Source organism: Limnothrix sp. CMB-01 (genome assembly GCF_055193175.1).
In genome coordinates this window covers 4,094,802-4,152,472 of sequence record NZ_CM143720.1, presented here as the reverse complement: position 1 = coordinate 4,152,472, position 57,671 = coordinate 4,094,802, and the positions used below count along the sequence as shown (strand labels likewise).

At 56.2% G+C, this 57,671-nt stretch carries 44 protein-coding genes (2 of these 44 cut by a window edge); 17 read left to right on the top strand and 27 right to left on the bottom strand.

Annotated features, from left to right (window positions below; all coding sequences use genetic code 11):
* On the top strand, positions 1-387 hold the 3' end of the coding sequence (locus tag ACZA91_RS17180) for an alpha/beta hydrolase (RefSeq protein WP_463183666.1). 447 nt of this gene lie to the left of the window's left edge; 387 of the gene's 834 nt are visible here — the last part of the coding sequence; its start codon lies beyond the left edge, outside the window; it ends in the stop codon at positions 385-387.
* A 56-nt stretch (positions 388-443) separates the two neighbouring features.
* Complete coding sequence (locus ACZA91_RS17175) at positions 444-989, top strand: Uma2 family endonuclease (RefSeq protein WP_463183664.1); 546 nt, start codon at positions 444-446, stop codon at positions 987-989.
* Positions 990-1,025: 36 nt separating this feature from the next.
* Here ACZA91_RS17175 and ACZA91_RS17170 read toward each other — a convergent pair whose 3' ends face one another.
* From ACZA91_RS17170 to ACZA91_RS17155, 4 genes are all read right to left on the bottom strand, one after another.
* Positions 1,026-2,606 (bottom strand): adenosine deaminase family protein, encoded by a 1,581-nt coding sequence (locus tag ACZA91_RS17170; protein WP_099534199.1) that lies wholly within the window; start codon positions 2,604-2,606, stop codon positions 1,026-1,028.
* Between the two features lie 345 nt (positions 2,607-2,951).
* Positions 2,952-5,171: a lytic transglycosylase domain-containing protein gene (locus ACZA91_RS17165; RefSeq protein WP_463183662.1), complete on the bottom strand. Its 2,220-nt coding sequence runs from the start codon at positions 5,169-5,171 to the stop codon at positions 2,952-2,954.
* A 45-nt stretch (positions 5,172-5,216) separates the two neighbouring features.
* Entirely contained in the window at positions 5,217-5,717 is a 501-nt protein-coding gene (locus ACZA91_RS17160) for a GNAT family N-acetyltransferase (protein ID WP_099534201.1), read from the bottom strand.
* 1,606 nt (positions 5,718-7,323) lie between these two features.
* Complete coding sequence (locus ACZA91_RS17155) at positions 7,324-8,928, bottom strand: YcjF family protein (protein WP_463183659.1); 1,605 nt, start codon at positions 8,926-8,928, stop codon at positions 7,324-7,326.
* 155 nt (positions 8,929-9,083) lie between these two features.
* Between ACZA91_RS17155 and ACZA91_RS17150 the strand changes: the two genes are divergently transcribed.
* From ACZA91_RS17150 to ACZA91_RS17140, 3 genes are all read left to right on the top strand, one after another.
* Positions 9,084-9,818, top strand: coding sequence for a glycerophosphoryl diester phosphodiesterase membrane domain-containing protein (locus ACZA91_RS17150; protein ID WP_463183658.1), 735 nt, complete (start codon positions 9,084-9,086; stop codon positions 9,816-9,818).
* Between the two features lie 368 nt (positions 9,819-10,186).
* Positions 10,187-10,561 (top strand): hypothetical protein, encoded by a 375-nt coding sequence (locus ACZA91_RS17145; RefSeq protein ID WP_463183656.1) that lies wholly within the window; start codon positions 10,187-10,189, stop codon positions 10,559-10,561.
* A complete protein-coding gene (locus ACZA91_RS17140; protein ID WP_463183654.1) occupies positions 10,562-11,053 on the top strand; it encodes a hypothetical protein in 492 nt (163 codons plus the stop codon).
* A gap of 69 nt (positions 11,054-11,122) precedes the next feature.
* On the opposite strand, the gene pgsA is transcribed toward ACZA91_RS17140, so the two are convergent.
* The 6 genes from pgsA to ACZA91_RS17110 form a co-directional block, all read right to left on the bottom strand.
* The gene (gene pgsA, locus ACZA91_RS17135; protein WP_463183651.1) at positions 11,123-11,653 is read right to left on the bottom strand and encodes a CDP-diacylglycerol--glycerol-3-phosphate 3-phosphatidyltransferase; all 531 of its coding nucleotides are present in this window, start codon (positions 11,651-11,653) and stop codon (positions 11,123-11,125) included.
* 191 nt (positions 11,654-11,844) lie between these two features.
* On the bottom strand, positions 11,845-12,426 hold the full coding sequence (locus tag ACZA91_RS17130) for a hypothetical protein (protein ID WP_463183650.1): 582 nt from the start codon (positions 12,424-12,426) through the stop codon (positions 11,845-11,847).
* A gap of 204 nt (positions 12,427-12,630) precedes the next feature.
* Positions 12,631-14,166, bottom strand: coding sequence for an NAD(P)H-hydrate dehydratase (locus ACZA91_RS17125; protein ID WP_463186469.1), 1,536 nt, complete (start codon positions 14,164-14,166; stop codon positions 12,631-12,633).
* Positions 14,167-14,436: 270 nt separating this feature from the next.
* Complete coding sequence (locus tag ACZA91_RS17120; RefSeq protein ID WP_190355982.1) at positions 14,437-14,748, bottom strand: DUF2470 domain-containing protein; 312 nt, start codon at positions 14,746-14,748, stop codon at positions 14,437-14,439.
* A 156-nt stretch (positions 14,749-14,904) separates the two neighbouring features.
* Entirely contained in the window at positions 14,905-15,870 is a 966-nt protein-coding gene (locus tag ACZA91_RS17115) for an NAD-dependent epimerase/dehydratase family protein (RefSeq protein WP_463186468.1), read from the bottom strand.
* Positions 15,871-15,887: 17 nt separating this feature from the next.
* Positions 15,888-16,520: a DedA family protein gene (locus ACZA91_RS17110; protein WP_190355983.1), complete on the bottom strand. Its 633-nt coding sequence runs from the start codon at positions 16,518-16,520 to the stop codon at positions 15,888-15,890.
* A 27-nt stretch (positions 16,521-16,547) separates the two neighbouring features.
* Here ACZA91_RS17110 and ACZA91_RS17105 point away from each other — a divergent pair, with 27 nt between their 5' ends.
* Together ACZA91_RS17105 and ACZA91_RS17100 are read left to right on the top strand one after the other, a co-directional pair.
* Positions 16,548-17,282: an NUDIX hydrolase gene (locus ACZA91_RS17105; protein WP_463183646.1), complete on the top strand. Its 735-nt coding sequence runs from the start codon at positions 16,548-16,550 to the stop codon at positions 17,280-17,282.
* A gap of 138 nt (positions 17,283-17,420) precedes the next feature.
* On the top strand, positions 17,421-19,523 hold the full coding sequence (locus ACZA91_RS17100; protein WP_463183644.1) for a mechanosensitive ion channel family protein: 2,103 nt from the start codon (positions 17,421-17,423) through the stop codon (positions 19,521-19,523).
* 442 nt (positions 19,524-19,965) lie between these two features.
* Here the strand turns inward: ACZA91_RS17100 and ACZA91_RS17095 are convergent, their stop codons facing one another.
* A complete protein-coding gene (locus ACZA91_RS17095) occupies positions 19,966-20,538 on the bottom strand; it encodes a manganese efflux pump MntP (RefSeq protein ID WP_463183641.1) in 573 nt (190 codons plus the stop codon).
* Between the two features lie 778 nt (positions 20,539-21,316).
* On the opposite strand from ACZA91_RS17095, the gene ACZA91_RS17090 reads away from it, so the two are divergent.
* The 3 genes from ACZA91_RS17090 (at position 21,317) to ACZA91_RS17080 (ending at position 23,832) form a co-directional block, all read left to right on the top strand.
* On the top strand, positions 21,317-21,910 hold the full coding sequence (locus ACZA91_RS17090) for a cytochrome b/b6 domain-containing protein (protein ID WP_463183639.1): 594 nt from the start codon (positions 21,317-21,319) through the stop codon (positions 21,908-21,910).
* Between the two features lie 604 nt (positions 21,911-22,514).
* Positions 22,515-23,378, top strand: coding sequence for a ParA family protein (locus ACZA91_RS17085; protein ID WP_463183637.1), 864 nt, complete (start codon positions 22,515-22,517; stop codon positions 23,376-23,378).
* Between the two features lie 124 nt (positions 23,379-23,502).
* On the top strand, positions 23,503-23,832 hold the full coding sequence (locus ACZA91_RS17080) for a hypothetical protein (protein ID WP_099534215.1): 330 nt from the start codon (positions 23,503-23,505) through the stop codon (positions 23,830-23,832).
* 12 nt (positions 23,833-23,844) lie between these two features.
* On the opposite strand, the gene ACZA91_RS17075 is transcribed toward ACZA91_RS17080, so the two are convergent.
* Positions 23,845-24,297 (bottom strand): ribosomal maturation YjgA family protein, encoded by a 453-nt coding sequence (locus ACZA91_RS17075; RefSeq protein ID WP_463183635.1) that lies wholly within the window; start codon positions 24,295-24,297, stop codon positions 23,845-23,847.
* Between the two features lie 195 nt (positions 24,298-24,492).
* Here ACZA91_RS17075 and ACZA91_RS17070 point away from each other — a divergent pair, with 195 nt between their 5' ends.
* Positions 24,493-25,386 carry an ROK family protein gene (locus ACZA91_RS17070; protein WP_463183632.1) on the top strand — a complete coding sequence of 298 codons (894 nt, stop codon included), beginning with the start codon at positions 24,493-24,495 and terminating at the stop codon, positions 25,384-25,386.
* Positions 25,387-25,591: 205 nt separating this feature from the next.
* Positions 25,592-26,059, top strand: coding sequence for a helix-turn-helix domain-containing protein (locus ACZA91_RS17065; RefSeq protein ID WP_099534218.1), 468 nt, complete (start codon positions 25,592-25,594; stop codon positions 26,057-26,059).
* Positions 26,060-26,094: 35 nt separating this feature from the next.
* On the opposite strand, the gene ACZA91_RS17060 is transcribed toward ACZA91_RS17065, so the two are convergent.
* From ACZA91_RS17060 to glyA, 4 genes are all read right to left on the bottom strand, one after another.
* The gene (locus tag ACZA91_RS17060; protein ID WP_190355422.1) at positions 26,095-26,805 is read right to left on the bottom strand and encodes a hypothetical protein; all 711 of its coding nucleotides are present in this window, start codon (positions 26,803-26,805) and stop codon (positions 26,095-26,097) included.
* A 215-nt stretch (positions 26,806-27,020) separates the two neighbouring features.
* On the bottom strand, positions 27,021-28,934 hold the full coding sequence (locus ACZA91_RS17055; RefSeq protein WP_190533476.1) for an alkaline phosphatase PhoX: 1,914 nt from the start codon (positions 28,932-28,934) through the stop codon (positions 27,021-27,023).
* Between the two features lie 80 nt (positions 28,935-29,014).
* Positions 29,015-29,557, bottom strand: coding sequence for a hypothetical protein (locus ACZA91_RS17050; RefSeq protein WP_463183627.1), 543 nt, complete (start codon positions 29,555-29,557; stop codon positions 29,015-29,017).
* Between the two features lie 564 nt (positions 29,558-30,121).
* Entirely contained in the window at positions 30,122-31,405 is a 1,284-nt protein-coding gene (gene glyA, locus ACZA91_RS17045; RefSeq protein WP_463183625.1) for a serine hydroxymethyltransferase, read from the bottom strand.
* Between the two features lie 108 nt (positions 31,406-31,513).
* On the opposite strand from glyA, the gene ACZA91_RS17040 reads away from it, so the two are divergent.
* Positions 31,514-31,891, top strand: coding sequence for a hypothetical protein (locus ACZA91_RS17040; RefSeq protein ID WP_463183623.1), 378 nt, complete (start codon positions 31,514-31,516; stop codon positions 31,889-31,891).
* 36 nt (positions 31,892-31,927) lie between these two features.
* On the opposite strand, the gene ACZA91_RS17035 is transcribed toward ACZA91_RS17040, so the two are convergent.
* Positions 31,928-34,660 carry a CHAT domain-containing tetratricopeptide repeat protein gene (locus tag ACZA91_RS17035; RefSeq protein ID WP_463183621.1) on the bottom strand — a complete coding sequence of 911 codons (2,733 nt, stop codon included), beginning with the start codon at positions 34,658-34,660 and terminating at the stop codon, positions 31,928-31,930.
* A gap of 178 nt (positions 34,661-34,838) precedes the next feature.
* On the opposite strand from ACZA91_RS17035, the gene ACZA91_RS17030 reads away from it, so the two are divergent.
* Positions 34,839-35,078 carry a 2TM domain-containing protein gene (locus ACZA91_RS17030; RefSeq protein WP_099534230.1) on the top strand — a complete coding sequence of 80 codons (240 nt, stop codon included), beginning with the start codon at positions 34,839-34,841 and terminating at the stop codon, positions 35,076-35,078.
* An 11-nt stretch (positions 35,079-35,089) separates the two neighbouring features.
* A complete protein-coding gene (locus tag ACZA91_RS17025; RefSeq protein ID WP_463183618.1) occupies positions 35,090-36,913 on the top strand; it encodes an O-linked N-acetylglucosamine transferase, SPINDLY family protein in 1,824 nt (607 codons plus the stop codon).
* Positions 36,914-36,931: 18 nt separating this feature from the next.
* On the opposite strand, the gene ACZA91_RS17020 is transcribed toward ACZA91_RS17025, so the two are convergent.
* The 3 genes from ACZA91_RS17020 to ACZA91_RS17010 all read right to left on the bottom strand — a co-directional run bounded on the left by ACZA91_RS17020 (position 36,932) and on the right by ACZA91_RS17010 (position 39,511).
* Positions 36,932-37,477: a hypothetical protein gene (locus tag ACZA91_RS17020; RefSeq protein WP_190527223.1), complete on the bottom strand. Its 546-nt coding sequence runs from the start codon at positions 37,475-37,477 to the stop codon at positions 36,932-36,934.
* A gap of 139 nt (positions 37,478-37,616) precedes the next feature.
* Positions 37,617-38,540 carry a tyrosine-type recombinase/integrase gene (locus tag ACZA91_RS17015; RefSeq protein WP_190355410.1) on the bottom strand — a complete coding sequence of 308 codons (924 nt, stop codon included), beginning with the start codon at positions 38,538-38,540 and terminating at the stop codon, positions 37,617-37,619.
* 353 nt (positions 38,541-38,893) lie between these two features.
* Positions 38,894-39,511 (bottom strand): LysE family translocator, encoded by a 618-nt coding sequence (locus ACZA91_RS17010; protein WP_463183615.1) that lies wholly within the window; start codon positions 39,509-39,511, stop codon positions 38,894-38,896.
* A 500-nt stretch (positions 39,512-40,011) separates the two neighbouring features.
* Between ACZA91_RS17010 and ACZA91_RS17005 the strand changes: the two genes are divergently transcribed.
* On the top strand, positions 40,012-45,282 hold the full coding sequence (locus ACZA91_RS17005) for a translocation/assembly module TamB domain-containing protein (RefSeq protein WP_463183613.1): 5,271 nt from the start codon (positions 40,012-40,014) through the stop codon (positions 45,280-45,282).
* Positions 45,283-45,327: 45 nt separating this feature from the next.
* On the opposite strand, the gene ACZA91_RS17000 is transcribed toward ACZA91_RS17005, so the two are convergent.
* The 4 genes from ACZA91_RS17000 to ACZA91_RS16985 form a co-directional block, all read right to left on the bottom strand.
* The gene (locus ACZA91_RS17000; protein WP_143473099.1) at positions 45,328-46,293 is read right to left on the bottom strand and encodes an Hpt domain-containing protein; all 966 of its coding nucleotides are present in this window, start codon (positions 46,291-46,293) and stop codon (positions 45,328-45,330) included.
* 102 nt (positions 46,294-46,395) lie between these two features.
* Complete coding sequence (cruG, locus tag ACZA91_RS16995) at positions 46,396-47,622, bottom strand: 2'-O-glycosyltransferase CruG (protein ID WP_463183611.1); 1,227 nt, start codon at positions 47,620-47,622, stop codon at positions 46,396-46,398.
* A 313-nt stretch (positions 47,623-47,935) separates the two neighbouring features.
* Positions 47,936-48,865, bottom strand: coding sequence for a gamma-carotene 1'-hydroxylase CruF (gene cruF / locus ACZA91_RS16990; RefSeq protein ID WP_463183608.1), 930 nt, complete (start codon positions 48,863-48,865; stop codon positions 47,936-47,938).
* Between the two features lie 220 nt (positions 48,866-49,085).
* Positions 49,086-53,558 carry a PAS domain-containing protein gene (locus ACZA91_RS16985; RefSeq protein WP_463183604.1) on the bottom strand — a complete coding sequence of 1,491 codons (4,473 nt, stop codon included), beginning with the start codon at positions 53,556-53,558 and terminating at the stop codon, positions 49,086-49,088.
* Positions 53,559-54,698: 1,140 nt separating this feature from the next.
* On the opposite strand from ACZA91_RS16985, the gene ACZA91_RS16980 reads away from it, so the two are divergent.
* Positions 54,699-55,130: a DUF4332 domain-containing protein gene (locus tag ACZA91_RS16980; RefSeq protein ID WP_463183602.1), complete on the top strand. Its 432-nt coding sequence runs from the start codon at positions 54,699-54,701 to the stop codon at positions 55,128-55,130.
* A 71-nt stretch (positions 55,131-55,201) separates the two neighbouring features.
* Here ACZA91_RS16980 and ACZA91_RS16975 read toward each other — a convergent pair whose 3' ends face one another.
* The 3 genes from ACZA91_RS16975 to ACZA91_RS16965 form a co-directional block, all read right to left on the bottom strand.
* Entirely contained in the window at positions 55,202-56,494 is a 1,293-nt protein-coding gene (locus ACZA91_RS16975) for a homoserine dehydrogenase (protein WP_190527235.1), read from the bottom strand.
* A gap of 329 nt (positions 56,495-56,823) precedes the next feature.
* Positions 56,824-57,075 (bottom strand): hypothetical protein, encoded by a 252-nt coding sequence (locus ACZA91_RS16970; protein ID WP_190355451.1) that lies wholly within the window; start codon positions 57,073-57,075, stop codon positions 56,824-56,826.
* A gap of 183 nt (positions 57,076-57,258) precedes the next feature.
* Positions 57,259-57,671, bottom strand: the 3' portion of a protein-coding gene (locus ACZA91_RS16965; RefSeq protein ID WP_463183600.1) for a MiaE family protein. The gene runs 211 nt beyond the window's last position; the window shows 413 of its 624 coding nt (coding positions 212-624); its start codon lies off the right edge, out of view — the gene reads right to left on this strand; the stop codon is at positions 57,259-57,261.

Here is a 57,671-nt window from a genome sequence, read left to right as displayed (position 1 = left end):
CTTCTGGTTTATGGGCAATCGCTCGGGGGCGGATCGGCCACGGAGTTGGCGCGACGGCATCCGGTGGGAGGCTTAATTTTGGAAAGCACTTTCACCTCCGCTTTTCGGGTGGTGTTGCCGATTGCGATTTTCCCCTTTGATAAGTTCACCAATCACAGTAAGTTGGCCCAGGTGCGATCGCCCGTTTTAGTTATTCATGGTCAACAGGATCAAACGATTAATTGGTCCCACGGGCAGCAACTCTACGCCGCCGCTCCCGGAATGAAGCGATCGCTCTGGATCGCTGGTGCCGGCCACAATGATTTGAGTGAAGTGGCGGGCGATCGATTGCGGCAGTCTCTCGCGGAATTTGCCGCCCTAGTCGAGACCCAAAACGCCACGCCCTAGGCCATCAAACCTGTTGATAGACTGGGGGGAAATTCCCCGATCGAAACTGGTCGCCTATGTTGACCCTGGCGCAATGGACTGTGGCGGAATATCACCAAATGATCGCGGCGGGCCTGCTGGTCGATCGCCGTGTGGAACTGTTGAACGGGCAAATTATTGAAATGTCACCGGAAGGGCCAGAACACCGCTATCAGTGCAGCAGTTTGGGCGATCGGTTGCGGTTTTTGTTGCGCGATCGAGCTTGGATTAGTGAGGCACACCCAATTACGTTGGATGACTCGGAGCCGGAGCCGGATTTGGCAATTGTTCGGTTGCCTCGATCGGCCTTTCGCGATCGCCACCCGGGGCCAGCGGATCTGTTTTGGGTGATTGAAATTGCCCGATCGACCCTGACCACAGACCTGACCCACAAGCGGGATCTCTATGCACGGGTGGGAATTCCGGAATATTGGGTGGTGGATTTGGTGAATCGGCGGGTGGTGGTATTTCGGCAACCGGAAGCGGGCCGCTACAGCCAAGAAGAAACGGTGAGCGATCGCCCGATCGCCCCGCTGGCTTTCCCGGACTGCGCGATCGATCTAGTCCAGCTCTTTCAACCGTAAGCAAATCGGGCGTAGGCAAATCGTGAATTTCCTGCACTAGGGGCCCGTACGGAACGAGGGCAAGGCTTCAAATTGGGCAAACTCCGATTCAAGTTTCCACTGCACCCGGGCGCGATCGCTCTGGGCCAAAAAGCCCCGACAACCCGCCGAAATGGAAGCAGCGTTGGGCGAATCTTGGGCACAGGCGGCAGTCACTGCGTCAAAATTTGACGAATTCCAAAGACTGACTCCCGAGAGGAAACTATATTCCAAACTATTGCGCGCCAACCGTTTGAGATCGGCATAGCTCAACTGATAGCGCAAGATTGCCAATCCATACTCGTTGCTCAAATCAATGCGAGCAATGCCCTCATCATCGGAAGCCAACGTCATCGGCACACCGGCCGCCAGATATTCGCGGAAGGGATGTTGGTTGCCAGCCACATTCAAAATCACCTCATTGCTGGTGAGGCAAATTTCGACTAACACCCCCCGTTTGCGCATTTCTGCCATCAGTTGAAAGGGGTTGTTTTCATAGAGAATGCTCACCCCATGGCCAATGCGACTGGCCTGAGCCACTTCCACCGCTTGACGAATATGAAAACGCAGATCATTCGGTGGCACTAAGCCCAGGGTTAATTCCCCTGCGTGAAGAGAAATTTTGACTTCCGGAAACTGCGTTTTTAGAAATTGCAACATCTGCATTTGTTGCTGGTAGTCGCGCAGGGCCACCGGATTATCTTCGGGCGCAACTAAGTTGATCCCCACAACGCGAGAGTTTGCTTTAGCCAACTCAAAGGCATAAACAAATTGGGCAAAAACTTCTTCGGGCGCTTTGGTGCGTGTGGTTTGTTGCAAATAGCGCACCGTCACTTCACAGCCCGGTTGAGCCATGGGCGTATCGCAGCGTAAAGTGCTGGCGACCTGGCGTTCAAGATTCGCCACCTCCTGGCTCCCTCGGGCCACCAGATCCATTAAGCCGCGATCAAGCAGCGCGCGCCGCATTTGGGCAAAGTCGCCACTCCAGCCCACCGCCCGCCCCAGTTGACGCACTTCAGCGCCTTGAACAGTCATCAACAGTTCTAAATAGAAAATATGCTGATCAGCAGCGCGATTGGCCACCTCCGCCACCATGTCGTCCTGGCGCGACGGAGCAGAAGAAATCTCCGAAAAGCCGCCAAACGCCTGGAAAAATTGATCATGTCCCGATCGATTGGCAAAAGGCAGATTGCGCGTTGACCACAGATTAATCAGGGCATCGTAGGTGTCAGGACGATTGGGCAACTGCGAGGCGGGAAAATAGCGGCTGTTTTGGCCACAGGCACTCGGTGGAATCAGGGTTAGGGCCTGGGGATCAATGCAGTAGCCATCGGCGGCGGCCCACTCCAAATAACGCTCCGCATAAACGGCCCCGCTCAGGTGTGTATGAATGTCGCCCCCTTTCGGCATTCGCTGCACAAAGGCCCGAATCGCAGGGGGACTGGCGCGGTGTTGCTCCAGCCATTGGCTCACTTGGGCTTCGGCATCACGGCGCGATCGCGGGTTTACGGGAGCTTCTTGGGCGGCAACGCTGGAAACAACCAGGCCAGAACCAAGCAACAGTCCCCATAAAACAGCGAAGGAGGAAAGTTTGGGCATGGAAAACCGGGGGGCGGTGGGAGAATTTTGGTGAACTGTACCGCCAATTTTTGCCCAATCATTCAACCATATTCAAATTCTAAATAAATTTACATTTTTGTTCTCAATATCTGTCTAAAAATCGGCTAAGGATTGCAATATTTTTCTGGAAATTATCCATTATTTACATCGTTTACCTCGCCAACAAGGGGATCAAGCCCCTTGTTCCACGTGATTTCATGGCAGCAATGTCAAGATTTTGGGTGATTTGATTAATAGCCTGAAGCCCTTTTTTGTTGATTAATAGAGTGAGAATTAGATCAGCATTTGGTTTGATTTGACTTGATTTGACTTTTTAAGCATCCTCTAGGGGCTATTTTGGGGTTTGGAATCAGCTTGAAACGGTTGCAAAATTGCTTGGGTTTCCGGGTTGTAGAGCCGGAGATAATTCCAATAATTGCCCAACACGTTTTCTACATAGCCGCGCGTTTCCGAAAAGGGAATTTGCTCCACGAATCGATCGAGATCCGCCGTGCCAAATTGCTTCACCCAGCGGTTCACATTGCCCGGCCCGGCGTTGTAGGCGGCGACTGCTAGCAGACTGTTGTTGTTATATTCCCGGTGGGTATAGTCCAAAAACCAAGTGCCGAGTTTGATGTTGTCCGGGGGATTTTCCAGGGTGTAATCCTTGAAGCCGATTTTGTTGGCTACCCATTCGCCCGTGGAAGGCAACACCTGCATTAAGCCCACGGCATTGGCGATCGAGCGGATGTCGCGCTCAAAGTGGGACTCTTGGCGAATTAGCCCCAACACGAGGGCCGAATTCAGGTTTTGGGCCCGGGCCCCGGCGGCGATCGCATCCCAATAGGGACGGGGATAGAGCCGCCGCCAATAGTTCAAGTCTCGACGGGCGGCCGCAAACTGTTCCCGATCGCCCGGTTCCTCTCGCCACCGCAAATTGGCCAGGGCAAAAAGACCGGCTAAATAATCGCCATTGCCCAGTCGCAACGTGCCGTCCGTATATTGCTCTGCAAAGGTGGGCTGGTTGCGGTTTTGGAATTCCGTTTGCCAATAGTCAAAGGCAGCGCGGTCTTGCTCCAGTTGATAGAGCGCTTGCAGGGTGGGCGATCCGGCGGGTAAGGGGGCGCGGGGGGGCGGCGGTTGCAGGGTGGGTTGCCCCGATCGAATGGTGGTGAAATCTCCGACCGGTAACCCCAACTTCACCGCCGATCGCCAGGCGTAGTAGGACTCGGGATACTGTTGCAGGGTGTGGCGGTAGGCCGCTTGGGCGGCCGCTTGGTCTCCCAACTGGGCGGCCCATTGCCCAGCCCAAAAGCTGGCCCGGGGGGCATCTTCATGCTCAGGGTTTTGTTGCACCAGGGCGATCGCCCATTGGCGGGCCGCTTGGGGGCTGGTGGTGGCGGCTTCCTCGGCCAGTTGCCAGCGCAAATCGCCGGCCGCATCGCTGTTGCTGAAGGTTTTGAAGAGTCGATCGCGATCGGCCGTGGTGGGCTGTTGCTGATTTTTCAGGATCCGCACTCGCTCCAGCAGGGCCCGAGGGGCATGGGTGGGGTTGGCCAGGGCGCGATCGAGCAGGGCCAGACCTTCGGCCGGCGGCACTAACCGGGCCAAACGGGTCATGCCAAAGGCCGCTTCTGGAGCCTGGGGAAATTGCTGAATCAGGCGACGATAGCGGGCGATCGCCTCGGGCCGTTTGCCGCCCAGTTGGGCCCCCCGCCCGGCCCGATAGGCATGGAGGGGGCTGGGGGTGGCTTTGGCGTAGGCATCACCGGCCTTGGCGTATTGACGACGATCCCAATAGATCCGCCCGATCGTGGCCCAATCGGCGGGGGTGGTGGCGGTGGCGAACTGACTTTCTAAGGGCCCCAGATAGTTGCCCACGTCCCGCGCATCGGGGGCATGGCGCAATAGATATAGGAACCAGTCGGGGCGATCGGGCGTTTGGGCTAACCGTTGCTTGGCTACCGCGATCGCCCGGGGATGGGATTTCCAGGGAGAATCGGCCGCCACCAGGCGATCGAGCCACTTTGGATCCTGTTGACCCAACCCATAGAGCGCTTCCGCCGTGGCCGGATCCTGGGGAAATTGCTTCAGCAGGGTTTGCCAGGTTTGGCTGGCCCCAGCCCGATCGCCCCCTTGGAGTTGCGCCTTGGCCCGCAGGGCCAACACCGGAGCCAACAGCACCGGATCATCAGCATTTTCCAGCCACTTCAGGGCCGTTGCATGGTCTTTGACGCTCAGGGCTTCCGTGGCCAACACATAGCGTGCGCCCGATCGGGTCAAGGAGTTGACGGAATCGGCCAACTCCGTCAGGGGAGGCACTTTGGCCGCTTTGGGATCCTTGGCCTCGGGACTGGGCGTTTCTTGGTGAATTCGGGCCGCGGCCACTTCGGCTAATCCCGTTGTGGGAGATTGATTAGCCTGACGATTGGCCAACCAATCTCCCATGGGTGACAGGGCCGCACCAACCCCCAAGACCACGGCTCCCGCAGCCCCCAAACCCACCACCCAAGGGCGATCGCGCCACAGGTGACGTAACCCCACTGTCCAAGTTGCAAACTTCACGGCCAGCCTCGATCGCAAGACACCCTAGCCATTGTGCCGCAGTCCCTATGCCGATGTGGGTTGGGCCACCACCTCCGCCACCGGCACCACCTCCGCCCCTTGGCAAGTTGGCAAGGGTTCAATCAAGGGTTGATTCAACAACACCATGGTGGTGCTTTGGTTTTCCTGGAAACCAATCCGTTCATAAAACGCCTGTTGATTGGTGGTCATTAAATAGACTCGCTCCACCCGGCAGAGTTGCGGGTGCGCCAAAACCGTTTGCACCAATTTGCGCCCAATGCCAGCCCCTTGATAGGTGGGATGAACCACCACATCCCAAATCGTGGCCCGATAGATGCCATCGGAGGTGGCCCGGGCAAACCCAATCAACCGATCGCCATCCCAAGCGCTAATCACCGGCAAACTGTTGGCCACGGCTAATTCCACGTCCTCTCGGCGGCGATCGCGCGCCCAAAATGCCGTGTCCTGAAACAGTTGATGGAGTTGGTCAAAATCAATCTCTTCGGCGCGATCGCGAAACTGAATATGGCTGCAATCGAGAGGCATGGCAGTCGCAGGCAAACAACGACAATTGCAGTTGATGGTAAACGACCCATCCCAACTTTGGCAGCGTCCTGGCACACGGAAATGCAGCCAGGTTCGATCGGCCCAAAATTCTTTCCAAAATTCCTTGCTCCAAAACCTGACCCTAATCAGTCTCTAACCTGTCCCTAATCGATTCCTAATTTGTCTCGGGTAGGGTGTTGGGGAATGGCTGCCGGGAATGTACCGCCCTCCGTCAGCGCCCGATCGCGCCCTTGATCCCAACTCGCTCCGAAAGCCGGGATCAGCAAGCCGGGATCAACAGGCCGGGATCAGCTCTTGCCGCAACACCTGAAATATGAAGGGCGATCGCGTGAATTTTCCCCAACCCGCTAGCAAGCACTATTGGGTTCATAACCATTTGTAAGTAAATCGCAACTAAAAAGCCCCATTTCTGACTTCTTTATTGCTATAGATCGCATTTTTTAACAGTTGCGAATTATTTCAACCTACGGGGATCAAACCCATTAGAATCAAATCAGTTAGCGCTAGACAACCTAGTTAGTTAACTCCCTTAACCATCGTTTCAAGTTATTGCCTCGTTTCGTAGAGGGCTACATAGACCTTGTGGCTCTGTTCGTTAACCAAAACCCCAGTGGTTTTGATGGGCTTGTAACATGCAGCATTGTCATTGATTCTGAATCAGAATCCTCTCGGAAGTCTTAGTTGGCTAAAATAATCATTAGCCAATCCGTTAGCCAATTAGTTAGCTCAGCTAAAGCGCAGTTGGTTATCCGTCTTTCGCAGTTGGCTTGTCACGATTTTGCGGTTCGCTGTTTCTCATTGATCGTTTGATCAGTCAGTTCTTGCTTGTTTTGTGGAACTGCTGGCAACTGAAGACAGGTTTTCTCGGCTTTTCGACCTTGATGATGTTGATGGCTGGCTTGAGTTCTGATTAACTCGCTGGCTCCGCTGAACATCACGGGTCACCCTTTCGATATCTCAAAGTCTCAAACATTTCGTCTCAAACATTTCTGATGACTTAGGAGGCTCCCTAATTCCTCTCTGATTGCTGTTTGTGTTTGATTTTGATTTGACTTGCATTTGACGACGATTGATGATGTTGGATTTTGGTTGGGCTTGGTTGGACGAGAACTGGATTAAGTCGTTTTCAGTCTCAAAGATTCAGTCGGTCTGAATTCTCCTAAGACCAAGCCCCCATTCCACCATCAAATTCTCAAGTATCGGCCATGAGCATGGTGATCTGAGGCTCAAAACAAGACCGGAAACGGCCATGTCGGCAACCGCTGGAGCACTGTCCTAGCAATCGCCAGCCCAAGCTTGGCCTCGATTTGGTCAAAGGGTTTGGGTCGCCTGCGTCGGTTGCAAGCCTGCCCATGGCAACGTTTGTTGCTAATGTTTCTGAGGTTTTTGAACGTTTCTTGCCAGAGGCTTTCTTGCCGAAGGCTTGCTGTTGAATTCCGAACTGTTTCCATTGTCGAATTGAGTATTAGCTGATTGAACGCTGATCGAACATTGCTTGAATAATGGATCAAAGAGCCACCCTCATCGGGTGGTTTCTTTTTGGGATGATTTGCTGGGAATTGGCAACAGCTTCCTGGAGGAGAAATTAGGGGTTAGGAGAAGTGCGATCGGGCGGCTTTGGTTGCGGCGCAGTTTCTTGGGCGATCGGTTGCACCACCTTCGCGATCGCCTGTTGCACAAACCGTTTTACAAACTGATCGCGTTGTTCTAGCTGAAACTGTTTTTTGACCACTTCGCTAATGCCACCATCGCCCCAATCTTGATCGTGACGAAAATATTCAATGAAACTGCGGCCGGCAATGCGGGTTAAATAGGCCGCTGTCACCGCTTGGATGGCTCGGCTGATGATGGCGGTGGCGATGTTCACCTGGAGCGCGGTAGTCAAAATTCCCATGGCTCCCTTGACAATGCCCAAGCCGGTCATGGTTTTGGCGAGGGACAGGGCCAACTCCTGTGCCCGATCGCCACTTAAGTTGCAGCCATAGACCTTGCCCAATTCCAGAATCATTTGGGCATTGACCGCCGCCGTGGCCAGCAAATCCACCACCGGAATAGGCGTGACGGCCACAGCTCCCGCCCCCAGCCACTGATAGCGATCGACCACGGCTTCGGCCTGTCGTCGTCGCTGGGCATCAATGAGTTGGCGGGCCCGATCGCTCAAGCGCTGGGCTTGCAGCAACATATTGTCCGCAATCAGTTCTTCCCCTTCGGCCCGCAACACCGCCACGATCCGCCGAATCAGGGGCATAATCTCCGGGTCGGGGGTCAGGGTTTCCCCGTTGGGCAACCGCACCGCTGCCGGCCGCGCCGCGATCGGGACAATATCCGCCGTGGGGAGCTGTTCTGCCAACCGTTCCCGCAATTTGGCCAAAATTGCGGTGCGATCGGCCTCGGGGTAGCGATCGGTTTTGTTGAACACCAGCAGCGATCGCTTCCCGATCGCCAACAACTGTTGCAGTGGCTCCAATTCCGACTGCTGCAAGTCGCCTTCCACTACAAAAATCAGTAAGTCCGCTTCAGCCGCCAGCCGCCGTGCCTGGCGATCGCGCTGGGTTCCCGCCACCCCCGCTTCCAAAATGCCCGGCGTGTCCGTAATCAATAAGGCGCGATCGATTTCCGGTAGCGCCAGCCGATAGGTTTCGCCCTCTTCCGTTGTGCCCATGGTGGGGCCAATAGTTCCGGCCACCCGTCCCAGCAGGGCATTAACCAAGGAGGTTTTGCCCGCTGACCCTGTGCCAAACACCACCAACAGCAATTCGCCCCGGGCCAAGCTGCTTTCAATTTCGCGCGATCGATCCAACAGGGCCTGCCGCGCCACCCGATCGCGAATTAAGTCCACCTGGGCCCGCACAGCCTCCAGCGCCGCGCCGGCCGCTTCGGTTTTCACTTCGGAAACGGTGGGGCTGGGTTCCGGCGGAGTGGGGGGCGTTTGTCCAGTGATCGATCGCTGGGTCACTTGCCAGAGCGATCGCCAATCTTGGGGCCAATCCAGGGGCCGCACATACCGAAAAAACGCCACCAGCAAGGCCCCCAACAGGGCCAAGGTCAACAAGACGACCACCGGCCCCAAAAATGGGGCTGTCCAACTCACCTGCCAGTAGAGCTGTTGCAGGGCGCTGACGAGCCAGAGCACCAGCGCCAAGATGACGCAAAGCCCAGTCAGGACAACAATAAAGCGAGTTAGGGTCATAAATACTGAATCATGAATACTTGACGATATCGATGGATGCTGAATAAAGTGTGAAAAACTTAAGTTTGAATCCAAGCTTCAAGAAAGAACACCTTATTCAAGTATCACATTCTGCGTCAAGCTAATAAGTCGCAAAGTTAGGCGGAATCAATTCAATGAATAAAATTACAGAGGCTGTGAATCTATTCAAGTCTAACATCAAATTATTTAGTGCTATTGTTCTCACGGTCTGGCTACCAGGTTCGCTCATTTGCAGCTATTTTGACTTCTATGTTTTTCCAGAATGGGCTAATGGCGATGAGATGAGTTTTCTAAAATACTCAATGCGTCTCTCAAGTACCATTGAGTTTATTGTCAAGCCAATCTACATTGGCGGATTATTCTATGGAGCATCTCAATTCCAAAAAGGATTGGCCGTCAGCTACCAACAAGCGATGACCTATGCCTTTCGTAGGAGCTTGAAGATGATTGCGACGAGTATAACGACAAATTTAATTATTTTGGGAGGAACAGTTTTATTTATTATTCCCGGTGTGATTTTAGCATTGCGCTTTGCACTAGTAGATCCAGTTGTTGTTTTGGAAGGAACCACTGGCTCTCAGGCTAGACAGCGCAGCACCCAGTTAACTCAAGGAAGGCGATGGAGAATTGCTGGAACTACGGTATTGAGCGTTTTAGTTACAATTCTGCTTATGGGTATTGCTTCTGTGGTAATTTACATTCCTTCTGGATTCATGGGACTGGAAGAAAGTTTTATCATCCATGTAATTGCTACGGTGCTGACTAATGTTATTGCTATTCTTCCTTATCTAGTGATTTTCTGTTTTTATTGGGAGAGTGCAGAACCCATCAACAAGGTCAGCAAAATTAAAATTTCTCGCTATCTCTAGTTTTCTAGCCTGAATTCCTATTCAATCCTGGCGGCGATCGACCATGGCATTCAGCAGGCGATCGCCCAAACAGTCGAGCCGCTACAAAGCCAGATTACCGGTTTACAAACCGAGATGCAGCGGGTGATTAAGATGATTGAGGGGATGCAAAACAGCTAGCTGTCTCCCTTCGCTTGCAACGATCGCCCAAGTTAGACTTCCGTTGCATCATTCTGGCCGCGTTCGAGCCAGAGCAATGCGGATTGAACTGATGCGCCATCCAGCAAAGCCCACCCGATCGGTCGAGTGGGCTTTGTTTTTTGTGACTTCGATCGCCGTCAGTGCTCACACTGGGCTGTAGAGTCTCGGCAGCATCAACGGTGACGGCAATGGAAGACTTAGTGCTGACAGAACTCAAGGAAGCTCGCCGTAAGGGCTGGCGGCGAGTCAAGGAATTGGTTGGCGAGATGGCCGCTGAGTGGCTATCCCTAGACGAAGAAAACCCATCACCAGAAACCGAAGAGCGCCTAGAAAATTTGAAACAGCAAGCCTTTGAGCTGCTAGACACGCTCATCCCTGACTGCGGGTGGATTCGCTATGGGGTCTACGATCCTGAAGATGGCAACGTTGGAATCGTGATGGTCAGAATTTGCCACAATGACGTGGATTTTTCGCGAATCACCACACCGATCGTGCGTCCCGCCACCGAGTCACCAGCGCCTGAGTCATCCGCGATCGACCTGCTGAAGGCCCTGGGGGAATAGATGCGGGGAATCGTTGCGTTTTTCGCTTGGGCCGTGTTGGGCTTGGCAGTGGGCTGGGCGGGAGCCGTGGCCAAAGCCGCCCTACTCGCAAACGATCCAGGATGGGCTAAAACGTTCTACGTCGTGACCTGCACCATTTGGATTGGTGGCTTATTCCTTGGGTCGATCCTGATTGCCCGTGGCTTCCAAGCCTGCGGTGTCCGGTTCACGCGCACCCTCACCACCTGGTGCGGTGTCTTGACTGTTTTGCTGTGTGGACTGACTGACCTGGCGAGTGACTACCTTCAGTGGCGGCCCCAGCAATCGCAACCGTTCGGAATTTCCGAATGGTTCGCCGACTACAGCCGCCGGGAAGTCAGTGTTTACACCCGTCGCCGAGGCGCTTCGCTGATGCTTCAACCCGTCATTTTTGCCATGCAAGCGGGGGTTACAGCGATGATTGTGGTGTTCGGTTGCTCCGATCTGGGCTACGACCCCGAGGACGATCGCTAGGATATGGCCGCGTATGTCAACGTCAATTCTAATGTTTTTCTGTGTGAGAAAAATCAAGAAAGACGTGATCTAAGAACCGGATTCAACGCTCTGTTTACCAACCGGAATGAGATAAATTGCGCCGGAGATTATGGTTAGGGCCACAGAAACCCAAAAGAGACCGATCGCCCAAAGGGAGTAAGCATCCATCACTGGGGCCAACAACAGGGCGATCGCGGCGATTTGGCTGACGGTTTTCAGTTTGCCCCAGAGGTTTGCCCCCGAAATGCTGGTTTGGTTTACGCGCCAACCGGCGATCGTCAGCTCCCGCGCCAAAATCACAAAAACGCCCCAAGCCGGAATCCGCCCCAGCTCCACCAACAGAAGCAAGGGAGCCAAAACCAGCAACTTATCGACCAACGGATCCAAAAATTTGCCCAAGTCTGTCACTTGGTTCAGCTTGCGGGCCAAGTATCCATCCAGCCAGTCTGTGCCCGCAGCCAACAGAAACACACCCAATACCCACCAGCGATCGGCTGTGGTGGGTTCGCCGCTGAGCCACCACAACAATAGGGGCACTGCTGCCAACCGCGACACGGTGATCCAAGTGGGCAAATTCACGGCTGTTTCTCCAACGCTTGAACAATACTTGTAGCGCGATCGGGCTGGGAAGGCTAGCGATCGCGCCCAAAGTCAGCCCGAAATCAGTTCAGAATTGATGATTCATGGAGTGGTGATTTTGAGTGATGGTTTTGAGGTAATCCTGAGCCGCTTTTGAGATCTCCAGGAGGGCGATCGGGGTTGATTGCAGTCTATTCAAACGTTAAGGGCTGCAGGTCGATTGACTTTCGATAAATGAGGTTCGAGGCATATTCCAGATAGCGTGTGGCGGCGGTTTCTAGGCGATCAATGCTGGTTTTCATTTGGGCAATGTCGCCCGCTGTGGGTTGACAGGTCTTGCTCCGCACACAGTTGGTGACTCGGAGGGTGGATCGTTCCGCGATCGCGAAAAAGCCCGCTAAACTTTTGGGATTTTGCAAGTTAGGATCTTGGGTTTCATTGCCGGTGCGTAACAGCTCTTTCATCCCCGGAGCCAAGAGTAAGTTGGCTTTGCTTTGGTGCAATGGTAAGTCCATGTACCACTTGTTACGGCCCTCTTTAAAGGCAGTCCAAACCTTCTCTAATTCCTCGGGGTCGGCCGGCGTGGCTCCTGACAGTAATAGCTCCAGTTCGCGCAAGTTCCAAAGATGAAGGCTAACGGAAGTTGAAAGCCTTTCCATGAATTTTTGGGCTTCGTCCAGTTGGCGCTTTTCGTATTCAAACTGGGATTGTCTTCGCCAATTTTGATCTTGATACCACTGGGTGAGCAATCCACCGACTAGGGTGGTCAGCACAAAACCAATGATGAGGCGCGATAGATCAGAGTTTAATGATTGCCAAACTTTTTCGCGATCCATAATGAAGGATTGATTGGGTCATAAATTCGATGATTTGATGATTCATTGATCAATCATGGGGCGATTAATCGTCATCAATGATCGTTATCAATCATTGATCGTGTGAATCGTGTGATTAGATTGCATGGTTCAATCGTGCGATTAGATCGTGTGATTCAAAATGGCCTGCTGACGGGCAACGGTGAGCAGACCATCGGCCAGGCTGGCTCCATTCACTCCCAAAATCGATCGATCCTGAACGGCTTGAATGCCCGCTTGGGCGTGCCACCAGGCGGCTGTGGCGGCCCAATAGCCCCAATCGGTGAGGGTGGTGGGGCGGGCTTGAGCCACCAATCCCCCCAGCAACCCAGCCAAAACATCACCACTCCCGCCCCGAGCCAGGCCGGGAGTGCTTTCGGGTACTATCCAGCTTTGGCCGCCGGGTTCGGCCACCACGGTGCGGGCCCCTTTCAACAGGACGATCGCCCCGGTTTGCTGGGCCGCCCGCTGGGCTAGTTCCAGTCGATCGCTGGTTTGGGCGACCAAGTTGGGAAACAGCCGCTGAAATTCTCCCCAGTGGGGGGTGAGGACAACGGGACCTTGGCGATCGCGCCAGCCCAGTTGGGCCAGGGCGTTTAACCCATCTGCATCCAGCACGAGGGGCCGATCGCTCTCCCAAACCGCTTGGACGATCGGGGTGGCTTCTCGGGTGAGGCCACAACCACAGGCGATCGCGTCGTAGCGAGCGAGATCCAAATCAACGCGGGCAATTTTGCCCATATCCGTTTCGGGACAGGCCACCACGAGGGCTTCGGGAATTTGGGCCACCAACCAGGGCTTCAGACTGGCGGGCACGGCGACGGTTAACATGCCCACGCCGCTCGATCGGGCCCCCAAGGCGGCCAGGAACGCGGCCCCCATATAAACAGCGGAACCCGCCACCACTAGCAAGTGACCTTGCTCGTATTTGTGGGTGGCGGGCGATCGGTTGAGGGGTAATTGGGCGAGGTGCGCGGTGATTCGGTTCAGTTGGGGGTCTGGGCCCAGGATGGCTTGAATGTCGGCTAGGGGCAGGTCAAAATCAATCAGTTCCGCTTGGCCGACCCAATCCAGGGCCCGATCGAGCAGAAGGCCCCGTTTCCAAAGGCCCAAACAGAGGGTGAGGGTCGATCGAATTGCTTTGCCCAGGACTGCGCCGCTGTCGGTGTGGAGGCCGGAGGGGAGATCAATGCTCACGATCGGTTTGCCGCTGTTGTTCACCTGATCGATCGCTTCGGCCAAGGATCCCTCGATCAGCCGTTCCAAACCAAAGCCAAACAACCCATCCACCAGCCAATCGGCCGCCAAAACGGGGGCTAGATCAGGGCTGACCTCAATACCCAGGCTGGCGGCGTATTGGGCATGGCGATCGGTCAGTTCCTTGCGCTGCTCAAAGGGGAGGTAAACGGCAACTTGATAGCCGCGCAGGTGTAGCTCCCGGGCCACCACCAGGGCATCACCGCCGTTGTGGCCGGGGCCGGCCAAAATTCCCACCCGTGGCCCTTGGGCGATCGATCGCCAAGCCATGACTCGCTGGGTAATGAGTCCGGCCACTTTTTCCATCAAGGCTGCGACGGGCATTCCCGCCGCAAACACCCGAGACTCGATCGCCTGCATTTGGGCCGCCGTGACGACGTAGCGATCGCGCATCCCCCCCATTGGCCCGTTTGACGGTTGCACACCAAGTCTCCTCAAAACCATGCCTCCTCAAAACCACGGAGCAGGGACTGGCCAACCCAGCCAGACCCGATCGTACAGGATTGAGAGGCTAGGGATAGCTCAGTGGCTCAATCCTGTTGATGAATGGCTTTGCTGCAAAAATTGGCCCCATCGGGTATTTTGCGCCACAAATCTCGGTTTTAGTGGCTAATTTTGGCGTTGAGTCCTTGTGGACGGCGCTAGCGGCTGATGGTCGGGGCCATTGCTAGATTAGCGATCGCTGGCCTGTTGCGCCTCTTTAATCATGTCTACCAAAACATGATGGGCGGCCTTTGCATCGGCTAAAGGTGCTTTGAATTCGATGCGCAGGGGCTGGAGATGGCCGTCCACTTCCACGGCTAAGTCCATGCCGGCCGCGTCGATCGACCGCATTCGGGCGCTGGTGGCCGTCGTGATCTGGCCGAAATATTGGGCATAGACCAACACCGCGTCGGCGTGGTCATCGTTCATGTGCTTACAGATTCGATCGCTCACTTGGGCCGTGAACGGATTTTCGGGGGCTGCGGTTGCCGAGTCGCTCATGGGTCTGGATGGTTTGAAATCGATTTTGCTGTTTTGGGGTTACGAAAGCCGGTTGAAATCGGGATGCAACCCAGGCGAAATGTTGGGCGCGATCGTTAGCGGATCTTGGGAGCAAGGGGCTTAAGCCCCTTGTCTTTGTCCTCGTTAAGGCTTTTCCTATTCAACCATTTCGGCCACCACGTCCCGGAGGGTTTGGGCCAGCGATCGGGGTTGCCAGCCCAGCTCTTGACGGGCTTTGGTGGCATCCACTCGTACACAGCGATCGTAGATGTAGCGAACACGCTCGCGGCTGAGGGGTGGTTGCCAACGAAATAACCGCCCGATCGGGTCGAGAATTGCCCCCAAAATTCGCACCAACCAGGCGGGCACTTCCTTGGGGGGAGGGATTTCAGCCGTCTCGCCCACCATCCGAAACATTTCCCGCGTGGGGCATTCTCCAGCCGAGAGGATATACCAGCCGCCCGGTGTGCCCCGTTCGGCCGCCAAGATCATGCCCGCCACCAGGTCATCCACATGCACAATCCCGGTGGGGCGATCGCCCCCAACCCAAAAGGGCAGTTTCCCGCGCAAAAATTGGCGCAGGACGGGGCCAAAGTGTGGATCGTCGCCACCAAAAATGCCGGAGGGCATGACGCTGATGGTGTCCAGACCGTTTTGGGCCGCGCGATCGACCAGCACTTGGGCTTCATATTTGGTGTGGTCGTAGGCGGAATCAAACTGAGCCTGCACCCGCTGGAACGTTTCGTCCACCACCTGGCCAAAGGTGTGGCCAAACACCCCGATCGTGCTGCAATAAACCAACCGCTTCACCCCAGCGGCCTGGGCTGCCGCCAGCACTTGGCAGGTTCCTTCCACGTTGGTTTGCCACATTTTTTCGCTGTCCACCAGGCCCAATTCCACATAGGCCGCCGTGTGAAACACCCAGTCCGCTTCGGCCATCCCTTGGGCCAGGGCAGCGGGCTGCTGAAGATCGCCTTCAATGATTTCAATGGGCAGGCCGGCCAGGCGCGATCGATCCGCCCGGGGCCGTACCAGGGCCACCACCCGATCGCCCCGTTTCACCAGGGCCCGCACCAAATGAGACCCGGTAAATCCCGTTGCACCGGTCACGAATACCCGCACGATCGCCCCCTGCTGTCCTAGCCCAATGGTGTGGATTTGCGGTTTTCGAGCCACAGGGACACGGCCACCACCAGCCCGATCGCCAGCAGCGCCACCCAAGTGAACTGACTAGCCCAGCTCATCAGGGTTTCCAAGGACACCAGCCGCCCGCAGAAGTAGGCCGCTGTGACCGTGACTCCGGCCCAAACGGCGGCCCCGGCTGCGTTATAGGCCAAAAATTTGCCATAGGGCATTTCCACCAAGCCCGCCATGGGGCCCGCAAAAATCCGCAGCAGAGCCACGAACCGGCCCCAAAACACAGCCTTACCGGCGTTGTTGCTAAATTGCTCGCGAGCGCCTTCCAGCTTCTCTTCACCAATCCGGAAGAGTTTGCCCAGCCGCACCAACAGCGACCAACCGCCCCAGCGGCCCAGCCAGTAGCCCAGGTTGTCGCCCAAAATTGCGCCGCCGATGGCCGTTCCCAGAACGCCGCCATAGCTCAATTCGCCACTGCCCGCCAAAAAACCGCCCACAAGGGTGATGGTTTCGCCCGGCAGGGGGATACCGGCGTTTTCCAGGGCAATTCCCAGGAATACGGCCCAGTAGCCATATTCTTGCGCGAGCGCTTCGATAGTTTCGAGCGTAATCAGCTCGGGAATCAAAGCGAGCATGGAGGAGGATAGGGGTGGTGTAAAACTTTGTTAACTCATTCTAAACGGCGGGTTGGCGATCGCGGCCATGGAGTGACGAAGTTTTGGGTGGTTGGGGCGAATCCACACCCGATCGCCCGGGGCCGGCAATTCAAAATAGCCAGTGATAGCCAAGTCAGAACAGCCAATTCAGGACAGCCAATTCAGGGTAGCAACCGACGAATGGAACCAGCGCATTACTCGGAACGGGATTTGAAACAGGATTCGGAGCCTCGGGGGACGCGATCGCCCCGGCCCTATTTGGATGCGATCGCCTATGGCCAGGCCCTGAGCGCTTTGGTGATTACCTGTGTGGATTTGTTGTTCTGCGAGGGCGATCGACGGCTTTTGGGCTTTCGACGACGGCCGCCCCGGGTGGGTTGGTGGTTGGTGGGTGGGCGAATGTTTCCCGGCGAAAGTCCCCAGCGCACCGCCATCCGCAAGGCGAAGGAGGAAGCTGGCCTAGAAATTTTGCCCAGCCAGTTGCAGTGGATTGGGGCCTATTCCACGGAGTTTGCGGAGCGATCGCAGCCCCCGGCCGAGGAAGGGTTACATAGCGTGAATCTGACCTTTGCCGTGAGGCTGACGGCAACCCAGGCGGCCCAGGTACAACTCAGCGAGGATGAATATTCCGAATGGGCTTGGGTGCGATCGAGTGAGTTGCCCCAGTGGGTGACGGGCCAGGGCCCGATGGATGAAGCCCTATTGGCGATCGGGCGGGCTTGCGATCAGTTGAGCAAGTGAAGCGTCTGATCGAGATTTCGATTCACTTCGATCAACATGATTTCGATCAATATTTCGATCAATGCCTCGATCAATATTAATTATTGATTAATTTATTGAAGTCCATTCCAATTGCCGACCTTGATCGGAATCCCCAACGTGATCCAGAGAGCAATCCAGCGAGCAATCCGAACCATCATCCAACGTCGCTCGGGGCGATCGGCAGGACGACGCTGGCCATTGGGGGCGATCGTCCTGGGGCTGATCCTCTGGTTGGGGGCCAGCAGTCCCCTGAATGCTCAGGCTCCTGCGGCGGCCGGCTCGACCCTGGAAACCAACTGGGCCAATAGCTTCATTCAGCCTTGGGCTGCTCCTTGGGTGGGAGCCGAGGCCGATCGCCCCCAAGCCGCATGGATTGAATTTGATGGGCGGCCGGTGTTCCAGATTGCGGCTCCCCCCAAGGAGTTGGCTCGGCGGACTGCCACCATCACCACCCAGCTACAGGGAGCGGGCGATCGCTTCCTCAGCGACCCTAAGGGATCGTTGGCGGTCACGATCGAACTCAGCGCGTCTGCCCCCGCTGCGGCTCCCAATTCCAATGCGGCGGTTCCCGGCTCGGGGTCGGCTCCCGCCGTTGCTGCTCCTGCGGCCCCGGCTGCGCCCTTGCCTGCTACGGCCTTGCCTGCTGCGGCCCTGGTCGATGCGCCTCGAATTTTGGTCAATGGTCGCTACATCATGACGGTGACGGCCCTGGATGCGGGAACCCAGCTCACCCAGCCCCGAATCTATGCCACTTCCGTGAAAACGGCCATTGAGGAATCTTTGCAACAGGCCCGGGCCGATCGACAACCGGCGGCCTTGGGGCAACAGGTGCGATCGAGCTTGGCCATTTGGTTAGTAGCCTTGGGGGCCCATCTGATGTTGGGTTGGGGTCTGCAACGGCTCGATCGACTCAGCCATAGCACCCCGCCCGTTGACCCGAAACCCAACGACAGTTTTCCCCTGGCAGCTTGGTTGCAACGCCAGCGCCGAGACCATTGGTTGGCGATCGGGCGGATTCTGATTCAAATTGCCCAGCCTTCCGTATGGGCCACCGCCAGTTTGTGGGTGTTGGGCAACTTTCCCGCCACCCGCTGGCTCCAGGCCCGAATCTTTGATGCCCTTGAGGCCTACCTCAAGCTGGGTTTGGCCACCCTGGTCACCTACATTGCAATTTTGTTGAGTTACATCGCTGTCGATCGGGCAACGGCGATCCTCACGGCCGGAACCCAAATTGCTCCCCGCACTCGCCCCCGTTTGCAACAGCGTGTCCTCACCCTATCCAGCATCCTCAAAAGTTTTCTGACCGTGTTGCTGGTCATTTTGGGGGCGATCGTTGGACTGGCTGGCATTGGCGTAGATGTGGGGCCATTGATTGCCGGGGCGGGGTTAATTGGGGTGGCCCTGTCGCTGGCTTCCCAAAACCTGATTAAGGATGCGATTAACGGGTTTTTGATTTTGGCGGAGGATCAATTTTCCGTGGGCGACGCGATCGCGGTGGGCAACCTGACCGGGCGGGTGGAGGCGCTCACCCTGCGGGTCACGAAGCTGCGGGATGCAGAACAGCGGCTGATTGTGATTCCCAACAGCGAAATCCGCACGGTGGCCAACCTGTCCAACCACTATTCCCAAGCGGATTTGCGAATCCCGATCGCCTATGGAGCTGACTTGGATCAAGCCCTGGCGATTTTGAATCAGCTCAGTGATGATTTGGCGGCGGATCCGCAGTGGTCAGAAATTTTGCTCGATCGTCCCCAAGTGCTGGGGATTGATGAGTTTTCCGCCAGTGGTTCCATGGTGCGGGTTTGGATTCGCACCACTCCCTTGCAACAGTGGGGCGCGGCCCGAGAATTTCGGCGGCGCGTGGCAATTGCCTTTAATGCGGCCCAAATTGGCTTGATGGGTCAAACCGATCCACCTGCTCCAATTGTGCCTTTGGAAATGGAGGACAATGGGGCGCGCGATCGGGCAGAGGAGCGCGACAATGCGGAGCGTGACACCCTGGCCCAGCAGTCCCAGTCCCGAAACCCAGACCCCACAACCACCACAACCAAATCACCAAAGTCCGACAGTAACGGCCAGGGCGTTCACCATGCCCATGCTTCCCGCGATCGGGATGGCGGCGACCCGGCCCCGATTGTGGATGGAATGACCGCTTCCGCGCCCAATCCGGGAGCTGATCTGGATGCGGGCCCGATCGACCCGTCGGCCAAAACCAGTTAGGCCCCCTCCGTGTCTAGGGACTTGTGCCAGTCTGATTGAGACAGGTCTTGTCCGTATTGGTTGTGCTTGAATAGGTTGCAATAATTACCCTTGCCCCCGTGCGATCGTCTCTGATAGGCGATCGCTTCTTTTTTGCACCCATTTGCATCCCGCCAAGCCAGGTTCCCTCCGCCGCAATCCTGTTGTGGGCCAGAGTTTAGGCTTAGCTGCGAACGTCACCCTAAACGGCTATAGAACTGTTAGGCAACTGTGAAGCTTTCGTAATAGCCAATTTGGGCAGCTAGAACCCAAATTTGACAAAACAAGGTTTATTTAGGAAGGAAAAGTTGCTTTCTGAAATAAAAAGAGGGGAGCTAATCGAGATTAGCTTCCCCAAACTACAGGTTCTTGATACCTGCTATACCATTTCAATTATTGACATAATGACGGCCACTTTGCCGAATCATCCCGCAGTTAGTAACATTTTGAAGCCAAGCAAAATCAGAATCGCACCGCCCACAATCTCTACCTTGCCCACATGGGAGTAGAGTCGGCAGCCAAAGGACTTCCCTAAAAAGACCCCCGCCAAGCAGACTGCAAAGGTGATGAGGCCAATCACGCCGGCCACTTGCAAGATGGGCGTGTTTACCACCGTCAGCCCCACACCTGCCGCCAGGGCATCAATGCTCGTGGCGATCGCGAGGCCCGTGAGCATTCTGGTGTCAGCGGGGTTGCAGGCTTGCTCGCTGGGGTTGTCGTCATCATCCCCCAAGGCTTCACGAATGGTCTTGGCCCCGATCGCCACCAACAACAAGAAGGCAATCCACTGATCGTAGGCTTCAATGGTCGATCGCCAGGTCAGGCTCAGACCCCAACCCAAGATCGGCATCAACATTTGAAACCCACCAAAAAACAGAGCAATTTTGATGGCTTTGTGCCAGCGAGCATACTTCATGGATAAGCCGCTGGAAACAGAGACCGCGAAGGCATCTGCTGATAGTCCTAGCCCTAAAGAAGCTGCCGTTAAAATGTCCATGGCGGTTGTTGGGGAATTGAGTTGAGTTGGAAATCAGGGATGTTTATAAAAACGCTTGATTTTCTATCAGGAACAATCTATCAAGCATAAAACTAGAAGCTTTTATCTCATTTCTGAATCTCATTTCTGAAACAGTGTCATTATAGATAATTTTTTGATTTCTTTGTTTCATATTCGATTCATCTTTGTTGTTTTATTTTCGATTCATTTTCGATTCATTTTTCTAATTCAAATTAAATTTAGTGGATTAATCAAAGTTGGATTAATCAGAAGAAGATTTTAAGCAAGATAATCATGCTTTAGGGCTTTCTTTGGACTAATGACATCTCTGTATTCTAATAGGAGAATTAGCTTAGTATATTTGCTGGTAGGGCATTTCAAGTGATTGTGATGTGGTTTGATCTGTATTTGATCTATTACTACCGTAATGTGGTAACCCTCAAGATCAGTAATCATGAATTTATAATGATGAATTTATTTTGAAAAATGAAATAATAATGAATGAAAAATGAATTGAATTTGAATCTCAACGCAAAATCTTGAACCCAATCTCCTGTAATCCCTTGGAGGGTTGCGAGCACCCCAAAATACTCGCCAGGTTTTCTCTTGACCCTTGATCTTGATTTTTAGTGGATGATGTTTTTTTAGTATTGGGCAGCTCATGCCGCAACTTATTTTTTCTGGAATTCCTTAAACTCTTTAAACTATATTCAACCGATGAGATGGTCTTTTACGACGATCTTTTTTAGTCAGTCAGGATGACTTGAGAGGAAAATTCATGGCCAAGGCTCAGCCCTATCAACCTTCGTTATTGCGGTTTTTGCATGGCATCAGTGCCATCTTGGGGATTGGGGCGATCGTGACGGCGGCCCTGACCTACAACACTTACGATGGCCGGTGGGGACGGTTGCCGTTGCCCCCGATCGCGGACATTGAAGGCTTGCACGGCACATTCGGTCTGTTTTTCCTAATGATGTTGTTGCCACTGGCGCTATACAGCTTTTATTTGGGTGCTCATCGGTTGCTTTCGATCGCGGCGCTGCGGCAACTGGGCAATCAACAGGCGGGTCAAGCCAAGCGATCGCTCCATCGCCTGGCGAATACATTGATGTTGTTGGCGGCGGGGCTGGCGGTGGTTTCCGGTCGGCAAATTAAGGAAGAATGGCTGCCGGCCGGGGAATTTCACCATGTTTGGTATTCCGTACATTTGGCGGCTTGGGTGGTGATGGTGTTGTGTTTGGGGCTGCATGTGGCGGCGGCGTTGCGATCGGGCGGCTGGCCTCTAATTCGATCGATGTTGAGCTGGCAGGTGCGATCGAGCGATCGGCCCCAGGCTTGGTGGTCACAGGTTCAAGGCATTTGGCGACGTTAAGCCGCTTCTTTTGAGGAAAGGAAGCGCTGAGAAATTCGGTGTTCTTCAAAAAACCAATCAGTCGTAGGGGCAGGGTTTCCCTGCCCAGTTCCCGTAATCCTTGGGTGTTCCCAAGGGTGGACAGGGTTAGGGCGATCGCCCGGGTTAGGGTTGGGAGACCCAACCCCTACGGCGATGGGAATGGCGACAGACCCTAAACACCTTATCTGCTTGTATTTGGGGCATTGGCGATTCAAGGGCTGGATTTGAGATGGCATAGACCGCAATTTTGTATCGCAACTTCTAGTTTCTGGAGTGCCTTGGAGCTAACTGACGGTGAGGTCAGGCTCCCGTTGGGGGGTATGGGACTGCTTGGGGACTGGTTCTGACGGGTCTGTTTTGATGGATTTACTCGAAAGCATTCTCAAAATCATTTTTGAGTTTTTAACAAGTTGACAATTTGAATGTTTATATTCTTGTTAATTTATGTTTTGAAATTCTTGAGACGTTGTGAATTCATTAATTCAAATTCTTTTATTCTTGAGTGGCTGGATGGTTGACCAGCGAGCAAGATGGCGAGTGAAGCGGTAGAATTCGCCTGTGGTCTGGGATGTGGGCAAAACCGGTGGCAAGCACAACGATCGCGATCGTGAATCCCAAAGGGGGCGTGGGCAAAACCACAACGGTGCTTTGTTTGGCGGAACTGTTGGCGGATCGATCGCCTGTGGAATCGCCTGTGGTGATGGTGGACTTGGATCCCCAAGCACACCTAACGGCCCTGTTGGGAGCGACGGATTCACCCTCGATCACGACAACGTTGCAAGGACAGGGGGCGATCGGCGATCGACTGGTGGCGGCGGGCGATCGGGGATGGCTGTTGCCGGGTGGTTTGGATTTGGAGTCGGCGGCGGTGGCCTTGGCTCGATCGCCCGAAGGTTTGTTGCGGCTGCGTCAGGCCCTGGCGCAATCTTGGCCACTGCTGGGCAAGCTTGATGAGCAACAACCCAAACCATTTTTGGCAACCTCTCCCGCCCAAACCCAAAGCCCTCTGGTGTTGCTGGACTGTCCGCCGGGATTGGGGTTTTGGACGCTGAGTGCGTTGGCGGCGGCGGATGGGTTGTTGATTCCGGTACAATGCCAACCCTTGGCCTTGCGCAGTTTGTTGGCTCTGATGGAAACGGTGGCCAGTGTGCGATCGCAGCTCAATCCCAATTTGCGGGTTGTGGGGGTGTTGCCCACCATGAGCGAACGACGGGCCCCTTGGTGTGATCAGGTGTTGGCAGGATTGCAAGATTGGGCCCTGGCCAGCCGAGGCGCGATCGCCCTGTTCCCGCCCATTCCTCGATCGGCTTGTTTCCCCAAGCTCACGGTCGATGGAAAATTGTTGCGATCGGGACTTGCTCGCCAACGCCGATCAGTTGTGTTGCAGGGTTATGAGGCGATTGCGGCGGTTTTGGTTGATCGTCCCTCACCCACCAATCCAACCTGATCGATCGCTGCTACTCATCTCCTCGATGGATGCTGCAACCGATCGACTGATTAATCTGATCGGTCAATTCCCCTGATTTTCCCCATCCACTTCTCGGTTCAAATCCCCAATTCTGCAATCCACCATGTCTCCAGAACCCACGGCCGGCGACCAGTTGTTAGCGCAATATCTGCAACCCACGGAATCCGAGACGGATTCGCTGCCGCCCGCACCCAAGGGCCAAGCGGCCAGTTTGCGCCGGGCTACTTTTCAAGTGCGGGAGTCGGTACTGGACGAACTCGATCGCTTCCATTTGGAACTGCAATTGGCCCTGGGCAAAAGCAACGCCCCCTATAAGGAAACGATCGTGGAAGCGGCGATCGTTCATCTCCTGAACCAGGCCAAGGAAGATGGGGGGCAATGGATTGAACGGTTGCAACAGTGGCAGCAAAGCCGGTTGCGATCGCGCCGCTAGCGCCGTTACTCGTCACTGATCGATCGAGGGGCGATCGGGCGGGGCCACTTGGGGTTGTTCCTGGCCCCAGCGATCGAGCCACCGCAACCCCCCATAGCCCAGCAAGGCCCCAAGGCCGTAGTGGACAAAATCCCACCAATCGAAATAGCTACCAAAAATAATTTGCCCCAGAAAGGTGGCACGAATCGCTTGCAACATCGGTGGATGCCACAGTTGCAGTAGTTCAATCCCGATCGCGATCGCCATCACCCAAGCACTGAGCACCCCAGCCGATCGCCGGGGCCACAGCCAACGGGCCACCCCAATCAGAAAAATCATCACCAACACATCGCCCAGATGATGTTGCACCCAATTTTCCAAGGGGCCGTGATAGCGCTTGGTTCCCAACCCGAGGGCCGTGAGTATCCCCAGAATGCCGGCCAATAGCCAACGATTTTGGGGTCTAGAAGCGGTTGGAGTCGCCATCGAAGGGTTTGGGTCACGTAATGGGGTTTCGACCCCCAATTTAGCCATCTTAATGCAAGATTACTAAACTAATCTTGCATTAAGATGGCTAATTGCCGCCCTTTTTGGGGTTGCTGACCGTTGCCCAAGCTTTTGACCCGATCGCGCCGCTAACCGAGATGCCAAAATAGCGCGGCGGAGTTTTGGTACAGAGTCATGGGTTTGGCAACGGTAATCGGGGTAGATTTGGGCGGCACGGCCATCAAGTTGGGACGATATACGGCCACGGGTGATTGCTTGGCTTCGTTGGTGATTGATACTCCCCAGCCGGCCACACCCACAGCAGTTACGGAGGTGATCGCCGCCGCCATTCAGCAACTCGACCCCGATCGAGGAGCGATCGCGATCGGGATTGGCACGCCGGGCCCCGCCGACGCGGCCGGCCGGATTGCCCGAGTTGCCATCAACCTAGAAGGCTGGCGCGATGTGCCCTTAGCCGATTGGATGGAAGCGGCCACGGGCCGATCGACCATTTTGGCCAACGATGCCAACTGTGCTGGCTTAGGAGAAGCCTGGTTAGGGGCTGGTCGCCAATTCCAAGACCTGCTGGTGTTGACCCTGGGCACGGGCGTAGGCGGAGCCGTCATTTTGGGGGGCGAACTATTCGCGGGCCGCACCGGAGCCGCCGGGGAATTGGGTCTGATTACCCTCAATCCCGACGGGCCCCCTTGCAACAGCGGCAATCAAGGATCATTGGAGCAATACACCTCCGTGCAAGCGGTGCGACGGCGCACGGGTCTGGAACCTCACCAGGTGGCGGCCAAGGCCGCGGCGGGCGATCTGGAGGCGATCGCCTTTTGGGCCGCCTACGGCCGAGACTTGGGAGCCGGATTAGCCAGCCTAATCTACATTTTCACGCCCGAAGCCGTGGTGATTGGCGGTGGCATCAGCGCCGGGGCCCAGTGGTTTTTCCCAGCCATGGAAGCGGAAGTGAACCGGCGGGTGCTGCCCTCCTCCCGGGAAGGATTGCAAATTGTGGTGGCGGAATTGGGCAATCAGGCAGGCATGGCCGGAGCGGCCCGGTTGGCTTGGCAGCGATTGGCCCCCTAGGGTGCGTCGATCGGGGCGATCGGGTCGGGTGAATCAAAAGCGTCCGGATTCGACCCTGCCAGCCAGAAGAGCAAAGTGGGGATACGACCGCCGGGCCTTGGCTAGACACCGCAAGCCCAGGGTGGTTGTGCTGGCTCAGGTCAATCGCTTGGCCCCCTGATTTGCTGTTTTTTGATCGCTTGATTGACGATCCCAGGTCGTTCCTATGCCGCCGCGCGTCACGCTGAACCCCCATCTCAGCCTCGATCGCCTGCGCGATCGCTACCGTCAAGCCAAGGAAGCCACCGAGGCCCGCCGATGGCACCTGCTCTATTTAATTGCCCAAGGCTGGACCATTACCCAAGCGGCCCGAGTGGTGGACTTGAGCTATGACTATGCCAAGGAGTTGGTTCGTCGCTATAACCAACTGGGCCCCAATGCGATCGACCGGCGACCCAGCCAACGCCATCGATCGGCTCGATCGCTCCTGACCACGGAGCAACAACAGGAATTAGCGCAATTGCTGGATCAACCGGCTCCCGACGGGGGCCCTTGGTCGGGGCCCAAGGTGGCCCAATGGATTGCCGAACGCACCGGGCGCGATCGGGTCTGGCCCCAGCGGGGTTGGGAATATTTGCAACGACTCCAAGAGGGGAAACCGAGCAACCACCGCACCAACGGGAAGCAACATTAACGAACAACACCAACAGAGAGGTTAATCAACAGTTGTTAATCGGGTTGAACCAGCGACGCTAAAAACGCTTCCCATTGGGCAATTTCAGCAGGATCCGCCTGAGTTTGCTGTTTCCAAGCCAAAATTCCCTCCGCCCCTTGCCGGGCCGCCGCCAATCGTCCCAACGCCCGATCGGCATAACACCGAAACTCCAGCGCCATAATTTGCAATTGCGGATCCTGGTTTTCTAGCCCAAAACCATTCACATCGGCGCAATGCTCATCCAGCGCCTCCCAAGCGCCGTGATATTTTTCCCAATACAAAACCCAATACCAAACTGTACGAAATCGCTCGGCATCCCGTAAATATTCCGTGGCCACGTTCATGGCATGGGCAAAGCGATCGATCGCTTCCTCCAGCAAAGACAAATGCCCCAACGTATTGCCATAGGCCAGATAGAAATCAAAAATTTCCGCCGTTTCCAACTGCCCGGCCATACCCCGATCGAGTGATTGGAAAATTGCCTGAGCCGCTGCATAGTTCCGCAGGCTCATTAGGCAATAGGCCTTGCGCAGTTCCACCAGCGCCAAAAATGGTCCGGTCACCACCCCGGAAGGTTGGTTGCCCAGGTCTGCAAACACCGCTTCATATTGGGCAAGGGCGCTGGCAATGTCTCCTTCGCCGGCCAACCGGGCTGCCTCATTGAAGCGATCGAGACAAACCTGAGGAACAACCTGAGAAACACCAAAAGATGCGGGATCGGCCATGAACCAACCTCAAAAACAAGCGCCATCGCCAGCATAACAACAGCGCGATCGCACCGGAAATTACCAGGCGATCGCGCTGTGAGGGTTCATCAACAGCTTGTTTGGCGGTCTTGAGCGTCTCGTGGTGGGTTGCAATGACAGGGGGCGATCGGGAATCGATCGCCCCCTACACCTAAGAACCCAATTGGAACTTAGAAACTGACGAATTCACCAGCCTACGAACCAATGATGCCGCCGTCCTTCTTGCGAATCACCAGCGTGCAATCGCGAGGAATCCGACCGCTACCTTGGGGCGCTGGGAAATTGGTCTTCGCCGGGTTCCCATCCCCAGGGTGTTGCAGATTCACAAACATCGTGCGGCGATCGGGCGTAACCGTAATGCCCGTCACCTCACAGTCCGTAACCCCCGTCAACAGGCGGCGAATATCACCCGTTTCCAGATTGGCCACCAACAACTGATCATTCAGGCCCTTCTTCTGAGCACCATCGGTTTCAATGAACAGACGGCCATCGGGATCCGCCCACAGACCATCGGGGCTGCTGAACGTGCGCTCATCGCCGTTGCCGTGGGTGTCCTTCGCCAGGATGAAAATATCCCAAGTGAAGCTAGTGCCCGTGTAATCATCGCTGTCGCGCCAACTGATGATGTGGCCATCGGGGTTGGGGCCCAAGGGATTCGCCGCATTCACCTGCGTGTCTTTGCGCTGGGTGTTGTTGGTCAGGGTGCAATAAACCCGTCCATTCGCCGCAGCCGTAATCCACTCGGGGCGATCCATCGGCGTTGCTCCCAGGGCATCCGCCGCCAAGCGGGCATAGGTCAACACTTCCGCCTGATCGCTGAATTTGCCGCGCAGGGCCGGGTTGCTGATGTTTAGCTCCAGCCAACTGCCCGTGCCGTTGTCATTGAACTTGGCCACATAGAGCTTGCCTTCGTCCAAGGGGCTGACCCCACGGGCCCGCATCGATCGCCAGTTGTCCGCCGAAACGAACTTGTAGATGTAGTCAAAGCGCTCGTCGTCGCCCATGTAGACCACAATCCGGCCGCCGCGACCTTCCACCACTTCAGCCCCTTCATGCTTAATCCGACCCAAGGCGGTGCGCTTGACGGGGGTTTGGTTGGGGTTCATGGGGTCAATTTCCACTACCCAACCGAAGCGGTTTTCTTCATTGGCATGTTCAGCGCTGGCCAAGTCAAAACGCTTGTCAAACAGTTCCCAGCCATACCCAGCACCAGCCGCCGCAAAGCCGTAGCGCTTTTGGGCGTTGGTCGTTTTCCAAGTGCCCGTTTTGGTTTGGGCGTTGTAGGTGCTGTCGCCAAAGTAGCCGTTGAAGTTTTCTTCGCAGGTCAGGTAAGTGCCCCAAGGGGTTTTACCGTTGGCGCAGTTGTTCAGGGTTCCCAAGGGCGGGTTACCGGCAGCGGTGCGCAGCAGGGGGCTGTTGGCAGCGGGGCCGCTGAAGGTGACGGGGGTGTTCACATGGATCCGGCGCGATCGGGGGCTGGGCACTGCTTGCCACTTGGCTCCCCGCACCCGCCGAATTTCCACCACCGAAACCCCATGGGCGTGCTGTGAAACCCGCACATCTTCCAGGCTGGTGGGCAAGTTTTTGCCAATGACGTGGCTGTTGGTTCCGTATTCGTGGTTAATGGCCAACATCCCATTGTCATTGCCTTGATCCAACGGGAAATACCACATCCCATCGTGGCCAATGCCGATTTGCTGGGCCTGTTCGGCCGAGCTGGGGCGACGGTTGGGATCCCCATTGTAGTTGGGGCCTTGGCCGGGGCCCTGCAAGGGGCTGCCCCAAGGAATCAAAATGTCGTACTCATAGGCAGAGGAGATGGCCGGCACCGGGCCCGAGCCTGCCGCAGCAGGGACGATCGGGAAGTCCACCAATTTCCGCGCTTGGGCCAACAATTCCCCACCGGCCAGACCGGCTTCGGGGTTGGCTCCCGTGGCCGCTGCGGCTCCTTGGGCCAGCAGTTTATCGCCAGCCAAGGCCGCTAGAAAGCCGCTGGCTCCCAACATGGCGCTGCGGGCCAAGAGGTTTCGGCGGGACAAGCGGGCGCGCAAAATGTCTTCAAAGGGGCGGTTGTTCGATCGATTGCTGATGCCGTTGTCGTGAATCACGGGTCTTCTCCTAGTCCTGGCGATGCAAGTGGTGGAAACAGGCTGATGAAGGGGCTGAGGCCGCTGTCTTCGCCGCTGTCCTAATCGAGGTCGCTGAGATAGTCCTGAGCTTGCGATCGTGTCATTTGACCCGTATCCCAAGCCTGATCAATGGTTGCGCCGCGACCACCCACACCCCGAGGGCCCGTTTCCGGTTGCCCCGACTGCGTTGGGTTAGCCGGTTGCGCCGCCACCACAGAATCGGGCGGCTCCGCTGGCTGAGGATCCGGCCGTTGCAGCAAGCGACCGGACGCATAATACTGCGTCCAGGCGCTGACCCGTGGGTTTTGTTGCCACTGCGATCGGGTAACACTCACCGTCAAAATGGGCACTAAATTTCCATGGCGATTGCCCAACACCACAACCTGAACCATCGAAAGGGCCGGTTTTTGCTGAAATTCCCGCGCGATCGCCGCTTGAGCCATCCGTTCGGCTTGGGCCACTAAATCGCGCTGTTCGGTCAGGGTATAAATCGGCAATTCGAGAGTTAGGCTGGGGGGGTTGGCCAGGGCCGGCTGATCAATCAAAGTCAATCCGCTCCCAAAGTTCCAAGGCCCGATCGCGACGGGATTCAGAACAGCCATGCAAACTGAGGCCAATGCAAACCTAGCCAAGCTCATAAATTCAGCGACGCACGAGACCCATTTGCCAAGAAACCAACATCCACCATGTCGGCTTCCGCAAAGAGCCATAGACGCTATTTACGCTAGGTTTCTTCAGTAAAGACAGGGTTAAGTGAAAACTGGATTTTGATTAACTTTTGGGATCTTTTGCCCTTAAGAAACCTTAATTCTCTAAATTGTCTTTTTCAAAAAATCCAAAATCAACTCGTTTTGAGATCTTGAATTTCTAAATCTTTTAGAAAATTTTTAGCAGTTACCAAGCTGTTAAGGAAAAGCCAAGAACTAAAAGCTTAAAAAGTTAGAATTTTTAGAATCTATGGATTTAAAAATATTCAATCAAACCCCAAAAATTCCCAAGAAAAAGGGCAGGCCTTTGGCCTTGCCCCTTTCAAAAAAACTAAGATTGATGCGCGACTTGCTCAACCAATTAACGAAGACAAACGAAGACAAGAGTCTCAAACCCTTTGCCCCCCCCCGCAACTGCGGGTGTTTGGCAAGTGCTGCCTAACTCTTTGCAGGTAGCTTCTACGCCAGGGCTGGCAGTGCCACCCGCAGGTGGGGATAGAGCGGGAAGCGATCGCACAGGGCCGCCACCCGATCGCGGCAGGCTTCTTCCACCGACGCATCAGCGGCGTTGATCAGCCGCTCGGCGATGATGTCACCGATTTCCGTGAACTCCGCTGCGCCCATGCCGCGTGTGGTCATGGCCGGCGAACCCAACCGGATGCCGCTAGTCACAAAGGGCGATTGGGGATCGAAGGGCACGGTGTTTTTGTTGGCGGTGATGTTGATTTCACCCAACAGGCGATCGGCTTCCTTGCCGGTCATTTCGATCGAGCGCAGATCCACCAGCACCAAGTGGTTATCCGTGCCGTCAGACACCAGCTTCAGGCCACGCGCCTGCAACTGAGCACCCATGGCCTGGGCATTGGCAATCACCTGGGCAGCGTAGGTTTTGAAATCCGGGCGCAGGGCTTCCCCAAAGGCCACAGCCTTGGCAGCGATCACATGCTCCAAGGGGCCGCCTTGGCTGCCGGGGAACACCGATTTATCAAACTTCTTGCCCAACTCCTCATCACGGCACAGAATCAAACCACCGCGAGGGCCGCGCAGGGTCTTGTGGGTGGTGGTGGTCACCACATCGCAATAAGGCAGGGGGTTGGGATGCAGGCCAGCAGCCACCAACCCGGCGATGTGGGCGATGTCGGCCATCAGGTATGCGCCTACTTCATCGGCGATCGCCCGGAATTGGGCAAAGTCGATCGTCCGAGGATAGGCGGAATAGCCACAGATAATCAGCTTGGGCTTGTGTTCGATCGCCAGCTTGCGAATCAGATCAAAGTCCAGTTGCTCGGTTTCGGGGCTTACGCCGTACTGCACCACGTTGAACCACTTACCGGACACATTTACCGGCGAACCGTGGGTCAAGTGGCCACCATGGGACAAGTCCATGCCCATGATCGTGTCGCCCGGTTGCAGCAGGGTCAGGAACACGGCGAAGTTGGCTTGCGCGCCCGAGTGGGGTTGCACGTTGGCCCAAGCCGCGCCGAACAGTTCCTTCACGCGATCGATCGCCAACTGCTCCACCCGATCGACGAATTCACAGCCGCCGTAGTAGCGCTTGGCGGGCAGGCCTTCCGCATATTTGTTGGTCAGCACCGAGCCTTGGGCCGCCATCACCGCCGCCGAGGTGAAGTTTTCGCTGGCAATCAGTTCCAGGTGGTCGCGCTGGCGCTGTAACTCGAGACCGATAATTTCGGCCACGAGGGGATCGGATTCGGCCAAAAAATCCAGGTTCGTGCGAGTCACGATGTCAGTTTCCTTGCTTGTTGCGTGGGGGTTGAAAGGGCTGGGGCGAGTGAAGGTCGCGCGATCGATCTGGCTCGGGTTTCGGGTTGCGAGCGCGATCAGCTAACTGTGGCGAAAACACCCCAAGCCAATCATCATACGGCCGATTGGACGGCGGGGCGATCGATCCATAATGCAATCAGCAGTTTCACCAGCCCCGACGAGGCGCGATCGATCATGGTGACGTGGAAATCTTTAAGTGAGCAAGCCGAACAACTGTCCTGGCGCGATCGGCTGATGTTGATCTGGCAACTGGTGCGATCATTGGGGCGGCGATCGGCTCAAGCCCAATCATCAGAAACGCAATCAGCTTGGGATGCTTTTCAACCATTTGTGGGTGTTGTTGATGGGCCTGAAGACCTATCAACAAATCCCGCCTACCTAGAAGGTTACGGTGAGCCTCATTCCAAATTGAGCGATCACCTTGATCAGGATCATCAGTCATGACTGATTTGGCAGCAATGATGCAGCCATGATTCAGGGTTAGTTCGTATCCCCGATCGCCACGAAGGCCGCCCAGTTTTGGGGCCCGGGATATTGCTCCCGCACCTGCAACATGGCCGATCGCAACGCCACCGCCGGATCACTGCCCGCTGCTCGCTCTGCATAGAACGCTTGCATCATCAGCGCCGTGGGTTCATCCGGCACTTTCCAGAGACTCGCCACCACCGTCGGCACACCGGCCTTGAAAAACGCCCGTGCCAAACCGACCACCCCTTCACCGCTGACGGTTCCTCGGCCCGTGTCGCAAGCACTCAGCACCGCCAGCCGCGCTTGCAAATTGCGATCGAAAATTTCCGCGATCGTCAATCGCCCGTCCTCATTGCCGCCGGGAACCAGAGCCAACCAACTTTCCAACCCGCCATCGGCCGTTCTGGGCACAACCCCATGGGTCGCAAAATGCAGCAGACCCGCGCGATCGATCCGTTCTTTCACCTTCGATTCGGTGGCTTGGGCCCCAATTAAAGGCGTAGCATTCAGGGTTTGGGCGATCGCCCGGGCCTCCGCCTCTGCGCCCTGCAACGGGTTCAAATTGTCCGGCATCGGATCAGGATTGCCCACAATCAGCGCCGGGCCGTTGCTGGTTTGGGGACGGCGGGCCGCTTCCGCCAACACCGACACCGAAGGCGCAAAGGCCAGAGTGTGGCGATCGATCAAAAATTTGCCCGACTCATCCCGTAGGGCCGCAAAGGGAACCACCGCCAATTCACGGTGGGGAATGATGATCAATTTGCTGCCCGTTTCTGTGGGTAATAAATCAGCGATCGGCTTGATCAACAGGTCATAGCCTTGTCGTAAATCCGTGGGATTTTCAGTGATCTGTTCGTTGCCCGTTCCTCGTAATTGATTAGCAAGATCACTCAGGCCTTGATCATTGCCCCGCATACTGATTAACCGCAGGGTAACCGCACTGTTTCGCAAAGCTTCCGCCGTTTGACCCAGACCTTTTGCGGATTCGGGTAAGGGAACTTTCCGAAAGGCGATCGCCCCCTGAGGCGGAATCACCCAAATATATAGCTCTCCCCAAACGGCGGAATAGTGAATAATTGTGCCCTTTTGCTGTTGGGCGATCGACTGCATTTCAGCAGCCGTAAGAGATGAATTTTGGGATGTGGAATTGGATTGCAAAAAAGACAGCAGCGATCGGGCCCGACCGCGATCGGCAACGACAACCCCTTCAGTCGTTTGATTCATGGCGATCAAGGTTTGTTGCAAAGCTTGATAAACATTTTGTTGGGTTTCCAGCAGCGAGGTGCGATCGCGATCGTTCTGACCCAAATCAGCTTGAATTGCTTCCAACAGATCTAAGCTGGACTGCAACGCTTTGGCGGATTCTGCCAATCGATTGGTATAGAAATTGGCAAGACCAAGATTGCTGAATGTCATGGCTGCCACCTCGCGATCGCCAATGGAGCGGGCGATCGCCAAGGACTGTTCGTAATATTCAATGGCACGCTGATATTGATTAAGAGCGTGGTAAGCCATTCCGAGGACAGTCAGGGAGTAAGCGGCTCCTGCTTGGTTGCCAATTTTGCGTTTAATCGCTAGGGATTGTTCGTGATAGGTAATGGCGCGTTGATATTGCCCGAGGTCGTGGTAACTGTTGCCCAAGCTGCTCAAAACCACGGCTTCACTTTCTCGATCACCGATCGCCCGCTGAATGGCTAAGGCTTGCTCGTAATAATTAATCGCTTGCTGATGCTGACCCAGATTGTTATAGATATTGCCTAAATGATTCAGAGAAATGGCTTCTCCGCTGCGATCGCCAATTTCGCGCTTAATCGCCAGGGCTTGTTCTTGATAATTGATCGATCGTTGCTGCTGACCCAGGGAATTGTAGATTTGACCAAGATTACTCAGAGAAATAGCTTCTCCGTTGCGATCGCCAATTTGGCGCTTAATCGCCAGGGCTTGTTCTTGATAATTGATCGATCGCTGATATTGACCCAGCAAATTGTAAATAGTGCCAAGACTACCGAGTGAGATGGCTTCTCCCTGGCGATCACTCAATTGGCGATTGAGGACTAACGATTGCTCATAATAATCAAGGGCACGCTGATAGCTTCCCAAGGATTGGTAGGCTAATCCCAAACTTCCCAGAGTTGCAGAAATTCCTTGTTGATTGCCATTCGCGCGGTCAATTTCTAGGGCTTGTTCATAATAGGTAATGGCGCGTTGATATTGTCCCAAACGGTTATAGACATTGCCCAAACTGCCGAGGGAATCGGCCAGACCGGATCGATTGCCCAATTGACGCTCGATCGCCAGGGATTGTTCGTAATAGGTAATGGTGCGCTGATAGTCTCCGAGGGATTGATAAGCATTGCCCAGGTTATGGATCGACTGGGCGACTCCCTGGAGATTGCCCCGTTGGCGATCGAGCGCTAGGGACTGCTCGTGATACTCAATGGCGCGTTGGTATTGACCCAAAGCATTATAGGCATTGCCCAAATTACCGAGGGCCGCTGCTTCCCCGCTCTGAGACCGAAGAGCGCGATAAATCTGTAGTGCGGCTTCCCAGGACTGAAGGGCCGCCCGAAACTGACCGGTTCGGTATTGTTGAATTCCCTGTTGCAACAGCCGATCGGCCGCTGGTTTGGAGGGCAAATCCGTAGGCGACTGGGCGGGTTGTGCCGATCGAACCGGCTGGGGCAGGGCGATCGCGGGGATTGCGCCCAACAGCCACACCAACCCGCCCAACCAGAGTCCACGCATGGCCCATTTCCCCCGCACTGGATCGCCTTGCCACCCACCATAGCCTCAACCCAATCGCGATCGCCCCCTCAACCAGTTACAGCCGACCGTTGATTCACCCCAACCGCGATCGCCCCGGCAGACCATGGCAGAATGAGAACCGGTTTTCCGTCCCAAATCGCAACCCGGTAACTGTCCTATGCCTCCCCGTTGGCCCCGTGAACCCGATCGCGCCGATCCTGAATATCGCAAACTCGACGATCGGATGACCTTTGCGACCCACGTGGCGATTTTTGCCGCCAGTAACTCGGGTCTGTGGTTTTTTGAAACCCTGAACCGGGCGAGTGATCCTTGGGCCGTTTGGGTCACCCTGGGCTGGTTGGGAGCCTTGACCCTCCATGGGGTTTATATCTTCGCGATCGCGGACTATTCCGCTTAGATGGGTTGCCCATGACTGCGCTGCTAGAGGCGATCGAACAAGCCCTGGATCATTGGGATCGTCAGCCCTTTGCGCCGGAACCCCTGGCCCAATTGCGGGATCTGCGTCGTCAATTGGCGGAACAGTGGTTGGCCACGCCGGACGCAGCCATGGCGACCCAATGGGAAACCGGCCGCGCCGCCCAAGCGGCCCTTTGGGATTGCAACTTGCGCTATGAAGCCTTGACCCCCGAGGAACGCCAGTGGCTGGAGCCGATCGAGCGGGAATTGGCCGCCACTTGGCCAGCTCCCCGCCTCCAAGCGGTTTGGGCGATCGCCCTCTATCAACGGGCCGAAACCTGGTTGCCCGATCTGCATGGGTTACAACTGCCGCCTTGGGCGATCGAACCCTTTTTTGACTATTGCTTGGCCTTTCCCTGCTTTTTTCGAGAATTGGGCGAGGTTGATCGCTATGCCAACTTCACCATCACCCTGGTGGACTATTTACATGAACAAATTTTCCGCTATCCACAATCGGCACAATGGCAAAAAATCGCCCTGACGTTTAGCAATTTGGCGAACCTTGTCCCGCTTTATTTTTGCGATCGAAATTTGCGATCGACCTTTGCCAAACGGGCCGCGATTTTGGAATTTTCCCTGCGGTTAGCGGGCCATCAGTTGGAATATGATTTTGCACCCCGACCGCCCGATCGCCCCAAGATTCGACTCGGAATTCTGAAAACCAACTATTTATCCCACCCGGAAACCTTCACAACCTTTCCGGTGTTTGAGTGGCTCGATCGCGATCGGTTTGAAGTGATTTTGTATGTCATTGATCGCGATCCAGATCTGCTGGATGCCTATCAACAACGCCGATCGGAAGATGCGATCGTGCCGCTGGTGGGTGATTTAAAACAACAGGTGGCCCGAATTCGGGAAGATGATTTGGATTTGCTGTTGGTGGCCACGATCGTCACCAATTCCCTACATCGGGTGTTGATGATTGGGGCCCATCGGTTGGCGCGGGTGCAAATCCATTCCGTCTCTTCCCCCGTCACCAGCGGCATGACCCATATGGATTACTACCTGTCGGGTCAGCTCACGGAAACCGCCAGCGCCGCCGCCCATTATCAGGAAAAATTGCTCTGTGTGTCGGGGCCGGCCCACTGTTTTGACTATTCCTTGGAAGCCGCCGAACCGCGATTGGTCATCGATCGGGCCAGTGTGGGGATTCCTGGGGGGGCGATCGCCTTTGTTTCGGGAGCCAATTTATATAAAACTATCCCCGAACAACGGGAAACTTGGGCGAAACTGCTGGCCCAGTTTCCTGATAGTTATCTCTTGCTTTGTCCCTTTGGAGCCAGTTGGAAGCGCAACTATCCCAAGGTGCAATTTTGGCGGCGCTTGCGGGAAACTTTGGCCGCCCACGGGGTCAATCCCGATCGAGCCATTGTGTTTGACCAACTGCCCAGCCGGGCCGATGTGAAAGCGGTGTTGCAACTGGCTGATATCTATCTCGATTCGTTTCCCTTTGGTGGGGCGAATTCCATTGTGGATGCGATCGAGGTGGGGTTGCCGGTGGTGGCCCGCGAAAGCGACTGGTTTCGATCGCGCCAAGGGGCTGCCATTTTGCGCGATGTGGGTTTGGGGGATTGGGTTGCCCGCTCAGAGGCAGATTACCTGGCTCTGGCGGGGCGTTTGGCGGCGGATCCAACCCTGCGGCAATCAATTCGCCAGCACCTGACCCGAGCCTTGGCCCAGCCGCCGCGCTGCCTGGATAGTCGAGCCTACGCGGCCGAGGTGAGCCAGCAGTTGGTGCGGGTGTTGGAACAGTGGCAGGGTGATCGGGTTGAGTGACCGATTTCGTGACCGAACCTAGGGCGAGCTTTGGCCGTCGCCGGTCGATCGTTGCATTTGCAGCAGCGACCCGTTGTAAGGGTTCGGCAAGTCCTGTGTCCGAATCCAGGGATCCGACAAGCTTTGGCGTTGCAGCACTTCGTAATACAGGCGGCTGATGTTGCGGCTGTCGGCATTAGTGCCCTTTTCGGGGAACGGCAGCCCTAGGATGACTTGCAACTGTCCCCAAATCGTTTGATCGGTTTGGGTTGGGGGGTTGTGGCGATAAAACGTTGCGTCAAAGGCTTGGGGAATGGTGGTGATCGGAATGGCGGCCGATGAACGACTGCCGGGCGTACCGGTTTGTACCGTGCCGCTGCCCAAGGGGTCGTTTGGCCCCGGCACAATGACCCGATCGCCATAGTCAGCCGACTGGGCCAGGGCGGGACCCACGCTCAAAACCGTGGCGGCGATCGCCGAGCCGATCACAGTAGCCCAAGTGGTGGTCTTCATTTGCTTTGCTCCTAATCGATCGCAGTCTTGCATCGTGCTCGATCGCTTCTCAGACGGCCGCCCACGAGTCACGGGCCAATGGCTCCAAAGATCAGCCCCATCTTGCCACGGGTTCCCGAAAGGATGCAATGGACAGGAATTTTGCAGAATTTTGCAGAATGCTGTTGCTAACTCATTTGCTAACTCATTTGCTAACTGCTTGGCCAGCTCCTTAAAGATCCAGATAGCGCCCGGAACTGTCCTGGGGGCGGGCATGGAGATAGCGGCCCGTGGTGGCAATGCTGGCATGGCCCAGGGTGGCTTGCACCAGGTGAATCGGCGCACCCCGATCGAGGCTGTGGCTGGCGTGGGCGTGGCGCAACCAGTGGGGCGAAACATTGGCCTCAATGCCCACTCGCTGGGCCGCCGATCGCACAATTCGCATCAGTTGCGAGGGATCCAGATGCCCCCCCTTGCGGCTCCGAAAAATCGGGTCTTGGCGATGGGGCAACGGTTCGATCGACTCGCGATAGGCCTGGAGTTCTTGCCAAAGGGTTGGTGGCAGCAACACCGCGCGGGTTTTGTTGCCCTTGCCATAGACCGTCACTTGGCCCCCATCCCCTCGGGGTTGCAAATCTCGCCAACACAGTCCACAAAGCTCACTAGCCCGCACCCCGGCCGCATAGAGCAATCGCAACATTAATCGATTTCGGGGCTGGGGTTCTGCTGCCAGCATTTCTTGTACCTGAGCTTCACTTAAAATCCGCTCTGAAAGGGTGTCTTTCGTGCTGGGGACTTTAAAAGCCACCGCCGGATTGTCGGGAGCCAGGCCCATTTGATGCGCAAACCGCAGCAGGGATTTAATCGCCGCGATCGAGCGGCCCATGCTGCTCGGAGCCAGTCGATCGCGCTCCAACTCATCCAAAAACCCCTGCACATCAATGGCGCTCACCTGCTCGATCGGGCAATCCACAAAAGCCAAAAACCGCAGGGCCTCCCGCTGGTAATAGCGACGGGTGTGGCGGCTTTTGCCATGGAGCCACAGGGCCAGGAGCCGCTCATGGGCCGGTGAAAGGGGCAAATCAGGGCGATCGACCCGATCGGCTTCAGGCCGTGAGCCGATCGATTTTCGAGAAGTGCCGCCCAATTTCGCCATGAAACCTTCCCTCGGAACCTATTTCATAATCATCATAATTGTTTGAAAAGAAGTTTAAATTCTCAAAGCCTATAGCAACCGAGTTTTAAGCAAATACAGCCCTTATCTCGATTACTAAGCATAGTAGCCCGTAGGGTGGGCACTGCCCACCGAGCCGTTGCTTCATGGTATCTGTGATATGGCGTGCCAATTATTTTAGGTAAAGGCTGTATCTAGGATATCGAAAAAGCAAAAATTGATCTGCTGTTGATCTGAGTGATGATCACTCAAATCATTCGATTGATCGATAAAAATAAGGGCTACCGATCAATCAAGACAAGGGGCTTAAGCCCCTTGCTCCCAGGTGGTTGAAACTATGATCGAAAAATGACCACCCATCCCACCACAATCATGATCACCGCCGCCACCCGATTCATCATCACCCCCAGCCGTTGACCAAAACGCAACCTCGCACGACTTGCAAAATAGGCATATCCCAATTTAACGCCACCCACCGCCAACGCCGCAATTGCCATCAGAATCAGAATATCCAAGGTTGTCAATTGCTTCAAATTAACAAATGCTGGCAAGAACCCTAAATAAAACAAAACAGCCTTTTGATCACCCAAAGTAATCGCTAAACCGGTGATGAAATGCCCCCAGTTGGATGGCTGCACAGAAATAGTTTTAGCGGGTTCCAATTCCTCCGTCTTACTCAAGGAGTCATGACCAATAGGCGATCGCCCCGTTGAACGCCACAACAAACAGCCGATCGTCACCAAATAAGCGCCGCCCAAATACCGAATGATGGCGAAAGCACTGCCTAGCGATTCAACCAACAGAGTCAACCCAAAAACCGCCAGCAAAATCAACAATAAATCCCCCAAAACAATGCCCAGCGTTGTCCAAACACCTGGCCGGAATCCCCCTTGCGCCGCTGCCGCTACCACCGTGAACACACTAACGCTGGGTAATGTGGCTAGGATTGTCATTACCCCAAAGAGTGCAATTAGGTTAGTCCATTCAAGATTCATTTAAAGCACCAAATTTATTGAGCAAATTTAAAAGTTGATTTAGTGACTAAATTTGTTTAATGAAATTCTAAATTAATAAATTACTTAAGATGACAATTCTACAAATTACTTAAACTACTCAGAATTTGCCTTTATTGCACCAACTGTAACGCAAACAGGCGCGATCGCCCCTGCAAACCAGCCCAGCAGCCGCCATGATCATGATTGTGGCCTATAAATTGCGATACAAAACCACAAAGCTAAACCACAAGGCTAAAAAACCAGCTAGGCCGCGCCGATCGCCCCGTTGCGCCCAACCAAGGCCAGCCCTCGATCGCCAACCAAGACCCCATGGGCAATCCAGAACTTGGAACAGTCAACAAGACCAGCGAAATGAGTCGTCTATGATATGCACAATCGTGCAGCGGGGCTGATGGCTAGCTCGCACGGGGTGAGGAGTTGCACCGGGTTTCAGAGCTATGCAGTCGCCAGGAAATTTGCCCGATCGGGAGCCGGATCAGCCCTCCGAGCTTGAGCCATCCCCCCCCGGATCGCGCCGTCCCCAAAGGAATCGAAGATCCCTGTGGCGTTGGGTGGGACGGGCGGCCGTTTTGGGGTCAATCGGGCTGGTGGCCGGGGGGCTGGGGTTTGGTTGGTATTGGCTGCACTATCGATTTTCGGATTTTTTGTCCGCGGCCCTCAGCGATGCCCTGATGCGGCCGGTGAAGGTGGGGCCCCTGACGGGATTGTCCTTGGGCGGGCTGACCTTTGGGGAATCGGCCCTGTTGCCCACCGCACAGGATCCTGATCAGGCGAAAGCGGGCGCGGTTGAAGCGAGGTTTGATTTTTGGTCGATCGCCCAGTTGCCCAATTTGCTAGGCGATCGCGTCATCCCGATCGCGATTACCTTTCGGGATCCGTCGGTGTATGTGGAGCAAACCAACGACGGCAATTTATTTGAAGTGCGCTTGAAGTCGGGCCCTAAGCCGCCCTTTGAGCTGCGTCCCAGTCGTTTTGAGTTCCAAAATGCCCAGGTGACCTTGGTGCCTGCGCCGGCCTTGGTGAATCGGCCCCGGCGATCGACCCCGCCGTTGCCCGTGAAGATTGTGGCTTCCGGTTCGGCGGATTTGGAGCAGTGGCGTGCTGGCCAGCCGGAATTAACGCGGTTTTCGGTGTTGGGAACCGTGGGGCAAGTGCGGCCCGGACAATTTGACCTCAAAGGAGAGTTCAAAATTCCGACCCAGGAGTTGGCGGTGCGATCGCGCCTGCAAAACCTGGATGTGACCGGATTGGCCCAGGCCATGCCCGCTCCGATGACGATCGAGCGGGGACGGGTGGATGGGGTGGCCGATGGGCGATATCAATTGGGAAAAAGCATTCCGGCGCTTCAGGGCACGCTGCAACTGCGAGATTGGCGCATCACCAGCCCCCTCGTGCCCAAGCCCATGGCCCTGGCCACGGGGCGGTTGCGGTTGCGGGGGCCCGTCGTGACGCTGGATCAGGCCCAAGGTCAATATGGATCCTTGCAGGCGATCGCGAATGGGCCGGTGGATTTTTCGGGAACGGTGTTGAATCTGCAAAATCCCCTCAAAACCACCCTAGAGGCTAAATATGATGTGACGTTGCGGGCGGAGGCATTGCGGCCGGCGGATCTGGCAACCACGCTCGATCAGACCTTGCCTCTCCCGATCGTGGGGCCGGTGGAGGTGAATGCCAGGCTAAGGGGAACGCTCGATCGCCCGCAAATTACCGGCAATTTCGTCTCGGTGGGCGGCTTACGGGTCGATCGCCTGGCCTTTCGGCGCGTTCAGGGCAATTTCTCCGCGATCGGCCAAGAATCGGAACCGCCCAAAAATTCGCCCCTTCGCCTGTTTGAAAATTGGCAAAGTCGGTTAGTGCGGGCCTTTCCCCTGGCGGCCCGGCTCGATCGGCTGAGAGTTGAACCAACGGCCGGGGGGGCAATCACCGCCGATGGTTCGGCCCGTCTGTTGGCGAATGGGGCCTTGGATCGGTTGGGCATCGATCGGCTGTCGGCCGATTGGCGGGTTCAGGATTTGCCCCTGGCCCCGATCGCCCAAGCCTACGGCCTAAATTTACCCCAGGATCCGGGGCCGGTCTCCGTCACGGGGCGATCGCGCGGCAACCTAACCGCGCTGGACACGGAGGCCCGCACGGAACTGCTGGGCGGGCAAATCACAACGGCGGTGCAACTGCGCGATCGGGCTTGGGCCGGTTCGGCCCGGCTGCAAAATCTGCAAGTGGGGCGGGTGATTCCGCAACTCTCGGGTCAATTGACCGCCACAGCCCAAGCTCGGGGCACTTTAGATCGCCCCTTGACGGGTTTGGCTGTCCAGGCGGCGGGCAACTTGCAGAATTTAGCCGGTGGCAAGCTGGATTGGGCCGCCCAGGCCACGGGCGATCGTTGGCAATTGCAAACCCAATTGGCGGGCATTCAGTTGGCGCGGATTGTGCCCCAAGCCACCGGACAACTCAGCAGCCAGGTCACGGCCCAAGGAACCGTGGCCGGCCTGCTGGCCCGCAATCCTGCTTCGATCGCGGCCCAAGTGACGGGGCAACTGAGGCCGGGCGATCGCTCCAGTTTGTTAACCGTTGCCCAAGCCAACTACCTCAACCAACGGCTGCCGATCGACTTTGCGGCCCGTTGGGATGGGCAAGCGATTCGGCTCGATCGGGCTGTGGGGCCCGGGTTGCGGGCTGAAGGGTCTTTGTTTCCCAACATTCCCCCACAACTGGCCGGCTTGCCCACCCTCCGCCACTTGGATTTGCAAGTGGCGGTGCAAAACGTCAATTTGGAACCCCTGCCCGGTTTGGTTCCCAATCTAATTCCGGCCGGGGTGCGGGATGCGTTTCGCGATCGGCCCCTGTTGGCGGGGCGGGCGAATTTTACCGGCCAGATTAATGGCCCTCTAGCTGGTTTACGGGCGATCGGGACGGCCAACTTGGTGGGGTTGGAAGCGGCGGGCGCAAACTTTAACCTGCTGATGAGTGGGCCCGTGGACGTGAGCTTGCATCGGGGATTGTCGATCGACCTGCGGGGCGAGTCCGATCGCCTGGCCCTGCGGCTCGATCGACAATTTCTACCCACCGGCTTAGATCTGCAATGGCAAGGGGCCACCGCCACCGGCCGCCGCCAAGGGCGAGATTTCTTGGCCGAGCTGGCGAATTTGCAATTGGAGCGGTTGCGTTGGCCCGCGGCCCTCACGGAACCGGCAGGCATTCCCCGAGGGACGATCGCCGCCCGAGCACGCCTGAACCTCGATCGCTTCACCGCCCAGGGTCAAATCAGCGCTGAACAACCGGGCGTGGGAGTGGCCTTTGGCGATCGATTCACCGGCCTGTTTGGGTATGCCAACAACCGCGCCGTACTGACCGATGGCAAATTGACCCAAGGGGACAGTGAATATCTGGTGGGGGCGGAGTTGGTGGTGGCCGCTGACCCGCGCTTCAAGGGCCAGGTGCAAGCCCGCAACGGCAAGCTGGAAACCCTGATTCGGATCCTGCAACTAACGGATTTTGAATCCGCGGCCCAATGGGCCAAAAACCTGCGGCCGCCCACCTATGCCGCCGCTGCCCAGGTGGCTCCCTTGGCGGTGGAAATGGCTGACCAACCCCTTTCCCAGCAGTTGCGGAAGTTAGCGGAAATCAAGGCCCTGCTGAACCAGTCGATCGCCGATCGCTGCAATGCCAGCCCGATCGCCAATCTCGATCGAATCCGGGGCGGATTTGGGGCCAATCTCACCTTCAATGGCAGCGTGCAAACGGGCATTGCCGCCAAGTTCAATCTCTCGGGTCGCGACTGGAGTTGGTTACCGGAAGAGGCCTGTAGCCTGGCTCAAGTGGCCCTGAATGCGGATCAGGTGGATATTCGCGGCGACTTCCAAGACAACACCCTCACCCTGGCCCCCTTGGAATTTCGCCGCAACGATATCCTGCTGGCCTTTGCGGGGCAAATTGGCAAAACCCAATCGGGTCAATTTCAGCTCACCAACTTTCCCGCCGAATCCCTGGAAAATATTCCCCAAGTCCGTGAACTTTACGGTCGCACCGGTTTGCCCCGCCTCAGCGGCCGGGTGAATATCACGGCAGCCCTGGCCGGCACGATCGACGATCCAAGGGCCGTGGGGCAGGTGGTGCTCAACAGCGGCAAACTGAACAACACCCCGATCGAAACAGCCACCAGCAACTTTAGCTATGCCCAAGCGCGGCTGAATTTCAGCAGTGCCGTGGCGGTGCAAGGCAGCCAAGACAAAGACCCGATCGCGATCACCGGCAGCATTCCCCAAAAGCTCCCCTTCGCCAAGGTGGAACCCGACAACGACAGCCTGCGCCTGAATGCCGAATTGGAAGATAAGGAATTGGGGTTGGCGAGCTTGCTGATTCCACAATTTCAATGGCTGGGCGGCCAAGGGCGCGTGCGGCTGAGTGTGGGCGGAACCTTGGCCCAACCCCAGGCCACCGGAGAGGCCCAGTTTGCCAACGCGGCGATCGGGTTGCAGGGTCTCTCCCAAACCATCACCAACATCAACGGCCAGGCCACCTTCACGGGCGATCGACTGGTGGTGAACGGCATCAACGGAGCCTTTGGCCAGGGACAAATTCGCCTAGCGGGCATCTTGCCGATTGCCGACACCAAAGCCCTAGGGCCCAATGATTCCCCCCTGAACGTGGCTTTGGATCAATTGCAGCTTAATGTGCGGGATCTCTACGAAGGAGGCGTGAACGGCCAAATCAGCATCACGGGCACGGCTCTCAAGCCGATCGTCGGCGGCAGCCTGGGCCTGGTCAATGGTCGGGTGATCTTGCCCACGGATCCGGCGGCCCTGATGGCCAGCACGCCCAATGCCGCCACGGTGGGGATCACCCCGCGCTTCCAAAACCTGCAAGTGAACTTGGGCCGGGGTTTGCAAATTTTGAAATTGCCTGTCCTGAATTTCCTGGCGGAGGGGGGATTGGAGCTGAACGGAACCTTAGCCGATCCGCGTCCCAGTGGCCGCATTCGACTGCAACGGGGCTTAATTAACCTGTTCACAACGCAATTTACCCTGGAGCGCGGCGAACCCCAATTTGCGGAATTTCGCCCCCGATCGGGTCTGGATCCTTACCTGGATGTGAAGATGGTGGCCTTTGTGCCCGACTCCAGCCGCAACCCCCTGCAAACGGACAATACCAGTGGCTTCAATCCCGCCGAAATTCGAGAAAGTGTGGTTGGATCCATGGGTTCCGCTCGCACCGTTCGGATCAAGGCCACCGTCCAAGGCCGCGCCAGCCAACTGCTCGATCAAATTCGCCTCACCAGTCGGCCCGCCCGCAGCGAGGCGCAAATTTTGGCCCTGATTGGTGGCAGTCTAATCAACACCTTTGACGATCGCAGTGGTGGTGCCGTGGTGCTGGCTAACTTGGCCGGCGCTGGGTTGCTCAACAACATTCAAACCAACATTGCCAGCGCGATCGGGCTGACGGATTTTCGGATTTATCCCACCACCGTCACCGCCCGGCCCCGGGGCGACAACAACCGGAACGATCGAGCCACCGCCCTGGGCCTCGGCATTGAAGCGGGCATTGACCTGAATAACAACCTCTCTGTTTCGATCGCTCAGATCATCTCGGAAATTAACAACACCACCCGTCTCAATTTGGACTATCGCCTCAACGACGACACCGTAATTCGCGGCTCCACAGACTTTGCGGGCGAGTCGCGTCTTTCGGTGCAATTCGAGCGCCGCTTTTAGGGGGCTAGTTCACCGTTGATTAACCCCCAGCATCTTGCAGCGCACCTAGCGAGCTGCCGCTGCCAAATAGCGGGCAATTTCCATCAGTTGATCCTTGGGGAACGTGGAAATCAGAATCCGAGCAGCACCCTTGGGATCCCGAGGAATGCTGACTTGGCCATTGGCCGGGGCTGGGGCCGGAGTAGCGGCCGGAGCGGCTGGGGTCGCGGCGGGAGCGGCCGCAGCGGCTGCGGCGGCCGGTGGAGCAAATTTTTGGAGTTCGGGGCCCAGGGTGATGCTGTGGCCTTTGCCCCCGGCCATTAACTCAGTGGCCTGTTTCAGATCCCGCACCACGATCGGGGCGATCGCATTGAAGGGCACTTTGGGATGGGCGATCGCCCGGCGGGTGGCTTGGATCAGGGTTTGCCAAGTGGCATAGCCATCACCCAATTGCAGCAGCTTTTGACAGAGGCGATCGAGCTGTGCGCGCAACTCCGGCGTGGCCGGTTGCTTAAACAGCACCACCATTTGCTTCAGCGCTTCCATCACCAACGGGCCAAAATTGGCCGGCAGGGGTTTAGCCGCTGGGGCAGGCGCTGGGGCAGGTGTTTCCGGTTCGCCCGCCGCCCGCTTCTTAATTCGTTCGTATAGAGCTTCTAGGGATGGGCGCAGACTGTCCACCGCCGGAACGGCCTGCTCATCGTTGTAAGTGCCACCCTCCAGGGCCCGGGTCAATTTCTCCAAAAGGGCGACACCGTTTGCGAAATCTTGCTGATCTCTGTTATCTAACTTGATAGGGTTTTCGCGCAGGAACTTAAAACAGTTTTCAAGCAACAAAGCTAGGTGGCGCATTCCCTCAAAGCCAAGCATGGCCGCACTGCCCTTGATGGTGTGGGCGGCTCGGTAGATGGTGTTGCACTCCTCATATTCTTCGATGACTGCTTGCAAGTTCCCCAGGGCCGCCTGCATCGCCTCCAGATGCTCATTGGCTTCCATGATGAAGTACTTGACAACTTGTTCGTTACCACTCACGGGCGGCACTCCTCGCGACGACAGGACGGAAGCAGCGGCCGGGCTAGGATCCAGGGCAATCAAAAGGGGGGCAAAACCCCTGGAAGATGTGATGCCGCTGAACTAGCCCGCGTTGGTTGGCACGGCTGGGGAATAGCTACGCCCGCGCCACTGCGTCGGCGTTTGCACCGATGATAGCCCAATTCTCAGGGCGGCCAAGGGATCCGCCAAGGGCGACAGAAAGAAAAGCCAGGGAAGCTTTGCGCCGCTGAGGTTATAGGACGGTGCGATCGCCCAATTTAAGGCAAATCGGATGAGCAACAGTGCCAGATTCAGGCCCCAGGCGGCGGTTACCAACCAGGAAGCACTGGCACAGGCCGGCCCGAATAATAACAATACCAAGGGTAAGGGCAAGCCCTGCACTGCTAACAAAAAGAGACAATCCCCCAGGGTTTGGGCCCGGGGGCTGGCATCCTTAAGATCGAGCGATCGGCCCCACTCTTTCCAGGTTTCGGCGGCCCCTTCATACATGCGCACCTCGATCAGCTTGCCCCCATCCAAAAAGCCCACCTTCATGCCCTGGGCCGCCGCCGCCCGCGCCAGGGTCACATCATCACAAAAAGACCCCCGAGCGCTGCTGTAGCCGCCCAAGTCCACGAGCCGATCGCGCCGCACCAAAAAGCATTGACCATTGGCCATGGTGCGAGTGGGCCCCCCGATCGAGCTGCCCGCCGGCCCAAACCGATACACCAGCGTCATCAACAGGGCCGGTTGCAAAATCAGCTCACCGGGCGTTTGCAGCAAAAAGCGCGGCGAAAAAGAAACCAGATCATAGCCCCCCGCTTCGGCCGCTGCGATCGCCGCCGACACCAAGCCCGCCTTGGGCCGAGTATCCGCATCAATCCCCAAAATCCAACGGCTTTGTTCGTTGCTGTGGCGAAATCCTGTGTGCAACGCCCAGGGCCGCCCCACCCAATCTCCCGGCAGGGGATCATCCGGCAACAATCGCAGGCGGGGATCTTGGCGACCGGCGGCCTTCACCAACTCCGGCGTGCCATCGGTGGAGTCGCTGTCAATCACCAAAATTTCCCGCACTTCGTAGCCCTGAAGCCCCAAGCCCGTGAGGCAGGGCCCCAGCCTGGCCGCCTCGTTCAGGGTGGGCACCAGGATGCTGACGGAACCGAGCTGGTCGTGGGTGGTGTCCCTGGGTTGCAGGGGCTGTTGGCGACCGGGGCCTTGCATTAACCGAGCCAACAAAATGGCAACGGCCGGAAGCTGCACCAATAACAACCCAAGGGCGATCGCCCCCCAAACTACCGCTCCGGTCTCAGTTTCAGCTCCGGTCACCATGCTGCTGTTCTCCAGTGGGATTGATCGCAGTGGGATTGATCGCAAAGGGCGATCGAAACAAGGCGCAATATTAAAGCGCAATACAGGGCAAAATGCATCAGCCCAAGGGGGTTGTGAACACCCGCGAGGCTCTCAACGTGAATTTTACAGGGGGCTTGTGGCCAATTGGAGCTTGCCTGCTTGGCTGAATGCTTCATCGAATAACAACCCCCCGCACCCGCTCAGAGGGGATTGGGGGGAGAAGATTGGGGTTATGTTGCGATCGGGCGATCGGCCAAAAGTGGCCAAGTTCCCGTTCGTTACTGAGTAACCACTACTTAGCAACCACTTCCAGCGGGGGAGCATTCAGAGGCTCGGTCTCCGTCGGTTCCGCCTTGGGAGCCTCCGTCGGCGCGATCGCCCACAACAGCACCGCCGGCAACACCCCGATCGCCACACTCATCATCGTGGGCACCAGGAAGCCCGGATCCAGCGAAAACACCGTAATCGCTGCCCCAAAGGCAAAATTCACCAGATAGACAATCACCGGAACCGTCAGTTGCGATCGGGTCAAATTCAACCGCTGACCACGCCACAACAGCGCCGCCACCGACATAAACACCATCCCCGTCGCCACCCAACCCGACAGGTTGCGATAGGGCATTCCAAAGAACTCGCCAATTTCCTCAAATTCCCAGAAGGGCAGCGACGTTTGGCTCATGGCCGGATCCAACACCAGATCCCAAGCCATCAGCAACACCGCGCCACCCACCACGGCTCCCGCCTGGCGCAGCAGCCCCGGCAAATTCAAACGCTCCAGCCCCACCATCACCAGCAGGTAGCAAACCGCACCCATATAAAACCAAGACAGCGGAATCGTGAACGGCACTAAACCCGCAACCTTGTATCCCAACCCCGACAGGTAGTGATAGTGGCCAAAGGGGAAGCCAGTGCTGGTTCCGAGCAGTTCGCTACCCAAGGACAAGCCCACCGAGGGCAAGAAAAACAGCAACATCCGTTGCCAACCCAAAACGCGGGCCAGGTACAGGGCAACGGCCGCTGCACCCAGGATGATGTAGCCAACACCCCCCTGACCCATACTCCATTGAAAAAACTGGATTCCAATGGGCGGCAAGCTGGCGATCAGGTCAGGACGAGGCAAGACGTACAGCAACCCAGCCAGGCCAAACGCCATGGCAATAATGTGACCTATCAGGCAAGCGCGCTCAATCAACGAGAGCGGCTGTTGGGGCAGTGACTTCATGACACTCCTCAAAGTTTCGAGACACCGATCGCATCCGGCCAGTCGGGCCCGGATGGTGTCTAACTAGTTTACGAATCTTTAAGAGAATTTTTTAAAAAAGATGAGATTTTGCCAATCCGGGGCCGATCGCTCCCTCGGATTGTGGCAACCTCGGCGGGATTGTTCCCCACGGAAAGCCTTGGCCCAAGGGATAGTCTTCAAGGAATCCAGAGGCCAAGCCCTAGGTTTCCGGATGGGCCGCCGGGCCCGTTTGGTGGTGTGGAATTTCAATGATGAACGTGGCTCCCTGGCCGGGCGCAGATTCGCAAATTAAGCGGCCCCCGTGGCGCTCCGTCACGATTTGATAGCTGATGGACATGCCTAGCCCCGTGCCCTTGCCCACGGGCTTGGTCGTAAAGAAAGGATCGAAGAGTCGTTGCTGGATGTCTGGGGCGATGCCTGGCCCGTTGTCTGACAGTTGAACTTGCACCCAACGGGAGTCGATCGCCCGGGTCGTGATTGTGATTTGGCTCGGATGGTCTTTGATGGCTTCGGTGTCGCGGAGGCGATCGCGCTCTTCAAGGGCATCGATCGCATTCACCAAAATATTCATAAACACCTGATTGAGCTGTCCGGCATAGCATTCCACCCTTGGTAAAACACCGTATTGCTTCACCACCTGAATACCTGGATGCTCCGGCTTCGGTTTCAGGCGATTTTGCAAAATCAGCAGGGTGCTATCAATTCCCTCGTGCAAATCCACCTCCTTCACATCCGCTTCGTCGAGTCGGGAGAAGTTCCGCAAGGAGGAGACAATTTCGCGAATTCGATCGGTGCCCACCCGCATGGATTGCAGGAGCTTGGGCAAATCTTCCGCCACAAATTCCAAATCCACTTCCTCAATCAGGTCGTTGAGGTCTGGGTCTGGGTTGGGAATTCGTTCTTGATAGGCTTGCACAATTTCCAGCAGGTCTTCCGCGTAGCGATGGGCATGGCTGAGGTTGCCATGGATGAAGTTCACCGGGTTGTTGATTTCATGGGCCACGCCCGCCACCAACTGCCCCAAGCTGGACATTTTTTCGCTTTGGATCAGTTGATTTTGCGTATGTTGCAAATCCAGCAGCGCCGCTTCTAGGTCGGCTGCCTTTTGTTGGAGGGCATCTTCGGCTTGGCGACGCTTGGTGATGTCGATCGAGGTGGCCACAATTCGATAAACGCGCCCCTTCTTGTCAAACAGTGGATTCAGGGTGGTCAGCAGCCACAGATGTCCCTTCTGGGTGGTGACATACTCATCCTGAACAATGGTTTGGCGTTGGTCTACGCAGCTCCAATAATGGGCTTCCATGATGGCTCCGTACTCTTCGCCAAACACTTCGGTGGGGGTGTGGTGATAGACCCGGGACTCGTGCAGTCCGGTTAAGCGGGCGCTGGCCGCATTCCAACCGATATATTCCAACCGGCGATCGGGCAGGACGGCCAAAACAAAAATGGGATATTCCACCCCGTCAAAGATGGTGCGCAGGAAGGCCTCGCGATCGAACAGCTCCAGTTCCGCCAACTTGCGATCGGTAATATCCGTGTGAACCCCCACCCACTCATAGACACTGGCCACATCATCCAGAATCGGCACGGCCCGCACGCTCATGTAGCGATATTGCCCGTCATAGCGTCGCAGCCGGTGCTCCAGGGTGAAGGGCTGTTTGCTGATGATGGAACGAGACCAGGCGGCCTCCGTGGCGGCGCGATCGGCTGGGTGAATCGCATTCAGCCAACCCCAGCCCAACAAATCCTGGCGCGATTGGCCCGTAAAGGCCCGCCATTTGGGCTGATCGGCCGCAAACTCTCCCAGGCGGCTGGTGACCCAAACAATTTGCGAGGTGGCCTCAATCAGAGTACGGAACCGCACTTCGCTCCGGCGACGGATGGCCTCCGCCTGTTTGAGATCGCTGATATCCATCAAAATGCCGTAGACCCGCACGATTTGGCCATTGGCATCTCGCTCCGGCAGTCCCTTGACCCGGAAGTAGCGCGATAACCCGTTAATTTGCTCGATGCCTTCGAGTTCCAGATCGTAGGATTGACCGTCGCTGAGGCATTCTTCAAACGCCATCTGCAAACGTTGCTGGGAGGAGGGGCTGTAGAGAGAAATCGACTGATCAAACTCCGGCACACCTTCCTCGATCGGGTAGTTAAAGAGCCGAAAAATTTCCTCTGACCAACTGACTTCACCGGTCGCCACGTGATATTCCCAGGAACCCAAATGGGCCACGCGCTGGGCCTCTTGCAGGCTCTCGGTGAGGCGACGGAGCCGCTCTTGGGCTTCGTAATACTCCGTCACGTCATACATCACGACCATGGCCCCGATTTGGTAGCCGTCGCTTTCCCGCAGAGGTTCCGAATGGCAAACAATTCGATGGGGGTCTTCGTTGGCCACATGAACCACCATCTCGAAATCATGCACCGATTCCCCTAGGATCGCCCGGCTCAAGGGCATTTGGGCCGGAGCGATCGGGGTGATGCCATCCGGCTCCAAGACGGTGCAGAGGCTCATCCACTCTTCGGGCAAGAGTCCTTGCAGGTTGCAGTTGTACCACTGTCGGGCCGTGTGGTTGGCGAGGGTGATGCGCCCAGCCATGTCACAGGCCATCACCCCGTCGGAAACGTTATCCAACACCAATTGCATGAGCGATCGCTCCTGTTGCAGGGCCACTTCAGCGGCCTTGCGATCGGTGACATCCAAAATCAATCCATCCCAGATCGATCGCCCATCCTTGAGAAACCGTCCCCGCGCGGCGGACTGGAGCCACTTCACTTCCCCTTGGGGGGTAATGATCCGATATTCATACTGCCAATCGGCGCGGGTTTCAATGGCAACCCGAATGGATGTTTGAACATTGAGCAAGTCATCGGGGTGGGTCAGCGTCCAGAGACTGAGGGGGTCGTTTTGGCCGCGTAAGGGGTCAATGCCATAGACCTCCTGGCAACCGGGACTGAGATACAAAAAACGTCCCACGGGATCATTGCCGGACGTTTCGTACTGATAAATCACGCCGGGTATGCTGCCCGCCAATCGCTGGAACCGATCGCGCATTTGCTCTAGGTTTTGCAGCGCCAACTGTCGATCGGTAATGTCCAGCAGCAACCCATCGGCATGTAGCGTGCCTTCTTCGTCCAACACCATGCGCGAAATGCCCTGGATCCAGCGCAATTCACCCGAGGGCAACAAAATTCGATATTTGTGTCGCCATTCCAGACCATGGTTCACTGCTCGCTCCATGGATTCTGCGAAGATGGCCACATCATCGGGATGCACACAACCCCACATAACAGCCGAATCCGCCAGGATCGCATCCGGCTCCACATGGAAGATTTCGCGCACCCGGGAGCTGATATAGATAAATTCTCCTAGGGGGTCGCCGGTTCTGCGTCGATACTGGAAGACAATGCCCGGCAGGTTATCGGCAATTTGTTGAAACCGGCTGTTGGCCTGGCGCAAGGCCGTTTCGATCCGCCGCTGCTCCGTAATTTCAACCACGATCGTCCCGATCGCGCTGATGGTTCCTTCTCGATCCCAAATTGGGAAATAGGACAGGTTCCAAACCCGATCGGGGTCGGGGTGATGCAGTTGGGCCCCGGTCACCTCCAGGTTGGAAATGGCCTGGCCCGTTTGCCACACCTCTTCATAAATGTGCTCCAAGTGAGGGGCTAGGTTGGGCGCGGTGGCCTGCATCGTTTGTCCGAGGTGGTCGGCCACCGTGAGGCCATTCAACTCGGACAAGCGATGATTGGCTTCCAGAATGCGATAGTGGCGGTCGGTAATCGCAATCCCGATCGGGGCCGCCGCAATCAGCGACTTCAGCAACGCCTGCTGCCGCAACAGCTCCTGTTCAGATTGGTAGCGCTCCGTCACATCCTCGTAAATTGCCATCAGATACTGCGGGCGATCGCCGTTCCAAATGGCAATGCGGCGGCTTTGTAACCAACGCTGCTCACCACCAATCCGCATGGGCATTGGCGGCTGATCCAAAATTTGTCGTTGTGCCAAGGCCGCCCGATCGCCCGATCTCAACTCCGCCGCCTCTTCCGGCGCAAACAGCTCATCCATGGGCCGGCCCAACAAATCCGCCGCCGCCACCCCAAACAACCGCTCGGCGGCCGGGTTCAGGGTGCTGACTCGTAACTCCGCCGCCTCCTTCACCACCACCGGCATCGGCAAAGCATCCAACACCGCCGACAGGAACCGTTGAGTGCGCCGCAGCTCCTCCTCCGCCTGTCGCTGTTGCGTCACATCAATCACCAAGCCATCCCAAAGCGTCCTCCCATCGGCCAAGCGTTCCGGCCGGGACACCAAGCGCAACCAACGCTCTTTCCCCGAGGGCAACATGAACGGCCCTTCCCAGTGAAAATCCGACAGGTTTTGCCGCGATCGCTCCGTAGCCTGCATCAGGGTTTCCCGATCGGCCAGCGACAACATCTCAATCGCCTGGATCATCCCCTCCGGTTCCACCTCGAATAGCTCACGACAGCCGATCGAGGCGTAGGGAAACGTCATTGCGCCCGCCGCGTCTACTTGGAATTGGTAGACCACGCCCGGTAGGTTTTGCGTTAAACGATCAAACTGAGTTTGCTGCTGACGAACCTTCAGGCGCAGGGTTTCTAGCTCTTGCTGAAGAGCATTGAACACTTCTGGTTCCAGAACAATCGAAGCAGTCATGGCAGGCGCAGGATGGGGAGAAGGAGCAACTAGGAAGCAACTAGCGATGAACTAGAGCCAATTGGTCAACCTCAGTGGGTGAATCTGAAGAGCAATTAGAGCCAATTGGTCAACCTCAATTGATCAATTTCAAGTTGATCAGCTTGCAATGGCGAAATATGAGCGAAACATGATGAAAATTCAGCAAAAACACAAGCAAAACACAATATTTTACGACCTTGCTTCATGTCATGGTTTGTACCTTAGTTGCAAAAAAAAAATCCATAAATTTGCTGGCGGCAATTGGCAGAAACTGACAGCAATTAATCACCATTGATTCATGACTCAATCATAATCATCCGTAAAAACATCCATGATTGCCATGCACGATCGATATTTGCGATTAATGATTACCATTCATCATGGTCACTAGCGATAGTCACTGATTATTGCATCCATAGAAATTGATCATTTTCCCCGAAACTAATCAACCATCGGATTACAAAATCCGTGAATGCTGATTAATGATCTAGAAACAGTCGATCGGGGCAGGGTTTTGGGGCAGGATTATGGAATTGAAGACAAAATGCAACCTCAATTCGTGAAATTGCGCCCCAGGATTGCTCCAAAAGATCACCAATCTCCAAAACCCATACCCAAAACCAAGGCAGGACGTAGACGTTAGCAACTGAGCTGGCAAAAACGAAAAACCCAGCAGGGCTGACTCAAGGCGCTGCTGCCCAAGGGTTGGCTAGCATTTGTTTCGTTTTTGTGAATGAATTTTCGGGAACCCGGATGATTTGACCCGATCGACCTGAGTTCAGCCTATTGACGCAAATCCGGGAGTGATGCATTTGCTGATAGTCTAAGTCTATTCATCCACGATCCCCAAGTATGAGGATGCCAAAGCTGTTTGAGGCTTGGAGATTGCAGCTCGAAAATGTGCATCGGGATCGTGCCTCGGAAATGCGCAATCGAATCTTCAAATTGCAGCATTGGGTAGAGCAGTGACGGGGTTGGCTGCGATCGAGAGAGCATGAAGGCGGTGGTTATCCCTCGGACTCTCAACAAGACGGAAGAAGCACCCAAAACCGGACGATTTATCCATGCATCACCCGTGAATCATTATCACTCTTTGCAGCATAAGGGAGCGTAATTAAAATGGCTCAGCGGGCGATCGCCCAATGGTGGCCCTTGGCTCAATTGCCGGGGCTGAGTGCGAAGGACTTGTTGCAACTTCAGGAATTGGGACTGGTTGATACCCGATCGCTCCTGCGATCGGCTGCGAGTCGCGACCAACAACGAGCGATCGCCGCCCAATTGCAACTCCATGAGCACCATGTGCGTAAATGGGTTGCCCTGGCGGATTTGGCCCGGGTTCCCAGCGTGGGACTAGATCACTGTGGTTTGCTGCTGCATTCAGGCATCATCAGCACCGTGCAACTGGCACAGCAACCGGCCCACAAACTCCATCAGCAGGTGTTGCGGTTGCATGTGCGAGAGTTGCAGCAGCGCAATCTCTGTCCTGACTTAGGCAAAGTGACGCGCTGGATTTTGCAGGCCCGAGAGGTGCTGGGGCGATCGTCGTCCTGATCGTCTCCCCCGATTGCGTGAATCCCCGGTGGATTCCAGAGTGAATCCCCGGTGGATTCCGGCGGCGATGGCTAAATCACGCGCAGAACACTGGCTACCGATCGAATGGCATCGCTGGCGTGAATGTCAGCCAGGGCGGCACGGAAGTCCCCTTCTCGCACCGCGTGGGTAACTACCACCACTTGGGCTTCGTCGCCGTTCACCTCCGTTTGCACCAGCGATTCCAAGCTGACCAAACGGTTCCCAAAGCAACTGCCGATATGGCCGATCGTGCCGGGGCGATCGCTCGTCAGGAAGCGAACATAGAACCGGGTTTCCAGATCATCCAGTGAGGCGATGGGGCAAAAATCGCTGTGGCTACAAGCCAACATGGGATTAATGACCGGTGTGGCCCGCTCGCCCGTGGCTTGCATGGCCGCCGCCACATTCAACACATCGGAAACCACGGCGCTGGCGGTGGGGCCAGACCCGGCCCCAGGGCCAAAGAACATCACCTGCCCGATCGGCTGGCCTTCTACAAAAATTGCATTGAATGCGCCGTCCACACGGGCCAGGGGGTGGCTGTGGGGCACAAGGGTAGGATGCACCCGCAGCGATACGGCAGGCCCCTGGCGACGGGCGATCGCCAGCAGTTTGATCGCAAAGCCCAACTTGTCCGCGTAGGTAATATCCGTGGCGGTGATGTTGCGAATACCTTCCGTATGCACCGCTTCCCGTTTGATGCGACCTCCGAAGGCTAGGGAGGCCAGGATTGCGATTTTGTCGGCCGCGTCCAGGCCGTCCACGTCGGCGGTGGGGTCGGCTTCCGCGTAGCCCAACCGTTGGGCATCGGCAAGCACATCGCCAAAGTCGGCTCCTTCGGCGGTCATCCGCGACAGGATGTAGTTAGTCGTGCCGTTGATGATGCCGGTGATTCCATTGAGCCGATCGCCCCCCAGGGATTGCTTCAGGGGTTGAATGATGGGGATGCCACCGCCCACGGCCGCTTCCAGCATCAGATAAACCCCCGCTTGCTTGGCCGCATCAAATAGCTCTGGGCCAAAGCGGGCGATCGCGGCTTTGTTGGCGGTCACCACATGTTTTCCGTGGCGGATGGCTTCCAACATCAGCGATCGCGCCGGTTCCAGTCCGCCAATCACCTCCACCACAATGTCCACATCGGGATCGGTGACGATCGATTGCAAATCGGTTGTGAGCTGTTCGCGGGGAATTTCCACCGGCCGGGGCTTATCGAGCGATCGGGCCCCCACCCGATAGAGTTCCAACGATTGCAGGAGCGGGCTGCGGCCGGTCGCGTCCAGCAAAATCTGCGCCACACCCGCTCCAACGGTTCCGAGACCCAACAGACCGACTTTGAAACCCACGACTTTTCCCAACTTTCTCTAAACAATTCGTCCTGGGTCAGGGCGGCCACCCACGGGAGCCACTGACGGAGGAAACACCCGATCGCGATTTGGGGCCGCTTGCTCAACGAGCCTGCTCAGCAAACCTCCCGCACCAGTTTTCGGAGTTTCGCGATCGATCAAATTTCCAAATCGTCAAATTCCTGACCATGGATATTCTGACATTGGGCGGCCCGCTCAAACGGGCCGGTTCCCCGGGTTCACCCATCACCGAACAATCGCCAGGCAATCACCAGGCAATCACCAGGCAATCACCAGACAATCGCTAGATAACGGCTGGGCGATCGCCCCTAGGATTCCGAATCCAGTTGCTCTAGGTCGATTTGATTCAGGTCGATCGGTTGCAGTTGCGATTCAAAGGGCTTAGTGAATCGGGCGGCAGCAATTTCGTTTAACTTATCCAGCGGCGTATCCCAAATAAATTGGGTCGCAGCCTTGGCAAATTCCTGATTTGGGCATTGGTCACCCAAAACACAACCATTGACACAGGCGGTTTTACAGTCGATCGACTGGGGATCCAGGGAATTGGTTATTTGGCTCATGGTGATGATTCCGGCTCTTCTCTGGCCCCTTAACATAGCTGATTTTCCAGTTCAAGCCATTGCAGGTAAGGTGCTCAGTCCTCTGGTTCCCCAGGATTTTGCGATCTCAGAATTAGGGTTTCAAGGATTTGTGGCCGATTGCAAGTTGATCGCAAGTCGATCGCAGGGATCTAAAAACTCGCCCTAACTGTGAACCCGTGCTTGGGGATGCAGCGTCGCCAAAACATCGCTTTCGATCGCCGCCAACTCTGCCAGCCGTTCCATCACCACCGGGCGATCATAGTAGGTATCCGCCAAAACCCAATAAATCCCGTAATGTCGTGCTTCGGAAGCCATTAAGCTGCGATAGAAGGCCGCCAACTTCGGATTGGGGCAATGTTGCGCCAACAGGCCCAGTCGTTCATGGCTGCGGGCTTCGATCAGCCCCGCCACCAGCAGGGAATCCAGCAGGCGACCAGGTTCCTGGCGGCGAATTTGCGATCGCAGGGTGGCCCCATAGGGCGGAGCTGCCAAGGCCCGAGGGGCAATTCCCAGGCGATCGAGCCATTGGTTTACCTGCTCAAAATGCTCCAGCTCCTCTTGGGCGATCGCGGTGA

What these genes read in the sequence shown, in the direction of transcription:
- ACZA91_RS17160 (WP_099534201.1), bottom strand. Translation starts at nt 5,717, where the DNA reads ATGCCTCTCGATTGCAGCCATATTCAGTTTCGCGATCGCGCCGAAGAG.
- ACZA91_RS16970 (WP_190355451.1), bottom strand. Translation starts at nt 57,075, where the DNA reads ATGAGCCAAATAACCAATTCCCTGGATCCCCAGTCGATCGACTGTAAA.
- ACZA91_RS17075 (WP_463183635.1), bottom strand. Translation starts at nt 24,297, where the DNA reads ATGGCGACTCCAACCGCTTCTAGACCCCAAAATCGTTGGCTATTGGCC.
- ACZA91_RS17065 (WP_099534218.1), top strand. Translation starts at nt 25,592, where the DNA reads ATGCCGCCGCGCGTCACGCTGAACCCCCATCTCAGCCTCGATCGCCTG.
- ACZA91_RS17070 (WP_463183632.1), top strand. Translation starts at nt 24,493, where the DNA reads ATGGGTTTGGCAACGGTAATCGGGGTAGATTTGGGCGGCACGGCCATC.
- ACZA91_RS17035 (WP_463183621.1), bottom strand. Translation starts at nt 34,660, where the DNA reads ATGCGTGGACTCTGGTTGGGCGGGTTGGTGTGGCTGTTGGGCGCAATC.
- ACZA91_RS17145 (WP_463183656.1), top strand. Translation starts at nt 10,187, where the DNA reads ATGGAAGACTTAGTGCTGACAGAACTCAAGGAAGCTCGCCGTAAGGGC.
- ACZA91_RS17150 (WP_463183658.1), top strand. Translation starts at nt 9,084, where the DNA reads ATGAATAAAATTACAGAGGCTGTGAATCTATTCAAGTCTAACATCAAA.
- ACZA91_RS17005 (WP_463183613.1), top strand. Translation starts at nt 40,012, where the DNA reads ATGCAGTCGCCAGGAAATTTGCCCGATCGGGAGCCGGATCAGCCCTCC.
- ACZA91_RS17170 (WP_099534199.1), bottom strand. Translation starts at nt 2,606, where the DNA reads ATGCCCAAACTTTCCTCCTTCGCTGTTTTATGGGGACTGTTGCTTGGT.
- cruG (WP_463183611.1), bottom strand. Translation starts at nt 47,622, where the DNA reads ATGGTGACCGGAGCTGAAACTGAGACCGGAGCGGTAGTTTGGGGGGCG.
- ACZA91_RS17010 (WP_463183615.1), bottom strand. Translation starts at nt 39,511, where the DNA reads ATGACAATCCTAGCCACATTACCCAGCGTTAGTGTGTTCACGGTGGTA.
- ACZA91_RS17090 (WP_463183639.1), top strand. Translation starts at nt 21,317, where the DNA reads ATGGCCAAGGCTCAGCCCTATCAACCTTCGTTATTGCGGTTTTTGCAT.
- ACZA91_RS17050 (WP_463183627.1), bottom strand. Translation starts at nt 29,557, where the DNA reads ATGGCTGTTCTGAATCCCGTCGCGATCGGGCCTTGGAACTTTGGGAGC.
- ACZA91_RS16985 (WP_463183604.1), bottom strand. Translation starts at nt 53,558, where the DNA reads ATGACTGCTTCGATTGTTCTGGAACCAGAAGTGTTCAATGCTCTTCAG.
- ACZA91_RS17125 (WP_463186469.1), bottom strand. Translation starts at nt 14,166, where the DNA reads ATGGGGGGGATGCGCGATCGCTACGTCGTCACGGCGGCCCAAATGCAG.
- ACZA91_RS17025 (WP_463183618.1), top strand. Translation starts at nt 35,090, where the DNA reads ATGACTGCGCTGCTAGAGGCGATCGAACAAGCCCTGGATCATTGGGAT.
- ACZA91_RS17155 (WP_463183659.1), bottom strand. Translation starts at nt 8,928, where the DNA reads ATGACCCTAACTCGCTTTATTGTTGTCCTGACTGGGCTTTGCGTCATC.
- ACZA91_RS17120 (WP_190355982.1), bottom strand. Translation starts at nt 14,748, where the DNA reads ATGAGCGACTCGGCAACCGCAGCCCCCGAAAATCCGTTCACGGCCCAA.
- ACZA91_RS17030 (WP_099534230.1), top strand. Translation starts at nt 34,839, where the DNA reads ATGCCTCCCCGTTGGCCCCGTGAACCCGATCGCGCCGATCCTGAATAT.
- ACZA91_RS17095 (WP_463183641.1), bottom strand. Translation starts at nt 20,538, where the DNA reads ATGGACATTTTAACGGCAGCTTCTTTAGGGCTAGGACTATCAGCAGAT.
- ACZA91_RS17110 (WP_190355983.1), bottom strand. Translation starts at nt 16,520, where the DNA reads ATGCTCGCTTTGATTCCCGAGCTGATTACGCTCGAAACTATCGAAGCG.
- ACZA91_RS17175 (WP_463183664.1), top strand. Translation starts at nt 444, where the DNA reads ATGTTGACCCTGGCGCAATGGACTGTGGCGGAATATCACCAAATGATC.
- cruF (WP_463183608.1), bottom strand. Translation starts at nt 48,865, where the DNA reads ATGAAGTCACTGCCCCAACAGCCGCTCTCGTTGATTGAGCGCGCTTGC.
- ACZA91_RS17060 (WP_190355422.1), bottom strand. Translation starts at nt 26,805, where the DNA reads ATGGCCGATCCCGCATCTTTTGGTGTTTCTCAGGTTGTTCCTCAGGTT.
- ACZA91_RS16980 (WP_463183602.1), top strand. Translation starts at nt 54,699, where the DNA reads ATGGCTCAGCGGGCGATCGCCCAATGGTGGCCCTTGGCTCAATTGCCG.
- ACZA91_RS17080 (WP_099534215.1), top strand. Translation starts at nt 23,503, where the DNA reads ATGTCTCCAGAACCCACGGCCGGCGACCAGTTGTTAGCGCAATATCTG.
- ACZA91_RS17140 (WP_463183654.1), top strand. Translation starts at nt 10,562, where the DNA reads ATGCGGGGAATCGTTGCGTTTTTCGCTTGGGCCGTGTTGGGCTTGGCA.
- ACZA91_RS17015 (WP_190355410.1), bottom strand. Translation starts at nt 38,540, where the DNA reads ATGGCGAAATTGGGCGGCACTTCTCGAAAATCGATCGGCTCACGGCCT.